Source organism: Shewanella sp. AC91-MNA-CIBAN-0169 (assembly GCF_040310165.1).
GTDB lineage: Bacteria > Pseudomonadota > Gammaproteobacteria > Enterobacterales > Shewanellaceae > Shewanella.
The window spans coordinates 1-47,390 of sequence record NZ_JBEOPM010000033.1; the positions used below are offsets into that span (position 1 = coordinate 1).

Sequence of the window (47,390 nt, forward strand, 5' to 3'; positions counted from 1 at the left end):
TAACAACGAGTAGAGCGGTAACAACGAGTAGAGCGGTAACAACGAGTAGAGCGGTAACAACGAGTAGAGCGGTAACAACGAGTAGAGCGGTAACAGCGAGTAGAGCGGTAACAGCGAGCAGAGCGGTAACAGCGAGTAGAGCGCGTACAAGATGTATGACTGGGGTTATTTTTTTGTACGAAATATCATCGGTTATATGATTTTTTACACTTTGTGTAAATAAGCCTTGCTCTAGGACCTTTGCGCAGGCATAGTTGCTTTTAAGGTGTAATGGTGTAGCGTTACAAAAATACAGATTGTACTATCCAATACCTAAAAAATAAATCTATTAGTGACCTTTGGTCTGTCGTCAAAAGAGAGTGATAAGTATGCAACAAGATACCATTAATAATGTGCACATCAGTTCAGAACAAGTGCTAGTGACTCCTGCAGAGTTAAAGCAAGAACTTCCATTATCAACTCATGCTTATCAATATATTCTAAATGCTCGTAAGCAAGTCTCAGATATAGTCCATAAACGTGATAATCGCGTGCTTGTGGTGACGGGGCCATGTTCTATTCATGATATTGCCGCGGCAAAAGAGTATGCATTAAAGCTGAAAAAGTTACATGATGAACTCAGTGATGATTTCTACATTTTAATGCGCGTGTATTTTGAAAAGCCTCGCACAACTGTCGGTTGGAAAGGGTTGATTAATGACCCTGATATGGATGAGTCATTTGATGTCGAGAAAGGACTCAGAATGGCTCGAGAACTCATGATTTGGCTTGCTGAACTTGAATTACCTATCGCGACAGAAGCGCTGGATCCGATCAGTCCGCAATATTTGTCCGAGCTAGTTACTTGGTCTGCAATTGGCGCAAGAACCACAGAATCGCAAACTCATCGAGAAATGGCTTCAGGTTTGTCGATGCCTGTTGGTTTTAAAAATGGCACAGATGGTAAGTTGGAAGTGGCTATTAATGCATTAAAATCAGCTGCCAGCAGCCACCGCTTTATGGGCATTAACCAAGAAGGTCAAGTTTCTTTGTTGCAAACGGCCGGTAATCCAGATGGACACATTATTTTACGTGGCGGTTTAGCACCTAACTATGATGCAGACAGTGTTGCTCAGAGTGAAGCCCAAATTCATAAGGCGAAACTCAGTGCTCGTTTAGTCGTTGACTGCAGTCATGGTAATTCATCAAAAGATCATCAACGTCAAAAAAACGTTTGCGAAGATGTATTTAACCAAATTGAAGCAGGTAATAAATCTATCATCGGTGTTATGCTTGAAAGTAACCTCAATGAAGGTAATCAGAGTTCAGATAAACCGTTAGCAGAGCTAAAATATGGTGTTTCTGTCACTGACGCATGCATTGATTGGGAAACTACTGAAACCATTTTAAGACAAGGCGCTAACCAGTTGTCTGCAGTATTACCAACGCGTTTTGAGACGCTGCAGGTTGTTAACGGTTAATGGATAAACAGATGAATGAAAAAACCACAGCAGGCTTAGAGCATCTTCGTGATTTAATTGATGGCGTGGATCAACAATTACTGCATTTATTACGTAAACGTCTCGATTTAGTGGCGCAAGTTGGTGCCGTAAAACATGCGGCTGGTGTACCTATTTATGCCCCACAACGTGAAGCATCGATGTTAGCTAAACGTCGAGACGAAGCACAAAAAATGAATGTCTCACCACAGTTAATCGAAGATATTTTACGTCGACTTATGCGCGAATCTTACTTAAATGAAAAAGATGTTGGGTTTAAGCAGATTAAGCAAGATCTGGGTCATGTGGTCGTTGTGGGTGGTCAGGGCAAACTGGGACAGTTATTTAGCCAAATGTTGGTTCTTTCTGGCTATGAAGTTAAAAGTATAGATAAAAATGATTGGCAAGATGCCGCTGCCATTTTTGATGGTGCAGGATTAGTGATTGTTACCGTACCCATAAATGTGACCTGCGAAGTGATCCGTGACAAGTTAACCCAGCTACCTGAAAATTGTATTCTAGCTGATCTCACCTCGATTAAAGAAGCACCTTTAGCGGCAATGTTAGCTGCGCATAAAGGCCCTGTAGTGGGTCTGCATCCTATGTTTGGCCCAGATGTTGGTAGTCTCGCTAAACAGGTGGTGGTGGTGTGTCATGGCCGTCATCAAGAAGCGTATCAATGGTTACTACAACAGATTGAAATTTGGGGGGCGCGAATAGTTGAAGCTGAAGCAGAGCGTCATGATAAAGCGATGCAACTTGTACAGGCTATGCGTCACTTTTCAACATTCGTATATGGCGTCAACTTGTGCAAAGAAGAAGCTGATATTGGTAACTTATTACAGTTTAGCTCACCGATTTATCGTTTAGAGTTAGCCATGGTTGGTCGTTTATTTGCTCAAGATCCCGAGCTTTATGCCGATATTATTTTTGCCCAACCTGGCAGCCAACACGCGATTAGTGATTATCTAGATAATTATCGTGATGCATTAACAATGTTGCAAACCGGTAATAGGCAAGCCTTTGTGGAGCAGTTCCAGCGTGTCGCTAAATGGTTTGGTGACTTTGCGCCGCAGTTCCAACATGAAAGTCGCGCCATGTTGCAATCTGTTAATGATATGAAAGCTGGATAACGCTAAATGAAGCATTATTAATTGAACTAATTATTGCGAAATAGTGACACAAAGCTTATGTTTAGTTAATACGGTAGCCAAATAACGCTGTGTTAGCTCAGTAAACTTAGTTACCTTTGGAGGATACCCCATGTCGATGATGCCATCGAATATGCTACCTGTTCAACAGGTTGAAGATAATTCCTTAGGGCATTTTCTTTACGGCTTAATGAGTGCTTTTCCATTATTTTTTGTGCCTGTATTATTGAGTTTTTGGCTTAATTTGATCCAAAAGAACGTCAACCCAGACTCTGTGTTGGGTAGTCATCTACGTTGGCAACGTATGAGTATTATTGGCCTATGTCCATTTTTTATTGCTGGATATTGGCTTAGTCCTTTATGGCTGAGTTTACCCATGTACTTACTGGGTGTTAGTTGGTTCAGTTATCGTATTTTTAAAGGCTGGATAAGTTTAAATGATGGCCTAGCAGTATGATTATTGAATAGCCTTGAATAACTAATTACCTTTTACAATTACGAGTAATAAAATGCCGAGAATATTCTCGGCATTTTTATGTGTGTCATTCCCGGTTATTTAATCGTTACTTTGCTTGGTATAAACCATGAATAATATCAGCTTGCGATACACCATCTTGATGTAACAATATAATTCCGTCAGCATTAAGTTGCTTAACGGCATTTGCATGAGTAGTTAACAGTGCAGCATTAATACAGAAGCTCGTGTTAACGATTACAGGTAAATGACTGCGGGATTTCACTTCAACCAATCCGGCTAAATCGAGGCTTAACTGCTCTGGGTGCGTGAAACTACGTACACCTGATTCGCATAGCCCGAGTTGTTGATTACCGTGACTAAGGACTGCATCGGCAGCTTGTAGCCAATCATCGATACTAGCCATGGTGTTTCTTTCTAATATTACCGGCAAATTGACGGAACCAATTAAGGTTAACATGTCCGGGTTGTACATTTGTTTACCACTTAATATCAGCATATCTGCTAATTGGCTAGCAACGATAAACTCCTGTTCTTGATCTATTTGCATTACACATAATAAACCAGCTTGTTCGATGACCTGTGCATGCTGTTTTAATTGTTGTTCATTGAGTTGTTGTTTTAAATCATTGAGCACAATGGCTTGAAAGCCTGATTCTTTGATGTGCTTTGCTTGCGTAGCCAGTTCGGTATTATCTATCGGTAAGTTAATTTGCTGTAATGCGCTAAATTGTCCGGCGCCTATTTGTAAGTGCTGACAGAACAATTGAGTATCTTGTGATTTATAGTCGCGTGAATGCTTAGCTTGGCTATTTGGTATAGGTTTGATTGGCTCTTGTTTAGAGCTACCGGGTTCAATTAATAATTGAGCTTGCGATAGTTGTGTAGGTTTAACGGTTTCACATGGATAACAGCCTAATACTTTGATAAAACGAGTAAGGCGCTCTAACTCTTTAATCGCTTGTTGTACTTCGGTAGTAGCCAAGTTGCCATCAATATCGAGGTAAAACATCTCCTCCCATGGTGTTCCAGGTATTGGACGAGATTCTAACTTACTCATATTCAAATTATGAGCTTTAAGTACCAATAATGCTTCTACTAATGCTCCTGGCTTCTGTCCTGTCGCCATGATCAAGGTGGTTTTTGCTGGCAGCTGAGAAGGCACCGCAGAGGCTTTTCGAGCGACAACAATAAAACGACTCTGATTGATTTTTTGGTTAGCTAAACCTTGCTCCATCGCAATTAACTGATACAGGGCTCCGCCTTCAGCACTGCCTATGGCTGCGACAGTATTGCTGTCTGCCTCGACAACTTTTGTCATGGCTTCAGCACTACTAGAACAATATTCAAGTTTGATATGAGGATGTTGACTTAAATAGCGACTGCATTGACTGATCGGCTGCGGGTGAGCGTAAATAGTCTTGATATCAGATAGTTTACTGTTGGGTTTAGTGAGTAAACAATGACTCACTTCAATAGTTGTTTCGCCAACAATTGACAGCGTTGTATGTTGCAGTACGTCATACACTTCATTGATAGATCCTGAAGAGGTATTTTCAATCGGTAAAAAACCATAATCGGCATGACCAGATTCAACGGCATTAACAATTTCATCAAAACTTTTGCAGCCGAAATCAAGCATTTCGACTTGACGGCGTGAACAGTAACGGCTTGCAGCTAAGTAAGAGTAAGAACCCCTAGCACCCAAATAAGCCACAGTATATTGCTGCTTTTGAGTGTCTGGGTTAGCTCTACCATGAAGATACGTTTGTTGAAATAAAACCGAGTCTTCAATAATGCTTTGATAAAGTGATATCACAAAATGTGCATCAAGTCCTTGGTCGCGCCCTTGCTGTACTAGTCTTTCAAGTAGTTCTTTTTCTCGTTGTGTATCTCGTATCGGTCTAACATCAACTTCTTTGCTGCGTGCAACATTTAGGCTCAATTGGCGGCGCTGAGATAACAACGCTAATAAGGATTTATCCAAGGCAGTTATCTGTTCACGAGTTTGACTTAACTCAGGTGGTTTTTGCATATTGACCTCAATGTGACGCTACATACTGGCGCATGACTAGATACGGCAGAGTTTATAAGACAAAAAAGCCTCCCAGTTGGGAGGCTTTAGAATTTTCATTTTCGTTTTTACACAGAAAATCCGCCTCCAGAGGTGGGCTGAATAAAAAAGAAAATAAAAAGGCTGAATATTTTTTTGTTCATGGAGTAAAACTAAAGCTCTGACAGGCGACTGTCAACGTAAATTTACTCATCAATGCTTGAGTATTGGATTATAGACAAAAGAAAGCGCACCCGAAGGTGCGCTGGTGAGAGATAAATAATATCAAGCGGCGTTTTCCTCCTTATAAACATACTCAAATTCGCTTTCTGTGTCATTTGGTAATGATACATGGCGTTGAGCCTGGGGTTTGTGGGTCAGGCGATTTAGCTGTTTTTCCAGCTTTTGTCCCATTGCAGTAATTGCTGCGTATAGGTTTTCACTTTTTGCCTGGGCGAATAAATCTCCACTAGGTAATCCAACTGATGCCTCTATTTTAAACAACTGCTTTTCTTGAGTAATAATGACGTGCGGGTTAATTAATTGAATATCATGTCGACTTAATTTTTCTAATCGTCCTTCAATACGTTCACGGATAAGGGCAGTGACTTCAAGTTGTTTGCTAGTGATTTTCAGCATATTTAGAACCTTCTTGTTGTTTGCTTAACTCCAGATTACCAAGGTTAACCATAAAATTCGTGATCTACATCACACTTTTACCGGCTTTATATATCGAGTGCTGCATATTTGATCTCTTAGACGTTTTGAACAAAAAAGCCATTAAATATGCTTGTAATGCTGTCAGTATAGGCTCATATTTGTATGGATAAGTTAATACTTAATTAGCTTTGCTGAGGTTTTTTCATACAATTTCAAGCACGATTTTGTATGGGGTTGTCTTATTCATAAACGCTCTACAAGCATGCTCCTTTATCCTATGTTACTGGTTACTTAGCTGACATTGATTTATTACTTCTCGTTAGGTTCATCCTCTTTATAAAGCAAAGCTTCTTTGGTTGTCTTTTTTAGCTGCGTAAGCATGTTTATTTGTATTAGTTTGTAAACCTTCTTGTTTTATTTATTGCTGATGAGTTTATAATTTGTCAGTAAAGAATAGTAATAAGCAGGTTATTAATGAGTATAGAACAACAAAAAATAAAGGTATGGGATTTTCCAACACGTTTTTTCCATTGGGCTATGGTGTGTTTAATTGGCGGATTATGGTGGACAGCCGAAATAGGTGAAATGCAGTGGCATCAGATATTGGCGTATCTATTGATGACTCTGATTACATTTAGATTAATTTGGGGCTTTATAGGAAGTGACACCGCTAAGTTTACACATTTTTTTGTTGCACCTAAAAAAGTTATCGCTTACGCGAAAGCCCAACCTAAACCTTCGTCACTTGGGCATAATCCACTAGGTGGTTATATGGTGATTGTGTTGCTGGGATCGCTTGTGTTGCAGTTAAGTACCGGTTTATTTGCAACAGATGATATTTTTACTGAAGGTCCGCTGATATATCTCGTTTCGTCAGATACTGCGGGGTGGCTAACCTGGCTGCATAAAACTAATTTCAACCTTATTTTGGCTTTGGCTGCGGTACATATTATTGCCGTGTTAGTGCATGTTTTTAAGGGTGACAATGTACTTAAAGCCATGTTCAGCGGTTATAAACAAGTTACCGAGCAGGTCACTTCACCTACATTGCGTTCGCCTTGGATGGCGTTAGTTATCGTGTCAGTTATTTTTGCTGCTATTTGGTGGTTGTTACTCGAACCTGTGGTCAGTTTTTTATAATTTCAGGTTAATTAAAGCCAATAAAAAAGCCCATAAAGATGGGCTTTTATCATTTTCACTATTGAGTAGAGCTACTTATACTCACCAGAGCTAACGAATTAAATTAGTCTTTTTTGTAAACGTCGTGACAACCTTTACAGCTTTTACCAGTGTTAGCAAAAGCTTGTTTAATGCTATTTTTATCGCTTGATTTAGCTGCAACAGCTAATGCCGCGGCATTATCTTGAAATGCAGTCATTTTGCTATCAAAATCTGCTTTATCTTGCCAAATTTTAGCTAGTGCTTCGGTATCGCCTTTATCTGAACCAGCAATAAAACCTTCATGTGGTATTTTTGATAGCGCTGCAACATTATCTGCACGAGCACTAAATACAGCAGCATCAAAAGGTTTTTTACCTTTTAGCATAGCGCCCATATCACCAAAGTTATAAGCAATTAAGCCGAAAGCAGCTTGGCGGTATTCAATGGCATCTGCAGGTTCTTCAAAATTATTCGCAAACACAGCAGGGATCATCATTGCGGTTGCCGCAACCGTTAGTAATATCTTTTTCATCGTCATCCTTCACTTTTTTGTGGGTGGTACCGGTTCCATAAGCACTGATATCCACATAATTATGCTAAATTTTAACTAAAGTGCTAACCATTAAATGTTCAGCCTACAGCTTAGTCGAGTTTTTAGCGCTTAGTTATGAGGGTATTAAATCTCATTCTACACAATTTTATAAGCATTTTGCGATATCTTTCATCAATAGCATCCCGCAGTTATTTTTCATTTTTCATTACAAGTTTATCGGTAGCAATTTTGCTAATCGACGTCGTTCCTTGGTACACTTGTAATGTCTGGGCATTACTAAAAAGAGAAAAATAATGCGTGCCAATTGGAATTTAGTGGTAGAAAAAATATTAACCCATGCAAATGAAGATGATTTGTCGGTGTTGTTTCATTTATTATTAACCGAAGAAGAGCGGAGTGCAGTTTCTGGGCGTTTACAGGTGTTCCAAACGTTATTAGCAGGGGAATTGAGTCAGAGACAAATTGCTGCAGAACATCAAGTGAGTATTGCAACGATTACACGGTGTTCAAATTATTTAAAAAATATGCCAGTAAATCAAAGGGACTTAGTTAAAAAATTGATTCTAGGTTAACAATTGATTTTAGGCTAAGCAATTGGTCATCAATTCGCATCGACACAATATTTCAGTCCTCAGTGCTGATAATTCAGTGCTGATAAATCACCAATATAACTGACTCGATAGGTGTCTTTTGTTACCTATCGAGCCTAAAGCATTGCTCATAAAATCAAATAGACACCCATCGATTTTAATTAAATTAGGTTCACTATTAACAATTGCTAATCAATTCATTATGCTGTTTTGTTCAGTTAACCTTTTTCATCCTCATAGCAATAATAAATCTGACTATTGGCTAACTCCACGCGGTAATCTGTGATGACGATAACTTAAGCGTCTTAAAAATAGGTATCCACCATACGTGGTTAGGCACAGAGCAAAAAGTGTGCTCGAATCTCTAGGGTAAAAACGATAAAGGCTCACGGCACTTAATACGTAAATAAAGGGTAATAAACCATAAATCGTTTCGGGAATGAATCCTGATTTGCGTTTACGTTTGGGATCGGTTCTACGGTTCTTGGAACGTAAGTTGTAAATATGTGCACCATATAAATACACTACAATTGAAGCAATAAGTGCATAATTAGGTTCAAGAAGAAAAATACTGACACTGCCTACAAGCATGTAAGTGAACGGCAGTAATTCATACAGCGGTTTAATTAACATAAGCACTCCGTCGCTAGGTATTAATTATTATATTGGTTGTCAATTAGTGAGGATTGTACCGCCTAGTTATCCTTAACGGTCGATACAATAAATCTGACTAATTGATGTGACTAACGAACTAACTATAACCTAAACAAAAAGGCACTGCCTAGTAACTAGACAGTGCCTTACGATGTTTCAACCTTTTTACTGACAAATAGACATTAAAAATAGAATGAGTCACTTATCTATTTAATCAATAATGAATTAACGACAGCCACAGCCGCCATTCCCATCACAGCCAGGTTTCTCTGTGCCACATGATTCATGGTCGTGTCCGTGATCGTGTCCATGGCTACCACAGCCGCCTTCTGCATGGATATGTCCATGAGATAGCTCTTCTGCTGTTGCTTCTCTTACAGCAATAACTTCGACACTAAAATGCAGTGACTGACCCGCTAGAGGGTGATTACCATCAACAACGATGACATCATCTTTCACTTCAATTACTTGAACAGGGCGTTGACCCATTTCAGTTTCAGCGATAAAACGCATACCTGGAACGATATCTTCGACATCACCAAATGCACTGACAGGAACTTCTTGCTTTAAACCTGGGTGATATTCGCCATAGGCTTGTTCCGCAGGGATCTTTGCCTCGATATTTTCACCAACAGTTTTACCTTCCAAAACTGATTCAAGTCCAGGAATTAAATTTTCAGTGCCATGTAAGTAAACCATTGGTTCACTTTCAAATGAACTTTCTACTAATAGACCTTGCTCATCAGATAAGCGGTAATGAATAGTGACCGCCGCATGTTTTGTAATTTTCATATCGCCTCCAATTGTGATGTGAGTATCATACCGTATTTTGATATAAGGCTGCGATGACTAACATCAGTTTTTGGTTATTGAATCACAGCTTTTTTTGTTTTGTCTTATGCTGCATGTTTTACATCGACTGATGGTGAAAATAAATCATTTAATTGGTGTAGGAAATAGCTAAGGCGGATAAATCATCTTGGTTACACATTTATTGGCAATCTTTTTATGAATACATATTAAGTTACTACTTCTATCATTATGAAATTGTTGTATTTACTTAACTTTATTTATTACTCTTACGTCTACGTTAACGTTGGATAAGGCAATCAATAATGGTTATCACTACTCATTATCGATTTTTAACAACTTAATTATTAAAAAAATCAACTCAACTTAAAAAATAACTAGTAAATAAACTGTAATGAGGGGTTGACAACCTTAGGTTAAAAAAGCAATTCTGTTAGCCAACGTGGATCAGCTATTTAATCTAATTAAATATTATCGGCAGTTAACATTTAACCTAACGAAGAGAATCATCAAATGTTTACCCTCATGCTCGTTGTAATTACAACCATTACAACCACCACTATTACCATAGTGGGGGCGGGCTGATTACACCTTAAAAGATTTTGCATAAAAAGCCCGCTTCTAACAACTGAAGCGGGCTTTTTTGTTTTTATTCTAATTATTTGATTTTAATTTAATGTTGTCACTTTATGAGTGACAAGGAGAGCGACATGAAAGTAATGAAATTTGGTGGAACATCGCTAGCGAATTGGCCTCGTTTTTCGATGGCGGCAGATATTATTGCTGATACGGCTTTGACAGAATCTGTTGCTACAGTGCTTTCAGCTCCTGCCACAGTGACCAATGCGCTTTTAGAAATGGTAGACATAGCAGTTGAACAACATGATTATCAACCGGTATTAGATCATATTCATTTGGTCTATAGCGGGCTGTTTTCTGACGCGGCGGCATCACTTATTACGGCTCTTCAACATGAGCTGCTGGTTGGGAAATTAACAGCACAAATGCAAGTTTGGAAAGATAAACTTTACGGTATTAAACTGCTAGGCGAATGCCCTGATAGTGTTCGTGCTGAAATAGTGGTGACGGGTGAGCGTTTATCTGCGGCATTAATGGAACAAGTTATGTTGGCGAAAGACATCACTTCAGCACAATTAGATCCAGTGGCGTTATTTTTAGCGCATGGTCAGCCGTTGGAGTCGGTCGTTGATATTGCGGTGAGCAAACCTCGCTTTACCTTACTACCGCTTGATCAATATCGAGTGTGGGTGATGCCTGGTTTTACTGCTGCAGATGCTCAGGGCAAGATCGTCACATTAGGCCGCAATGGTTCTGATTATTCAGCTGCGGTACTGGCGGCATGTTTAGATGCCTCAAGTTGTGAAATTTGGACTGACGTTGATGGGGTTTATAACACAGATCCTCGAGTGGTTGCTGATGCTAAATTGTTATCGCAGCTAAGCTACCAAGAAGCGATGGAGTTGTCTTATTTTGGTGCCAAAGTATTGCATCCTAAAACGATTGCGCCGATTGCTCAGTATCATATTCCTTGTTACATCAAAAATAGTTTTAATCCATCCGCTCCCGGCACGCTAGTGTCTAATGACGATGATAAAACCGGTTTACAAGTTAAAGCAATTTCCAATCTTGATAATCAAACCATGTTTAACGTATCGGGCCCAGGTATGAAAGGCATGGTCGGTATGGCAAGCCGAACATTAGCGGTTATTTCTCGTAGTGGTATCTCGGTATCGCTTATTACCCAAAGCTCATCTGAGTACAGTATCAGTTTTTGTGTGGCAACTTCAGATGCCAATAAAGCGAAATGGGCATTAGAGCAGGAGTTCGAGCTAGAAATTAAGAGTGAATTACTTGAACCGATTGAGTTACGTCATGACCTGTCGATTGTGTCTTTGATCGGTGATGGCATGAAAACCCACAAGGGCGTAGCGGCTAAGTTTTTTACTGCGCTAGCTAAAGCCAGTGTCAACATCGTTGCCATTGCGCAAGGGTCATCTGAGCGTTCTATTTCTACTGTTATTCAACAGAAAAAAACCAAGCATGCTATTGGAGCATGTCATCAAGCATTTTTCGATGTTCAGCAGTATCTTGATGTTTTTTTAGTCGGTAGCGGTAATGTGGGGGCTGGATTACTCGATCAAATCAAACAGCAAAGTGCGATGTTAAAAGAGCAGCACATTAGTGTCAGAGTTTGTGGTATCGCCAATTCACGCCAAATGTTGTTGAATAGTGAAGGCATTGAACTTAGTGAGTGGCAGTCATTGTTGGCCGAGAAGGGTCAAGCGTATGATTTAGCTAAGCTACTTGAGTGGGGGCAAGAGCAGCAATTACTTAATCCTGTACTGGTTGATTGTACATCAAGCGAGTTAGTGTCAGACCGTTACCTTGATGTGATGAATGCCGGTTTCCATGTCGTCACCCCAAACAAAAAATCGAACACTCGTGATTATGCTTACTATCAAGCATTGCGTAAAACGGCTTTAACTCAGCGTCGACAGTTTTTGTATGAAACGACGGTAGGAGCTGGTTTACCGGTTATCGATAACTTGAAAAAATTAATGTATGCCGGTGATAAGCTACATAAGTTTAATGGTATTTTATCTGGGTCATTATCTTACATTTTTGGTATGTTAGATGACGGTATGAGTTTATCGCAAGCGACAGCAATTGCCCGTGATAAGTGTTTTACTGAGCCTGATCCTCGTGATGATTTAAGTGGTATGGATGTCGCCCGTAAAGTCTTAATTCTTGCTCGCGAAGTGGGTTTACCTTTGGAGTTAGACGACATTAATGTGGAATCGGTATTGCCTGCTGATTTTGATGACTCTGGCGATGTTAATCAATTTATGGCCAATCTTGCTTCATTAGATGAGGTTATCTCAGCTCGAGTAGCGGCGGCTAAAACCGAAGGTAAAGTACTGCGTTATGTTGGCCAAATTGAAGAGGGGCAATGCCATGTCAGAATTATTGAAGTCGATGCAACTGATCCATTATACAGCGTAAAAGGTGGCGAGAATGCGCTGGCATTCTATAGCCGATATTATCAACCAATTCCCTTTGTATTAAGAGGCTATGGTGCCGGTACCGATGTTACTGCTGCTGGGGCCTTTGCTGACGTATTAAGAACCTTAAACTGGACTCGTGAGGTTGGGTTATGAATCAAACGTTAAAAGTAAGCCAAGACACGCTTACTGTGTATGCTCCAGCGTCTATGGGCAATGTTGGTGTTGGCTTTGATTTGCTTGGCGCAGCATTAGCGCCACTTGATGGCTCATTATTGGGCGATAGAGTGATGATTAGCGCTGCTGCCAGCGGGGTTGAATATAGCCAAACAGGTGAATGGGCACATAAATTACCGAGCGATGGTAAGGATAATATTGTTTACCAATGTGCTGAGTTTTTTTTAAATAAATTACAACGACAAGATGGTGTCACTGTTTGTCTAGAGAAAAACCTTCCAGTCGGCAGTGGGTTAGGCTCTAGTGCCAGCTCTGTAGTCGCTGCGTTATATGCCTTAAATGAACATTTTGGACAGCCTTTTAACCAGCAAGCCTTATTAGCATTGATGGGCGAGTTTGAAGGGAAGATATCTGGCAGCGTGCATTATGACAATGTAGCGCCATGCTATTTAGGCGGCATGCAGCTAATGCTTAATGCCAGCAACAAAGCATGCGCTGCTATTCCAAGTTTTGATAACTGGTATTGGGTTATCGCTTACCCGGGAATTTCATTATCTACTGCCAAAATGCGCGAATTGCTGCCGCAGCAATATGATAAGTCTGTAGCCATCGATTTTGGTCGTTATTTAAGTGCATTTGTTCACGCGAGTTATCAGCAAGACGCTGCTTTGGCAATTGAAATGCTGAAAGATGTTTTGGCCGAACCTTATCGTGCATCCGCAATACCTGGTTATACCGAAGCACGAGCAGCATTAGCTGAATTAGGCATGCTTACTAGTGGTATTTCTGGCAGCGGCCCAACATTGTTTAGTGTAACCGACGATTTAGCCACCGCAGAAAAAGCCAAAAACTGGCTGATGCAACATTATATTTCGGAGCAAGGTGGTTTTGCTCACGTTTGTAAATTAGATAAACTTGGCACGCGCTGCGTGTAACGCTCTCTTTCACATTATTGATATTGAAATTTAAAAGGCAGTCGCAATGGAATTATATAACTTAAAACACCCATCGCAGGTAGTTAACTTCAGTCAAGCGGTTCAACTGGGTTTAGGTAAAGATAGAGGATTGTTTTTCCCAAAGTCCATTCCAGTACTATCCAATATTGATGCATTACTGGCATTACCCTTTGCTGAGCGAAGCAGAAAAGTCTTGGGTGCTTGGTTAGCGGATGAACTCGGGCAGGAGAATGTTGATAAGCTTGTTGATAAAGCATTTACCTTCGATGTACCACTCGTTAAGGTTGATGATAAACGCGCTTGTTTAGAGCTTTTTCATGGCCCTACATTAGCGTTTAAAGATTTTGGCGCACGGTTTATGGCCCAATGTGTTGATTTACTTGCTGGCAATAAAAAACTGACCATTTTAACCGCAACATCGGGTGATACTGGCGCTGCAGTAGCGGATGCATTCTATGGTTTAGATAACGTTAATGTAATGGTGTTATACCCAAAAGGTAAAATTAGCGAACTGCAAGAAAAGATGTTTACCACCTTAGGTAAAAATATTCATACTGTGGCAGTAACGTCTGACTTTGATGCGTGTCAGCATCTGGTAAAACAAGCTTTTGATGACTGTGATGTTCGCGATGGCTTAGCGTTAAATTCTGCTAATTCGATTAATATCAGCCGTTTATTAGCTCAGATATGTTATTACTTTGAAGCGGTAGCGCAAGCAAAGCAAGCTGGACATAATGAGCTTGTGATGTCTGTACCCAGTGGTAATTTTGGTAACTTAACCGCTGGGTTATTTGCTAAAGCCATGGGGTTACCTATTCAACGTTTTATTGCTGCAACCAATAGCAATGACACTGTGCCGCGTTATCTCACTGGTGGAGAATGGCAGCCGTATAAAACGGTAGCGACTATGTCAAATGCTATGGATGTGTCAGAGCCAAGTAATTGGCCTCGTGTTGAAGCGATTTGTGAGCAAATGGGCTGGCCGTTATCATTGGTAACAGGCGTGGCTCTTTCTGAAGATGATACCGCTGGCGCTTTAGCAGAACTTTATCAGTTGGGTTATCAATCAGAGCCCCATGCGGCGATTGCGGCTCATGCATTAACGCTTGGCTTAACAGGTAACGAAACCGGGGTATTTCTAGGTACAGCGCATCCTGCGAAGTTTAAAGATGTGGTTGACCGTGAGTTGGCCATTAATTTGCCGTTACCTCCTGAATTAGCTGCAGTGGCACACAAAACGATTCTGTCAGCAGAATTAGATGCTGATTTTGGTCAGCTTAAGGCTCATATGTTTGCTGTGTTAAAGTAACCCCTTACCTTCAAATATCTAACACCTAATATCAATGAGATTGGCATTAGGTGTTTTTTTATATTTCAATATTATGATCTTGGTCATACCTCATAATGCTTATCACAGTGTAGATTAGTAAAAGATGCATTATTGGCTATTATTTATACATTGGTGTTTTGTAGATAGATGACGGGAGAAGGTTATGTTGCAACGTTTAATGCGCGATCATAAGCATATTGCCATTTTGTTGAATATCCTTTCGAATAAATTGACTCGATTGGCTGAAGGTAACGGAGTTAATTTTAATCTGGTTAGGGATATCGTTGAGTATATGCAAGGCTATGCTGAGCATAGTCATCACCCGTTGGAAGATATTATTTTCGATTATTACAGTAATAAAACGGGTTTAGCGAATTGTGGCCAACTTTATAATGAACATCATCGTTTGGCTGAGGCATCGGGTGCTTTAGTTTATAGCTTGAATATGATTCTTTCGGATGTGGTTATCTCGCGCGACAAGTTGATTAACGATCTGCAAGAATATATTGACCTACAACAATTGCATATGCAGTATGAAGAACGGGAAGTATTTCCTAATTTTGTTAAGGCATTAGACAATAACGATTGGCAAAAAATCAACGTGTTATGTCAAAATCGCTTAATTGAAGATCCGTTATTTAATGATAATGATAAAACGATTTTTGAAGATTTACGGACCTATATTGAACATTCAGATAATAAATGATGTGATTATTCTGGGCTAGAGGGTTGTGATGTACATTCATAGCCAACCTATAAATTTTGGCAAACAAAAAGAGCGCTCTATGCGCTCTTTTAATCGATTTTATCGTTAAGTGTTAAATGTGGTGGGATTCAATTAAAGCACTAATGTATTAACATCAAAATCGAATGAATCATCAATATCTTGCAATTCCTTGAGTAAACGCTGTTTATCCTTAATGGTTTCAATTTCACGCCATTTGCGTTTTTTTGACGAGCTTTTTGAGCGGGTTGGTCTTTCAACAACTTCGTCTAGCGCACCACCATAGTCTAATCGATCCATGGTAACCTCCCTTGTTATTATGATGTCTCTGCACAAATAAGTACCATATTTCAGCTATAGGGTGCAATAGTTGTGTTGCATTTACGTTACTAATAAATCACAGTTTAGTGAATTTGATATCAAAAACGCATAAAAAAACCTCAGCAAGCTGAGGTTTTTATTTAAGGCTAGTATTTGTTCTATAGCTTACCTTTGCGATACAGGTTCACTAATGCATTGCTCGATGCATCTAAATCGGTAGCATCTTGGTCGGCACCAATTCGTTCAAGCACATCATTGCCTAATTGCTTACCTAGCTCTACACCCCATTGATCAAATGAGTTTATCTGCCATATAGCACCCTGAACAAAGGTTCTGTGCTCATATAGCGCGATTAACGCACCTAATGTTGTTGGCGTGAGCTTATCCATCAATAAGGTATTACTTGGCTTGTTACCAACCATTACCTTATGTTTGGCTATAAGCGGTTTTTGTTGCTCATCAAGCTGGCTATTGCTTAGTTCAGCCAGTGCTTCATCGTAGGTACGACCTTGCATTAAGGCTTGGGTTTGCCCAAAGCAGTTTGATGCAAGTTGGTCATGATGTTCACCCAACGGATTGTGGCTTTGCAACGGCATAATAAAGTCGGCAGGAATAAGTGCTGTGCCTTGATGTAGCAACTGATGATAGGCATGTTGACCGTTAGTACCTTCACCGCCCCAAATGACGGGACCGGTGCTGTAATCGACGTCAGTGCCATCGAGTGTCACTGATTTACCATTACTTTCCATGTCGAGTTGTTGAAAATAAGCCGGAAGACCACGTAAGTAATGATCGTAGGTTAAAATGACATGTGATTGAGCACCATGAAAATTACCATACAATACAGACAACATAGCCATGATGACGGGCATATTTTGTTCGATAGGCGTGTTAGTAAAATGCTCATCCATTTGATGCGCGCCATCTAACAAGTCTTTAAAGTTATCCATACCAATAAGTAGCGCGATTGGTAAACCAATGGCTGACCATAATGAGTAGCGTCCGCCAACCCAATCCCACATTGGGAATATGTTGTTAGCGTCCATACCAAACTCAGTTGCCTTAGCCACATTTGATGTTACAGCAACAAAGTGTTTCGCCACATCTTGTTGACTTGCACCTTGGCCTAAAAACCAATCTTTAGCACTAAGGGTATTGGTAAGAGTCTCTTGAGTACTGAATGATTTTGACGACATCACAAACAATGTGGTCTCAGCATTGAGATTTTTTAATTTTTCACAGATTGAAGTTGCATCAACGTTGGCGACAAAATGGCAATTAAGCCCTGCTTGCCAATATGGTCTAAGCGCTTGTGAAACAATTTTAGGTCCAAGAAAAGAACCTCCAATGCCGATACTGACGATATCTGTAATCGCTTTACCGGTATAACCTTTCCACTCACCTGATTGCACCGTGCCAACAAACTTAGCCATTTTGGCTAATGTTTGTTGCACTTCGGGAACGATATTCGCTCCTTCAGCAATAACCGTTTGAGTTGCTTTACTGCGTAATGCAGTGTGCAATACTGAGCGCTGTTCGGTGTTGTTAATTACATCACCATTGAACATTGCAGTAATTTTTTCACTCAGTTTTGCTTCTTTAGCGAGAGAGAATAGCAGCTTAAGTGTTTCATCGTTCACACGGTTTTTAGAGTAATCTAAAAACAGACCACAAGCCGCAACGCTCATTTGCTCAAAACGTTGTGGGTTTTGGGCAAATAATTCGCGCATGTGAGGTAGTTGACTTGAATGGGTTTGTAGCGCCTTCCAAGTCGTGCTTTGAGTCAGTGTAGTCACGAGTAAAGCCTCCAACTAGCTTAAGTTTGTTTTTAGCATAACTTCTAGTTTGCCTTGATCGATGGCAAAATTACGAATGCCTTCTGCCAACTTATCTACTGCCATTGGGTCTTCGTTAAATGCCCAGCGGAATTGTTCTTCAGTGAGTGCTGTTGGAGCCGACTGTGTTGCTGGTGTCGCAACCAATTTCTGGATGATTTCTACATCAGTATTGGCTAATTCTTCTAGTAATGCAGGGCCAATCGTTAGACGGTCGCAACCTGATAATTCAATAATTTCACCAATATTTCTGAAACTCGCACCCATTACAACAGTGTTATAACCATGTTGCTTATAGTAGTTGTAAATCTCAGTAACAGAGACCACACCAGGATCGGTTTCTGCAGTGTAATCTTGGCCTGTGTCTTTTTTATACCAATCTAGGATGCGACCAACAAAAGGCGAAATAAGGTATACGCCAGCTTCTGCACAAGCTCTTGCTTGAGCAAAGCTAAATAGCAATGTTAGGTTACAGTTGATGCCTTCTTGTTCAAGTACTTTTGCTGCGCAAATACCTTCCCAAGTCGAAGCTAGTTTGATCAAAATTCGTGATTTATCAATTCCGGCTTCTTTATATAATTTGATTAGCTTGTGCGCTTTGTCGATTGAGCGTTGCTTGTCAAATGATAAGCGAGCATCGACTTCTGTTGAGATACGACCTGGTACTAGCTTTAAAATTTCTACGCCAATATTGACTGCAAGTTTGTCGCCTGCATCTTCAATCTGTTGTTCAATACTTTGGCTTTGAGTTTTAGCCCATTCAATAGCATTCTCGATAAGAAAAGCATATTCAGGGATCTGAGAAGCTTTTAAAATGAGTGATGGATTGGTTGTTGCATCTTCAGGCTGGTAACGCTTAATAGCTTCTATGTCGCCGGTATCAGCAACGATGGTCGTGAATGATTTGAGTTGCGCGAGTGCATTGGCCATGGAAATTTCCTCTCGTTAAGCAATGAATATAGATCAATGCCTTTATTAGAAGCGATTTTAGGAATTATTCCAACTTTATTTGTAAAAAAATTACGAAATTATCCGCTATTTTCGCTTATTTAAAGCCATTATTGTTGCTAAATAGACAGAATTGGTCAGTTTATACGGTACATACTTCCAATTCTATTACCGCTACGTCAGTGGCAGCCACTGGTGTACTAGTTTTTACGTTGTTCTTAAAATAAAAAAGTCGCTGCAAGCAGCGACTTCTAAAGTATAGCGTATCTATATTACAATTAACGTAATACTACGCGCTTTTCAGTACCCGTCACGATAGCTTCGATACGACGGTTAACACGGTTAGCTTCAGCTGAGCTACCTTGCATAACTGGTTTAGTGACACCGTAACCAACAGAATTAATACGGCTCATGCTAATGCCATACTTTTTGTTTAGTGCACTTGCAACAGAAACCGCACGACGCTCAGAAAGCTTCATGTTGTATTCTGCTTTACCTACGTTAGACGCATGGCCTTGAACAGATACAGTGTGTTGTGGGTATTTAGTTAAGTGGTCAGCAAGTTTTTCTAAATCAGCAAACGAACCAGCACGGATTTCAGCTGAATCATTAGCAAATAAAATACCACCTAAATCATACTTAGTTGTAACGTTTTCATAAACACTACAACCAGTCGCATCAACTTTGTGAGTTGATGGTGTGTCTGGACATTTGTCGATGTTGTTTGTTACGCCATCTTTATCATCATCACCAAGTGGAACAACAACTGGTGCAACAACAACTGGTGCAGCAACTGGAGCTGGAGTACTAGTACCAAAACGGTAGCTTAGCTCAAGACCCCAATAGTTACTTTCCATCGAAAGTGTATTCCACTTTTCTTCGTCAAGATTTTCATAACGACGGTATTTAGCTTGTAACTTTAAATTGTCAGTAAAGTTATAACCAATACCAGCACCTAAATATGGTGCAATACCGCTATCACTGTAATATTCAGTGTTGTATTCTTTTTTGTTCGAGATTAGGTAGTTAAGCGCACCAGCTTCAGCTGATAAGCTCCACTTGTCTGCTAGTGGGTAAAAACCAACAAAACCTAATGACATTCCACGAGCACCAACATCATTGCGCTTGTTAGAATAATCAGTCCATTCTGCACGGCCAAGGTCACGATAACCTAGCTCAATACCGACGTATTCGTTAAATAAATAACCACCAAATACATCCCAAGCATATGGGTCATCTTCACCACATACTTTCATGGTTTTTTGGTCGCAGCTAGGTTCATAGTTGTTGACGCCTAAACCACCACCAACATACCAAGGTGTTAATTCTTGTGCAGCTGATGCAGCGAAAGGCAACATAGAGGTGAGTAATACTACTTTTAATGTGTTCTTCATCATATTTACATCCATTGTTATTTTACTCCACCAAATATGCATGTAACGGAGTTGTTATTGTCATGCATTACTGACGCTTAATGTGGTGTTTCTTTGTGTTTTAGTCAGCGGCGCAATTATGGTTGGTAATTAGATGTTTTTCCATAGTAAAAAGGATTAATTTTTGGTAATGCTAGATTAGATAACACTCAGGCTGAATTTTTTTTTAATTAAAATAACTAATTAAAACATAAGCTAAGCATGTATGTTTTAATTCATAAATGATTAAAGATGAATTGTGAATATCATCTCTTTTTTTAATAAGTTAGTTTGATTTTTATGAAATGGTCACTTTTGGGGATTATAAAAACAAAAATACGCCCTGAAGGCGTATTTTTTATTGTTAAAAGTGGCTTAACTTAACGTGTCCACACCCAGTTTTCGATCTCTTCAGGGTCAACACCGTTCGCTTTGATGTAGTTTTTGTGGTCTACCAAGCGTTGTAACATATCGGTCGTGATGGTCACATGTTGTGATTCATCAATTACGCCTTGCTGGAACAACTTATATGCCATATCGATAACTAAATGATAGCGAGAAGTACCATTACGCACACCCATATCAAATGGTGTAGTCGTTGAACCTTCTTCTTCATAACCTTTAATACGGAAGCGACGGTTACCTTTATAATCAAATACAAGCTTTTTGATGGTGTTTGGGTAGCCATGGTAGTTGAATACCACACCTTTATCTTCAGTGAAGACTTCATCCATCATCCAAGGCTTGCTTTGAAACTTAAGACTACCTAAACCGCTGCTGTGAAGTTCTGAGACACTTACAAAGCGGATGCGCACTCTTGGTAAAATCTCACGAATTAATACCAGTGAGGCCATACATTCTTGCGTCGCGTAGTCACCACAACCTGCAAGTACTACATCTGGTTTGTCATCAGAGGCGAAATCCCACACCATGATACCGTCTTTAGCTTGCTTACGGGCTTCATCAAGTGATAACCACTGTGGTAATGACTTTTTACCCGCAACAATAATGTTCAGTTTATCGCGATCAGCGTAAGCACGTTCAGTGTAAACCAAGGTACTGTTAGCATCTGCAGGTAAATAAGCAGAAATAATGTTCGGATGTTTCTCTAACATAGCGCCTAGGAAAGACGGATTCTGGTGAGAATAACCGTTGTGATCTTGACGTTCTAATAGTGAAGACAATACGACGTTACATGCAGGGATAGGCTTACGGAAATGGATACCTTGGCTTGCATGAACATATTTACAATATTGATCCGCCATTGATGACACTACCTGAGAGAAAGATTCGTAGGTAGGGAACATACCGTGACGACCTGTTACTGTGTAACCGTGTAACATACCGAAAAGTAAATTTTCAGATAGGAGCTCAATCACGCGGCCATCGCGAGACATATCTTGATCCCAGCTTTCGATTGGCCACTGCCATGCGCGGTCGGTTTCTTCAAACACAGCTTGTAGTTGGTTTGAGTATGTTTCATCAGGGCTGAAGATACGTAAGTTACGTTGATCGCGGTTTAGTTTGAAAGCATCACGCATCCACTCACCCATTTTCAACATTGAGAAACCACGTTGACCACGAGCTGTTTCTGAACCGTAACCCAATTTGTTTAAATCTGGATTTGCTAAAGCACGTACAACTTCACCGCCGTAACTCAGACGTTGACGACCACAACATAACTCTTTTGGCGGCATCAAAGACATAATGTCTTTATCAAATATCAATTCACCGCTTTCAGTGGTTTGCACTAATTCGTCAAACTTATAGCTAGCCAACCACTTATCAAGTGCTTCAAGATGGCCTTTATCTTTGGCGCAGTTGCTCACTATTACTTGATGAGATTCACAGTTACCAGCAAGTTTCTTACCATCGTATTCAGAAGTACCAGTCCAACCTTTTGCGGTTCTCATTAAAATAACTGGCCAGCGTGGTTTAACGACATCTTCACCTGAACGTGCGCGACGTTGGATGTCATTGATCATGTCATATGACAAGTCCATTGCTGCGGTCATTTGTTCAAAAATATCGGTTTCCATTGCATCATCAACGATGATTGGGTGATAACCAAGACCACGGAATTCTAAATCTAGCTCTTCATGGCTCATTCGGCCCATACGAGTAGGGCCTGAAATTTTGTAACCGTTAATATGTACGATTGGTAGCACTGCACCGTTGTTATCTGGTGAGACTAAACGGTTGGCATACCAAGATGCAGCTAATGGACCTGTTTCTGCTTCACCGTCACCAATTAAACAGGCGGCAATAAGATTTGGGTTATCTAATACAGAGCCCCAAGCAACTGAAAGTGAATAACCAAGCTCACCACCTTCTAATATTTGGCCTGGTGCTTCAGGATTCGCATGTGATGGATAACCGTAAGCTGCTGAGAATTTTTTACAGATATCTTCGATACCCGTTTCTGTATAAGGTATGGTCTCTGGGTAGAAATGGCTTAATGAACCTTCTACAAATAAGTTAGCTTGTACTGCTGGGAAACCGTGGCCAGGGCCAACAAGGTAAATGAATTCACGATTATGCTTAACAATAAGACGGTTAACGTTAGCGTAGACAAAGTTGATACCAGGACACGTTCCCCAGTGACCAAGTAAACGAGGCTTGATATCAGTATGTTGTAAAGGACGCTTAAAAAGTACGTTTTGCTTCAGATAAATTTGCGATGTCGCCAAGAAGTTAGTCGCTCGTACGTATTTTTTTAGTGCAGTTATTTCATTTGAGTTAGTCATTGTGACCTCGATTAAAAGTGAAAATAATTATTTAACTTTCTTTGAGAACACTGTATCTGTAATTTTATTACAATAATGTGGCCTTTATCTAATTTTTGACGAGTCACTTTTAGTTCAGATCGCATTTTTGGTTGATATGTCGATAATTACTTGAAATTTAATAACGATTTGCCAGTGCTTTAAGCATAGAGCATTAATAATAGAAGTGATAAAGTGTGATGGATGTCACTTGTTGCTTTTTGTTTTATTTGTGTTGCTTCAACGTGTCATTTACTTAGGCAATGTATCAGGTAGGTAACGTTGTTTTAGCATTCACAGCCCTTGGTGATCTATACCTATTAATCCACCATCATTAGCTTTTATAATGGCGCCTTTATTTGGCACTTTTATTTGTTTTACCGTTTGACACATAGCAGCTCGCATATGAAGTGCCAGGTCTGTCCATTATGTGCTTTAACATTCAGCGCAATAGCCTGATACAAAAAAATAACCTTATAACGGGGAAGATTAGACAATATGGCAATGTTAGAAACGATTATTAATTTTATGAATAGCCTACTTTGGGGCAAGCTATTAGTTTATGGACTGGTAGGCGCTGGATTATTTTTCACCATTCGTCTCGGTTTTATTCAAGCCACTCATTTTGTTCATGGCATTAAAGTATTGGCTATTAGCCGTCGTCCAGGTAAGCATGGTTTATCATCATTTCAGGTTTTTTGTACCAGTATGGCAGCACGTGTAGGTGCTGGTAACATGGCCGGTGTGGCTGTTGCAATTGGTACTGCAGGACCAGGTGCCGTGTTCTGGATGTGGGCTATTGCGGTACTTGGTATGGCAACCGCAATGATTGAGTCGACCCTTGCCCAAGTTTATAAAGTGAAAGATGGTGATGGTCAGTACCGTGGCGGGCCTGCTTATTATATGGAGAAAGGTCTTGGTCAACGCTGGATGGGTGTGCTGTTCTCGATATTTTTAATTATAGCCTTTGGTTTAGTGTTTAATGCAGTCCAGGCTAACACCATAACTGGTGCTATGACTCAGGTGTTTGGTTTTGAGCCTGTCTATATTGGAATTGGTATTGTTATTTGCAGTGCCTTTGTGATTGTTGGAGGCCTTAAGAAGGTTGCTAAAGCATCTGAGTTAATTGTGCCTGTGATGGCTATTGCTTATATTGCCATTGCTTTTGTCGTTGTGGGTATGAACATTGAAAAATTACCCGACATATTCATGTTGGTTATCAATAGTGCATTTGGTTGGCAAGAAGCTGCTGCTGGTGGTGTTGCATTTAGTGTTTCGCAAGCAATGCAAGCTGGTATTGCCCGAGGATTGTTTTCAAACGAAGCGGGTATGGGGAGTGCCGCAAATGTTGCTGCAAGTGCATCTCCAAATCCTAACCATCCAGCATCGCAAGGTTTTGTGCAAATGATGGGCGTGTTTGTTGATACTATTGTTATTTGTACCGCAACCGCAGCGATTATTTTATTATCTGGAGATGCAGCTTCTAGCTCGGATGGTATTGCCAAAACCATTAGTGCATTAACCAGTCATGTGGGTGATTGGGGTGGAGCATTTATTGCTTTTGCCATTTTACTCTTCTGCTTTACGTCTATTATTGCCAACTATTCTTATGCAGAAACCAATGTAATGTTCTTGTCTGGCAATAGTAAAAAAGCCTTACCTTTATTTCGTTTAGTGGTTTTAGGTATGGTTATGTTTGGTTCTCTCGCTAAAATTAGTTTGGTTTGGGATTTAGCGGATGTGTCGATGGGGCTAATGGCCATTGTTAACTTAGTGGCATTAGTCTTGTTGTCTGGTTTGGCGGTTAGAGTGATCAATGACTACCGTGAACAGATAGACGCTGGTATTGATCCTGTATTTGATACTAGTAAGTTTCCGGAGCTAGCCGATCAATTAGAAGAAAAAATTTGGCCTAACTCAGCAGAGCCTGTAAAAAAATAGCATTTACCTATTAGGGTAATCGAAAAAACCATGCTACAGCAGCATGGTTTTTTTTTATCAGTTCAGTATGATGACATTATGATTTTACCTGGAGCGTACTTATGCTGGTTTTAGTTTCACCCGCGAAAACATTAGATTTCGAAAATCCACCTATAACTAACACCCATTCTCTGCCGTGTTTACTTAAACAAAGCCAAGCATTGATTGATGTATGCCGTGAATTAACACCAATGGATATTGCCAGTTTAATGAAAGTAAGCGATAAAATTGCCGGGCTTAATGCTGCTCGTTTTGCTGACTGGCAGCCACCGTTTAGCCTTGATAATGCTAAACAAGCTATATTCGCATTTCGAGGTGATGTCTACACCGGTTTTGATGCCGATCATTTATCTGAGTCACAAATAGCTTCTAGTCAAAAGCATCTGCGTATTTTGTCTGGTTTGTATGGTTTACTTAAACCGTTGGATTTAATTCAACCGTACCGGTTAGAAATGGGTACCAAACTAGCAAACTCACAGGGCAGCAATTTATATGCTTTTTGGGGCGAGACTATCACTGCTGAAGTGAATAAGGCCTTGAAAGAGCAGGGTGACGATATCATTGTCAATTTAGCGTCGAATGAATACTTCAAATCGGTCAACGTTAAGCAGCTTGAAGGACAGTTGATTACACCAGTATTTAAAGACTGTAAAAAAGGTCAATTTAAAGTGATTAGCTTTTATGCTAAAAAAGCGCGCGGATTGATGGCTCGTTACATTGTGGATACTAAACCTACTAGTGTTGAACAATTAACCGAGTTTGATCTTGAAGGTTATTATTATAATGAAGTGCAATCGACCCCTACAGCGCCAGTGTTTTTACGAGATGAACAAAAATAACGCTCTCTAAAATAATAAAACCAGCTTAATAAAAAGCCCTTGAATAAGGGCTTTTTAATGTCTGAGTGTTAAGCTCGATTGAGATAAACCGATTAGTGTTGTTCTTTTTGCTGAGTAACAGGCCTTAAATCGATTTCTGATTGCGCCATCATATAAGCAAATTGTGCATAAGCAGCGGCACTTTGCGCTAGTTTCTTGGGATCAATTTTATCCAAGGTGTCGTTAGGAGTGTGGTGATAATCAAAATAATCTGAACCATCTTGATTTAACGACGCAACAGGAACGCCTAATGCTGGTAGAATTGAAACATCTGGGCCACCAGACGCTTCATTATTGCCTAGCTCAACGCCGTTTAAGGTCATAGCTGAATGTTCTTGTTTGACCTGTTCAAATGTCGCGGCATTAACGTTAAAATCAATTTTATATACTGGTCCTGCACCAAAATCAGATTCTGCGGCAATATAGTGTTTATCTAATTCATCAGCATGTTGTGCCGCATAGGCTTTACCGCCAACTAAACCGACTTCTTCTGCAGCGTATAATACTACTCGAATAGTGCGTGCTGGCTTTTGTGGTAAGTCTTGGATAAGTTTAGCAGCGGTGGTGACAATCGCCACACCAGCGCCATCATCAATCGCACCTGTACCTTCATCCCACGAATCAAGATGAGCACCAATAAGGACTATTTCGTCAGGCTTACTGCTACCTGTGACTTCTGCAATGACATTATAAGATGTGGCTATCCCTAGATTTTCTGAGGTCAAATTTAATGATAGTGTGATGTTAGGATTGCGCTTTAACATCGCATTAATTAAATCGGCATCTGGATTCGACATTGCTGCCGCAGGAATTTTAGGCGTTCCTTCTTCATATCGCATCATACCAGTATGGGCCATTCTGTCATGATCCGTCCCAATAGAGCGGATAACGATGGCAACCGCTCCTTTTTGTGCAGCAACTATAGCTCCTTGAGAGCGACCACCTACAGCTTCGCCATAACCTTTACCTGTAATATGGCGTTCAGTTTTGTGGTCGATGAATACAATTTTGCCTTCGATGCGTCCAGGTGATGCATTAGATAACTCTTCTAAGCTGTCAAAGCGTACAATTAATGCTTGAATACCGTTAACCGGTGTTGCCACGCTTCCACCTAAGGCGGTAACGACTAATGGCTGATCATAAGGCGCCACGATACTTGCGTGGGCGCTACCTCTTGACCATGCAGGAACTTGAACAGACTCCTTGTACACTTTATCAAATCCGAGCAGCCACAATTTTTCCATTGCCCAATCAACCGCAACTATATCTTTATCCGTGCCAGCTAATCTTGGTCCAACTTCAACGGTGAGTGATTCGACTATGTCATAACTTAAGCGAGACGATAAAGCTTGTTTAGCTAATTGTTGACTGATTTTTGCATCATCAGAATCATTAATCACTAATTGTGGTGCAGTGGCTTTAGTTGGTGACGTTGTTTGACAGCCAATAAGTGCTGCAAAAATGGCACCGACGAGAGTGGCTCTTTGATAGTTTTTCATGAGTTTCCTTTGATTATTTTAGCTAAGTCTCATTTTTTACAACAATCTACCAAAAAGTGTGCTTTATGTCCCGACTCTATTTGTAAGGGAACGCTATATTAGAGCGGGGTTAGATGAGGAGAAGAGCGCGTGATGAATATAGAAAAAATGCAGCAGCAAGCAGATCATGCGGTCGTATTGCTAAAAGCATTAGCAAATGAACGTAGATTGTTTATTTTGTGTCATCTTCTTAATGAAGGTGAAATGTGTGTTGGTGAAATGAATAAGAAGTTGGGGTTGAGTCAATCGGCATTATCTCAACATTTGGCATGGCTTCGTAAAGACAATTTAGTCTGTACTAGAAAAGAAGCACAAACCGTTTTTTATTCATTAAAAAGTAATGAGGTAAAAGAGTTAATTCAAGTATTAAATAATATGTATTGTTATTAAATTGACTCCACAAACGTCTTAACTGATGCATCTCATTGATGATGTCTTAAGTTAAGACGTTTAGTTCTGTAAATTTATACACGCAATATGCCGCTTACTGGCCGCAATTAAGACACTTCACACCACAAACCTGCAATGTATCAATATTTTCAAAACCACCAACAATCAACTTTCAACTTTTAACTTTCAACTTTCATAAAATTGATCGTTCTCCCGTTGAAATGAGTGAAAGCTTCCATACTGTCTTTCTACAGGCTTAGTTAGTCGCCAATATTAATAGTATTAAATTAAACGTTAAAACAGTTCTCAAGCGCAACTTGCCTTTAATCAGACTATTTTTTAGGGTCAGATCATTAATAATTTTGACATTATTATATTGATACTAATCTGTTGAGTTGAGTTGAGTTGAGTTGAGTTGAGCTGAGATTGAGATAGGGGAAGTTGCAGATGAAAAAGATAGATAGGTAAAATTTAGTGATAAAAAAACCGGCCTAAGCCGGTTTTTTGAATCTTAATCTACAAAAACTTAAGCTGCGATAGCTTTGATTTTTGCATTTAAGCGAGCCTTCTGACGACCGGCTTTATTCTTATGAATAAGACCTTTAGTCGCCATACGGTCAACAATTGGTTGTGCAATAGCGAACGCTTCTGTAGCCGCTTTATGGTCACCACTTTTGATAGCAGCGATGACTTTTTTAACGTATGTACGTAACATAGAGCGACGACTAGCATTATGCTGACGACGCTTTTCAGACTGAAGCGCGCGCTTCTTTGCAGACTTGCTATTAGCCAAGGTGCAACTCCTAAAAACTGGATTTGATACTTTTAAAGGCCGAGGAATATGCCTGCTTTTTGTCGTCTTGTCAACGACTACAGTTGAATAATCATCATAAAGATAAATTAATCCAACCTAACATGCCTAACTTCAACCCACTCGTGTAATATGTGGCGCAATTCTACCAGCTCTTTGGTCTGTGTGACAGGGCCATAATAGAATATTTATTAATATATCCCATTAATTTTCGTTGAAGTGTGTTTGTGCCTGGGGGGCTGTTTGAGCAAAAAATTATTTAAATCAGGCTTGATTGTCAGCGTTATGACGCTGATTTCACGAGTATTAGGTTTAGTTCGAGATGTAGTGATTGCGAACCTAATGGGAGCAGGCAGTAGTGCTGACGTGTTCTTTTTTGCAAATAAGATACCTAATTTTTTAAGGCGTTTATTTGCCGAAGGGGCTTTTGCGCAGGCATTTGTGCCGGTACTGACCGAGTACCAGGAAAAAATGACCCCAGAAGATACACGCGAGTTATTAAGTAAAGTCGCTGGTACCTTAGGTGTACTAGTGACAATTGTTACTTTGGTTGGTGTTGTTGGTTCTCCAGTATTAGCTGCTCTTTTTGGTGGTGGCTGGTTTGTCGATTGGTTAAATGACGGGCCTAATGCAGAAAAATTTGAACTGGCTTCTGTCATGTTAAAAATTACCTTTCCGTATTTATGGTTTATCACCTTCACAGCCCTAGCAGGATCAATCCTTAATACTCGTGGACGCTTTGCGGTTTCAGCCTTTACGCCAGTATTTTTGAATGTGGCGATTATTGCCGTGGCGTTATGGTATGCGCACACATTAGAAAACCCTGAAATTGGTTTGGCTTGGGGGGTATTTGTTGGTGGATTGATTCAGTTTTTATTCCAAATACCTTTCTTAATTCGTGAGAAAGCACTCGTTAGGCCTACGTGGGGATGGCATCACCCTGGTGTGGTAAAAATTAGAACCTTGATGATCCCAGCTTTATTTGGTGTGTCTGTGTCGCAAATTAATTTATTGTTCGACACTTTTATAGCCAGTTTCCTGATGACGGGATCGATTAGTTGGTTGTATTACGCAGACCGCCTATTGGAGTTCCCTTTAGGATTATTTGGTATTGCCATCGCGACAGTGATTTTGCCTGCATTATCGCAAAAACATGTTAATGCCCAAGGCAGTGGCTTTAATCAAACGATGGATTGGGGAGTAAAAGCCATTTTACTCTTAGGCACTCCGGCTATGTTAGGACTGATTATTCTCGCTAAACCAATGCTGATGGTGTTGTTTATGCGTGGTGCATTTAGCCTAAATGACGTTCAAATGGCTTCGTATAGCCTGGTTGCTTATGGCTGTGGTTTGTTAAGTTTCATGATGATTAAAGTGTTAGCTCCAGGATATTATTCGCGTCAAGACACTAAAACTCCGGTTAAATATGGCATTATTGCCATGGTTAGTAATATGGTGTTTAACCTTATTTTTGCCATTCCATTTGGTTATGTGGGCTTAGCCATTGCGACATCAATGTCTGCGCTATTAAATGCGGGTTTGTTGTATCGAGGTTTGCATAAAGCGGGCGTTTATCAAATGAGCCGACAAACGTTATTTTTCTCGTTTAAAGTGATTATTTCTACAGCCTTAATGGCCATTGGCATTGTTTATTTTATGCCGCAACAAAGCATATGGCTCGAATGGCACACCTTCGAACGGATGTTTATGTTGATTGAGCTCATTGTTGGTGGCGCGGTTATTTATTTGTTGAGTTTACTCGCATTGGGTGTACGGCCTTGGAAAATTAAACGTCAGGGATAATTTATCCTACGTGAGAGACTTAGGCATATTCGGCTGATTATCCAAAATTCGCTGTAATAATCTGAGGTTGAAACTCGCATCTGACATTGGTTTGGGTATATAATCTGCCGATTTGCAATAGGCAGTATTGAGCGTAATGGAATTAATCCGCGGTATACACAATATTTTACCTTCTCATCATGGTTGCGTTTTGACCATTGGGAATTTTGATGGTGTCCATCGTGGCCATGCACAGGTGATCAGCAGCTTGGTTAATAAAGCGCATCATTTTCAACTGCCTGCAATGTTAATGACCTTTGAACCGCAACCGCAAGAACGTTTTCGTGGTACAGATGCGCCGGCGCGTCTGAGTCTTCTACGTGATAAAATTAGATTGTTAGATGAGCTTAAAATTGATCAGCTACTTTGTATCAATTTTACTGAAGCCTTTGCTAGTCAACCTGCTGAAGCGTTTATTGAAGAGTTACTGGTTAAAAAACTCGGGGTTAAATATCTCGTTGTTGGAGATGATTTTTGTTTTGGTAAAGGTCGCTTAGGTAACTTCGATATGCTCGTTGCTGCGGGTAAAGAATTTGGCTTTACTGTGGTCAGTACACAAAGCTTTGTTGTTGGTTCGTTGCGAGTAAGCTCTACTGCAGTGAGAGAACAACTAGCGTTAGGGCACTTAGAGCAAGCAAGGCGGTTATTGGGTCATCCTTTCATTTTAAGTGGTAAGGTTGCACACGGGCAAAAATTAGGCCGTACAATTGGTTTTCCAACAGCAAATATTGCCTTAAAACGACACGTAGTACCTGTAAGAGGGGTGTTTGCGGTTCGTTTGTACTGGGATGGCAGCGATATTTATGACGGTGTGGCTAATGTGGGTTTTAGACCCACTGTAAATGGTCAAACTTGCAGATTAGAAGTCCATTTGTTTGATTTTAGCGGTGATTTATACGGCAAACGAGTGGAAGTAGAATTAGTAGCAAAGATCCGTGATGAACAACCTTTTGAGTCATTGGACGCGCTAAAAAAACAGATTTTAAATGATGCAAATGAAGCTCGCGCTTTATTTAGCAACGATGCTAGCTGAAATGAATCAGCTTTAAATAATGGTATGGGATCAATGAGCGACTATAAATTTACTTTGAACTTGCCGGAAACAGAGTTTCCGATGCGCGGTAATTTGGCAAATCGCGAGCCAGAAATGTTAAATAGCTGGACGCAAGACGGACTGTATCAACAGATCCGTGATAGCCGTGCTGGCCGTAAACCTTTCATTCTTCATGATGGCCCTCCATACGCCAATGGCAGCATTCATATTGGTCACTCGGTAAACAAAATCCTTAAAGACATCATTATTAAGTCTAAAACCATGTCAGGTTTTGACGCGCCTTATATTCCAGGCTGGGATTGTCATGGATTACCGATTGAGCTTAAAGTTGAGCAAAAAGTCGGTAAGCCAGGTGTCAAAATTTCTGCGGCAGAGTTTCGTGAAGAATGTCGTAAATATGCCGCTATCCAAGTTGATGGCCAACGTGATGACTTCATTCGTTTAGGTGTATTAGGTGATTGGCAAAACCCTTACCTAACCATGGACTTTTCAACCGAAGCGAATATTGTCCGTTCATTGGCAAAAGTAATTGAAAGCGGTCATTTACACAAAGGTGTTAAACCTGTGCATTGGTGTACCGACTGTGGTTCAGCACTTGCTGAAGCTGAAGTGGAATACGAAGATAAAACATCTCCAGCAATCGATGTCGCTTTTGTGGCGGTTGATAGCCAAGCTGTTGCAGCTAAATTTGGCGTAGAAAATTATGCTAAACCAGTAGCTATGGCAATTTGGACCACGACCCCATGGACGATTCCTGCAAATCGTGCATTAGCGTTAAGCCCTGAGTTAGATTACAGCCTGGTTGAATTTGTTAAGAATGGTGAAACGACTACCTTGATATTAGCTCAAGTTCTGGTTGAGTCATGTCTTGAGCGTTACAGTGCAGAGTCACACACTATTTTAGGTGAAGTAAAAGGCGCAGAACTTGAGTTAATGCGTTTTAATCACCCATTTTATGCGTTTGACGTGCCTGCTATTTTAGCCGATCACGTGACTACTGACGCAGGTACCGGTATTGTACATACAGCACCAGGCCACGGTCAGGACGATTTTATTGTCGGCCAAAAATACGGTTTGGAAGTCGCTAACCCTGTTGGCGACAATGGTGTTTATAAGCCAGACACTGAGTTTTTTGCTGGTCAGCATGTATTTAAAGCCAACGCCAATGTGGTTGCGCTGTTAGAAGAAAAGGGCGCATTACTTCTGCATGTTGCTATACGCCATAGCTATCCACATTGCTGGCGCCACAAAACACCAATTATTTTCCGTGCCACGCCACAATGGTTTATCTCTATGGATAATCATGGTTTGCGTTCACAAGCGTTAAAAGAAATTGAACAAACGAAGTGGATCCCTGATTGGGGCCAAAGCCGTATTGAAAAAATGGTAGAAAACCGTCCAGACTGGTGTATTTCACGTCAGCGTACTTGGGGCGTCCCTATTACGTTGTTTGTACATCGTGAAACGGATGAATTACATCCAGACAGTGTTTCATTAATGGAACGTGTAGCGCATCGCATTGAACAACAAGGTATTCAAGCTTGGTGGGATTTAGATGCCAGCGAATTGTTAGGTGATGAGGCCGATCAATACCGCAAAGTGACTGATACATTGGATGTATGGTTTGACTCAGGTTCATCATTCTCATCTGTTGTCGCAGCGCGTCCAGAGTTTCATGGGCATGACATAGATTTGTATCTAGAAGGTAGCGATCAGCATCGTGGTTGGTTTATGTCATCATTGATGATCTCAACCGCTATGAATGGTAAAGCACCTTATAAGCAAGTGTTGACCCATGGTTTTACCGTTGATGGTAAAGGCCGTAAGATGTCAAAATCTGTTGGTAACGTGATAGCTCCCTTACAAGTAATCAATAAGCTTGGTGCTGACATTTTACGTCTATGGGTTGCCGCAACCGATTATAGTGGCGAAATGACGGTATCTGACGAGATTTTAAATCGCAGTGCTGATGCATATCGTCGTATTCGAAATACTGCCCGTTTCTTACTTGCTAACTTGAATGGCTTTAACCCAGAAACAGACATGATCGCATCTGAAGAGATGGTCGCGTTAGATCGTTGGGTTGTTCGTCGTGCAGCAGTGCTGCAACAAGAAATCATTGAAGCATATGATCAATACAATTTCCATTTAGTGACTCAAAAACTGATGCAGTTCTGTTCTGTAGAGTTAGGCAGTTTCTATCTTGATATTATTAAAGATCGCCAGTACACCGCTAAGCAAGAAGGGCATGCACGTCGTAGCTGTCAATCTGCGCTTTATCATATTGCCGAGGCAATGGTTCGGTGGATGACGCCAATTTTAAGCTTTACCGCTGATGAAGTGTGGCAATTGTTACCCGGTAAACGTGAAAAGTATGTGTTTACCCAAGAATGGTATCAAGGCTTAGAAGCCGTCACTCTTGAAAGTGATTTAAGCGATGATTATTGGGAGAAACTATTAACAGTCCGTAACGAAGTTAACAAAGTACTCGAACAAGCGCGTCGTGATAAACGTATTGGTGGTTCATTAGAAGCTGAAGTGACATTGTTCGCAGATGCTGATTTAGCTGCTGAGTTAGCTAAAGTGGGTGATGAGTTACGATTTATTCTTATTACCTCTAAAGCAGCCGTGGCGGATATGTCACAAGCGGGTAGCGATGCCATCGAAACCGAATTAAGTTCGCTTAAACTAGTGGTTGTCAAAAGTAGCGCCGAGAAGTGTGAGCGTTGCTGGCACTATCGTGAAGAGGTTGGCACTATTGAAGCTCACCCAACATTGTGTCAACGCTGTGTGACCAATATTGAAGGTGAAGGCGAGAAACGCGAATTCGCTTAAGGAAACATTGATAATGAGTACTGTGCCATTAACATGGAAAGACAGTGGCTTACGTTGGTATTGGGTAGCTGCATTGGTGTTTTTAGCCGATCAGCTGTCTAAACAATGGGTCCTGAGCAATTTTGAATTGTATGAGTCTATACAGCTTTTACCGTTTTTTAACTTCACTTACGTGCGAAACTACGGTGCAGCGTTCAGTTTTTTAAGTGAAGCAGGAGGTTGGCAACGTTGGTTGTTTACCATTATTGCGGTTGGTTTTAGTACCTTGTTAACAATATGGTTGCGTAAACAATCTTATTCGTTATGGCGCAGTAATTTAGCCTTTACCTTAGTTATTGGCGGCGCATTAGGTAATTTGGTTGATCGTTTAATGCATGGTTTTGTAATTGATTTTGTCGATTTTTACTGGAATACCAGCCATTACCCTGCATTTAATATTGCCGATGCAGGCATCTTTATTGGTGCGGTACTGATCATTTGGGAATCATTTAGACCCGACGCAAAGCCATCGAAGGAGCAAGATTAACTATGACAGATTTAAATAAGCAAGACAGTCATTCATTAATATGTCATATGAATATTGTACTGGAAGACGGGTCCACAGCCGACAGTACAAAATCATCTGGCAAACCTTCACGTTTAAATATTGGTGACGGTAGTCTAAGTCCGGCTTTTGAAGACGAACTAAAAGACTTGAAAGAAGGTGATAAGCACACATTTACCTTAGCGGCAAAAGACGCTTTTGGTGAGTCAAACCCTGATGCGATTCACTATATGGACCGAAGTCGATTTCCTGCAGATATGAAGCTTGAAGACGGTGTTATTGTGAGTTTTGCGGGTCCTGGTGGCAGTGAAATACCGGGTATCGTTCGCGATACTGCTGGTGATTCAATTACAGTCGATTTAAACCATCCACTCGCAGGACGCACGCTTACGTTTGAACTTGAAGTGATTAGTGTCATAACTGAATAAAAAAGGTAGCACATGCTAAAAGTTGATCCGACGTCTCCAGAACTGAGTATTTTATTGGCCAACCCTCGTGGTTTTTGTGCCGGTGTTGACCGTGCTATCAGTATTGTTGAGCGTGCTTTAGAGTTATTTGAACCACCAATTTATGTACGCCATGAAGTGGTACATAACCGATATGTGGTTGAAAACCTAAAACAGCGTGGTGCTCTTTTTATTGATGAACTTGACCAAGTACCAGACAACAGTATTGTTATTTTTAGTGCTCACGGTGTATCACAAGCTGTGCGTAAAGAAGCTAAAAATCGTGGTTTAAAAGTCTTCGATGCGACATGTCCTTTAGTGACAAAAGTACATTTACAAGTGACTCGTGCAAGTCGTAAAGGTATTGAGTGCATTTTGATTGGTCATGAAGGCCATCCAGAAGTTGAAGGCACTATGGGACAATATGATAATCCTAAAGGTGGTGTTTATCTTATTGAGTCTCCAGAGGATGTTAATAATCTTCAGGTCAATAATCCAGACAACTTATGCTTTGTCACTCAAACAACACTTTCTGTTGATGACACCTTAGATATTATTACTGCATTGCAAAAGCGCTTTCCTTCAATTGAGGGGCCGCGTAAAGATGATATTTGCTACGCGACGCAAAATCGACAAGATGCTGTACGTAGTATGTCTTCCGAAGTCGATTTATTGATTGTTGTCGGTTCTAAAAATAGCTCTAACTCTAATCGATTACGTGAGCTGGCTGAAAAAACAGGTACGCAATCTTATCTCGTTGATACCGCTGCTGACGTTGAGGCTGTGTGGTTTGATGGTGTGAAAAAAGTAGCAGTAACTGCTGGTGCTTCAGCGCCTGAGGTGTTAGTGCAACAAGTTGTTAACGCGATAGCTAAACTTGCACCGAGTATTATTACTGAAGTTGAAGGCCGTAAAGAAGACACTGTATTTGCAGTTCCAGCTGAATTACGTTAGTAATTTCAATCATCTATAAATATTAACCCGCAACTTAATTTAAGTTGCGGGTTTTTTGTGCTTACAAAGTAAACCGAGTATAATACGGATAAAATATGTTGTTCTATTAATCATACAAAATTGATACTATCTGATTACATTTAAGTCAGTTATTATCTATGCAGAATGTTTAGACTGGTTTAATAGTTGTGCTGTATAAAAAATCGATATTCAAGAGTGAAAATATCTACTTTTGATTTTATCTGGAGGTTTTACGCTCATGTCATGCAAAAGGAATGGATTTTCCTTAATTGAAGTAATGGTCTCACTGGTTATTCTAGTGATTGGCCTTATTGGGATTTTTAATCTTCATTTAGTTGCCAAGAAAGGCAGTTTCGAATCTTTTCAACAAACTCAAGCCTCGTATTATGCTAACGACATCATTAATCGAATGCGTATAAACAGTAGTCAACTAGCCACCTATGCAGGGACTTATACTGGTTCATCTATATCATCGGCCAAATCTTGTGATGTTGCTGTGGGTGGTAATGTTCTATGTACCAACATTGAAACAAGAAACTGGGACTTATATCAGTGGGAACGCGCGTTTTTAGGTGAAAATGAAAAATCATCTGACAATAATAATGTGGGTGGATTAGATTCTCCAACAGCTTGTATAAATATAGACGCTAATAATAATGTCATGGTCGTAATCACTTGGAAGGGCGTTAGATCATCTTCAGATGGCGCTTCAGGACAATCTAGCGTTGTGCAAGGTTGTGGAACGAGTAGTGACAGGCGACGTGCATTAGTGGTTAATACGGCGATATTAAGATGATGAAGAAATCAGTAATCCAGCGAGGAATGTCGCTAGTTGAGTTAATGGTCGCGATGTTGATTAGCTTGTTTTTAACAGCAGGCCTTTTTACTATGTTTAGCATGTCTTCAGGCAATGTCACTACCACAAGTCAGTTTAATCAATTGCAAGAAAATGGCCGAATCGCATTAGCGATTATGGAACGCGATTTAAGTCAGCTTGGGTTTATGGGTGATATTACAGGTACTGATTTTATTATTGGCAGTAACACTACTATCTCATCTACCGCGGTTACAGCAGATTGTTTGGGTGCAGGCCTTAATAATGCTAGCTTTCCTAATGCGCAACCTTCACATTTTCGCCGGTTATGGGGTTATGAGCAGGGAGTGAGTGCAGAAACCTTAGCGTGTATTACGCCTAATAGTAAAACAGATGTTATTCAAATTAAGCGTCTAATCGGGCCACCTGCTACAGTGTTAACTGCCACGCGCTATTATGCAGCGTCAACATCTAATGAAATTATTTTTTTTAATGGAAGTGCAGCGGCTCCTGGACTCGCTAATAGCCGCTTATGGGAATACCAACACCATGTCTATTTTATTCGAGATGACGGTAATATTCCGGTATTAAGACGCCGTACTTTATCTATCAATAATGGCATGAATAACGAAGAGCAACTCGTTGAAGGCATAGAAAATATGCGTATTCTTTACGGCTTTGATAGTGATGGTGACGGTACTGCTGATAGCTATATGCCAGCACAAAATGTGACAACATTGATGTGGGATAACGAATTATTTCAACGTTTAGTTTCTTTAAGGGTATTTTTACTCGTTCGCTCAAGCGAAGAGGACAGAACCTATAAAAATGATAATACCTATACACTCGGTGATAAAACCATTGGGCCACTTAATGATAAATATCGTCGTAAAGTCGTCTCAAGTACGATTGTGTTAGAAAATCCAATTTTAATAAACCTATAATTTAGTTGTTCAATACGTAAATTTATTTTGAGTTGATGTACGAAACAAAAGGCAGATAAATGGTCACATCATTAAAGAAACAGCAAGGAATAGTGTTGTTTTTTTCGTTAATCATCCTTGTGCTAATGACCTTAATTGGTGTGGCATTGGCGGTTAATTCGACACAGTCATTGAGAATGTCTGGCGCTGGTTCTGAGCGTATTGAGGCGATGGCTTCTGCTCAAGGCGGACAAGACAAAGCTATTTTAGTTAATCAAGGCACTACAATGGCGACGATGACTGTAGCTTCTACAACTGTCGATGCCGCACTCGGTGTGTCAAATACGATCACCCCGATGACTGTTGGTGATGTTGGCTGTCAACGCAGCACAAAAGCAAGTTCAGGAAATTTAATTAGTTGTCGCAGAGTTGAAATATCAAGCTCTTCAACATTTGGCCGCAGCAATATGGGGTTAGTCACCGTGGTTGCAGGTATAGAACAAGAAGTGTTAACAGGGAGTTAGTCATGTTTTTTAAACAATTATTATCTACATTGCTATTTGCAATCTTGGCTTTCTCATCCATCAGTTTCGCCGATGATACTGAGTTGTATGTGCTTGAGTCTACAGCTCGTACTGGTTCTAAGCCGCAAGTACTGATTATTTTTGATACGTCTGGGAGTATGGGCACCAATTTTAATACCGATGATCCTTATGAGCGTGGTAATGAGAATGTTAACAGAAGTGGCCGTTTAAGAGGCTCTACCAAATTATTTTTCACTCGTAATAGTAGTAATATTCCATTGTCATCTAGTGACCAATATTTCCAAGCTATTGTTAATGGCTGTGGTGTCAGTGATCGCTACCTAAAAGATTATGGTATGTTTACTGGTTATCTTCGTGAACACAAATATATCGGTGAGAATGGCGAATGGTCAGAGCTCCCTTTAACTGATGGAAGCAGCATTCAATACGTTGATTGTTACGAGGATATCGCGGAATTAAATTCCAATAATCGCAGAGAAACAAATGGTTTTCCAGTTGATGGTTTAGGTACTAGTTCAAATCCTATTCGTTATACCGCTATAGGTAATTCATCAACTTCAGCCGAAATTGATGCTGCCGTCGCAAAAGCTAAATTAACCAATTTTGGTATTGGTCAACCAATCACTATTTATACCGAAAAATACGTTGATTGGTATCATAGTACCAAAACTCAGAGTCCCTATTCACGGCTAGCAGTTGCCCAACGAGTAATCGAAGATACTATTGTCACAACCCCTGGTGTTGATTTCGGTCTGAGTGTGTTCAACCGAAATACGAGTAATAGTACAAATGGTGGCAGAATTGTATATGGCATAACAACGAATAATGATGCAAATAAATCCAGTTTACTTACTACTATTGGTGGTTTTACCGCTGGCGGTAATACCCCGTTATGCGAAAATCTTTACGAAGCCTACCGCTATTTTTCAGGTTTAGGTGTTTACTATGGTGATGATGATCCGACTCGAGAGCCTCCTAGAGATACTACTGTAGAGTCAGGTGATGAGAATAATAAAGTCTATAGTTCCCCATTTGTAGGCAAGCAATGTCAAGATAAAGCCTATATTATTTATGTTACAGATGGTGCACCTGTTAGTGATAATGATGCAGATAGTAAAGTTTTAGCTCTTCCAGGTGTAACGACTGCTAATCGATACTCAAATAGTTATTTAGCAGCACTTGCTGGCTGGTTGAATACAAATGATGTAAATACTAGTCTTGATGGAACACAAACAGTATCAACTTATACAATAGGTTATGGTTCAGGTATAACAAGTGTTGCAACACTTCTGCAAGAAACTGCAAATCGTGGCGGTGGGGCATATTTTCCTGCTTCCGATGCTGCAAGGTTGCAAGAGGCTTTACAATCTATCTTCTCTAATATTCTAGAAACTAACTCAAGTTTCACTTCACCTTCAGTAGCGAGTAATAACTTTGATAGAACCCAAACATTAGACTCGGTTTACTACGCTATGTTTTTACCTAACGAAGGTCCTCGTTGGGTGGGTAATTTGAAAAAGCTTAAGGTGACTGGATCTGGTGATGTTGTCGATAAAAATGGTAATGATGCCATTGATGATGATGGTAATTTGGCCTCGTCGGCATGTTCTTATTGGACATCGGATGCTGTCTGCAGTGCCACAAGTGGCGGCGGTGATGGTAATAATGTTGAAATCGGAGGTGCATTAACCAAGCTTCAATCAACGCCGAGTCGCACTTTATACGGGAACTTTGGTACGGGTGGCGCAATTGAAGCTTTCACTAAATCAAAAGCAGTAAACAGTCCTGGTATTGGCAGTGAAGCTGCCTTGGCTGCCTTTATGGGCGTAGACACCTCTGAGCTAACTAAATTATTTGATTGGGCGATTGGCATTGACGTTGATGATGAAGACAAAGACGGTTCAACAACAGATAAGCGCTCAGATATTATGGGCGACCCACTGCACTCTAAGCCGTTAGCGATTAACTACGGTACTGCGGGCTCACCAGATATACGTATTTTACTGGGCACTAATGCAGGCTTTTTACACATGTTTAAAGACAGTGGTGCGAGTATTGAAGAGTCATGGGCATTTATGCCCCAAGAACTATTACCTAACCTTCGTGAGTTAAGGGCAAACGTACCAACAGGAGTTCATTCTGTTTACGGTATGGATAGCCCACCTGTTGCATACGTAAAAAGAAATGCATCAGGTGCAATTGATAAAGCTTGGCTATTTGTGGGTATGCGTCGCGGGGGGAAATCGTATTATGCGCTCAACATTACCAATCCTGATTCACCACAATTTATGTGGAAAGTTGACCCTAGCTCCACAGGAATGAGTGATATGGGCCAGTCTTGGGCTGAGCCTGTGGTAACGTTCATCCCAGGAGTGCCAGCAGGTAATACCTCTGCTGATACCGCATCTCCAGTTGTGATTATTGGCGGTGGATATAACCCTTCAACAAAAGATGGTGCAGGGGTTGGTACTGATGACACTACCGGCCGCAGTGTTTACATTTTAAATGCTGAAACTGGAGCCCTAGTGTATCGATTTGGTACTGGCTCAAGTGGAACACAATTACCTGGTATTGTTGATAGCATTCCAAATAGCATCGCAATATTAGACAGTAACAGTGATAAATTAACTGACAGATTATATGCAACTGATACAGGGGCTAATATTTGGCGTATGGATTTACCCGGTGCTTCACCGACTAGCTCTACCAGTCCGTGGACGGCGTTTAAGTTTGCGAGTTTAGGCGGCTCTACACAAGCTACCGATAGACGCTTTTTTGCTGAACCTGCAGTGGCGCAAACGGTATTCACTAATATCTCTCAAGTGTCAGTGACTGATACGTCTAATAATACAACCACGAACCTGACGTATCAGAATATCCCTTATGATGCTGTTACCGTAGGCAGTGGCCACAGACCGCATCCTTTAGATACATCGCGCTCAGACCAGTTTTTTGTGTTACAAGACCGTAATGTCGTGACTAAATCGTTTACTGGCGCTGAAGGTAAAGAGATACCTGCTCCGTTAGCGTTAGCAAATCTTTATAATGTATCTTCAACGCCTCCGACAACGGAACAGCAAAATATTGAGTTTGGTGCAAAAAGAGGCTGGTATTATAACTTTGCTGCGAAAGGAGAAAAAAGTTTATCTGCCTCTACAATAATTCAAGGGCGAGTGTACTTTACCTCTTATGTCCCTGGGGATGCGACCTCATCAAATCAATGTCTTGCATCTGGTGAAGGTCGATTATATGGCTTTGATTTGCATAAAGGTACTCGTTCATATACTCAAGAGTATTTAGAAATGGGCGCAAGAGTACCTGATACGCCTCAGTTAGTCATACCGCCGAATGGTACATCAGACAGTTATATGTATTTAATTGGTATTGGCTCTGCTGGTGATGACATGGATAAAGTGGATGATAATGAGGATGATGGCTGTGCTGCTGGTGATGATAAATGTATCGGTGGTGGTTTAGGTGCTAACAAAATTTATTACCATATAGATGAATAAAGATGAGTAAAAAAGCAATGATAAATCATAAAGGATTCACATTAATTGAAGTGATGATCACTGTTGTGATCGTGGGAATTCTCGCTTCAATTGCCTATCCTAATTATACGCAGTTTGTCGCTAAAGGCGCTCGTGGTGACGGTTTGGCAGGGGTAATGCATGTTGCTAATTTGCAAGAACAGTATTATTTAGATCATCGAAGCTTTGCAACTGATATGACTAAACTTGGGTTGAAGGCAGATCCTTGGATTGTTGAAAATACCTATTATAAGGTTGATACAACGCTGAGTGGTGATGATTACACCGTGACAGCTACAGCTGTTGGAGTACAAGCGACTCGTGATACGGCTTGTGCAACGATATCGTTAACCTCAACGGGTGCTAAGTCACCTACGGAGTGTTGGAAATGAGAACAAGCATAATATTTACAGCAATTTTATATTTTTTTAGTACATCTTCTGCTTTTGCGGAAGAAGAAGCTGATTATATTCCGTATAAATGCCATATCGAAACACCCAACGGTCCAAATATTGCTTTGTTTTTATGGGAAAAAAAATTAGCGATACAAGAGCAAAGTGCTTTACTAGCTAAGCAAGTGTCAACAATATCTAATGAACGTTTATTGGTGAAACGGATAGTTGAATGCATTGCAGAAGATAAAAAGTTTAACGATAAATTTGTTCGTGAACTTGATGAACGGAGAACTGACATAGACAATTAATGTGTGGTTCTAAATAGGCTTATTAACATAAGCCTATTGTTACTAACTGCAAGTAACGGTGGTGCTAACTTTAGACATTCTGCCTGACGAATTTATATTTACGGCCTCAGATGAACTACTGTCTGCGCTGCCAGGGCAATATCGAAAAATGCCATTGAGACCATTAGCCATCATTCCATCAGGATTAAAAGTATACCGCGTTAGATCTGACTTTATAATATCGTTACTATTAAATGCATCGACTTTACGTAAGATCACATCAGCAATTCCATTGGTTGTATCCATTGTTCCAGTAACGCCATTATCGATGAATATACTAAAACCTTGGGCCCAATTACTGCCACAAGTTGTAGATGTCATAGGGCAAATAGACACTCTGCTACCGTAACTAACCGCTTGGCTGCGGGCAAAGACAAACGATGAATCAATGGTGCTTATAGCTGTTCTCGCTCTAATTCCTTCATAAAGCGACTTAAGTGCGGGAACGGCAACGGTCATGAGTATTGCTGCTATGACAACAGTGACCATTACTTCTATTAAAGTGAACCCAAAAGTTAATTTTTTCATGCATAAATCCTCTGCTATATAAAGCAGAGTATAACTAAGCGCAGCATGAATTACAGTGTTTTATTGACCATTTTGACCGAACTACTGATTTGATATTTATTCAAATACCCTATTTAATTCCTACTTTGTCAAAGCTTACATTTAATATTTTTCTTTTTCGACATTCTTACCCTTCCTGCTTGATTTACAATGATGGCTTTTGAGTATTTACTGTCAAATTTTCCTGGGCAGTACGTTAATGTGCCATTAGTACCAGAAGCTAATCCATCGGGTTGGAATCTAATCGCTGCACGATTGTAATCAATATAGTCATTTTCATGAAAAGGAGCCGTTTGTTGAAGTAAGCGATCATTGTCATCAAGTTGATTTTTTTGCCCATGATCAATAAATACGCTTAATCCAATACTCCAATCTGCTGAACACAGATTATCGATTAAAGGGCAAACCGTTACCCTAGAACCATAACTTATGGCCATATTTCGGCCTAACTGAATAGTCTGTTGAATAACTTGAATATTACTCTTTGCTCGTACTTGTTCAATTACTCCAGAAAAAGAGGGGATTGCGATGAGTGACATTATTGCGGCAATCAATGTGGTGACTATAACTTCAATCAGGCTAAAGCCTTTTGCTTGGATAGGAAATTTCACTGTTGTTCATCCTTAAACGTGGTCAGCTGCGTCCTGCAGTAAGATTAAATTAGTATAGAAAATAACCAGCAGCTTTGCTGAGAAATATCTTTTCATAAATACGTAAAATAGCCGCGACAATTAGCTTCGCTTTCAAGTAAGATATTTGGATGATGTTAGCAAGCATATAAATTGCAATGAGGACATATGCTTAATCAACTTCAGTATGGAATTATAAATGGTTATTAAATAGCTCCTGCTTGCTGTAGTGGATTGACTTGCAATAGGCACCATATTGACGTGCAAATGTGACTTGTTAGTAAAACAAATGGCAAATTCGATATTGCAGATTTGAAATAAACCATTTTCTTATCGATTTATCCCATCTCTTATCCCGAGTTGAGGTTAATCAAAAACTTAGCCGATGACAGGAGTATTTAATGAAAAAAGTCGAAGCGATTATTAAACCGTTTAAACTTGATGACGTGCGTGAGGCACTTGCTGAAATTGGCATTACGGGTATGACGGTATCAGAGGTTAAAGGCTTTGGGCGTCAGAAAGGCCACACAGAGCTTTATCGTGGTGCAGAATATATGGTTGATTTTTTACCTAAGGTAAAAATTGAATTAGTGATCCAAGATGACATTCTGGAACGTGCGATTGATGTTATCGTTGATATAGCCAGAACAGGTAAAATTGGTGACGGTAAAATATTTGTAACTGATATCGAACGCGTGATTCGTATTCGCACTGGCGAAGAAAATGAAGAAGCAGTATAAGGCCCATAAGGGCCTTTTTTTATAACTGTAAATATTGTGTGATTATGTTGTTGGTATAAGGTAATTCCGAGGTAGTGTATGGTGCAACGAATTGTTATCGTGGGTGGTGGGGCTGCAGGGCTAGCATTGGCTTCAAAATTGGGCCGGAAATTTGGTAAAAATCCGTTAATCGACATTAGTTTGATTGATAAAAATACCGTCCACATATGGAAACCTAAATTACATGAAGTCGCTGTTGGTGTAATTGATCAATCAATCGAAGGCCTGCAATATCGAGATCACGGATTAAAGAATGGTTACCGGTATATTCGAGGTGCCATTGAGCAATGCGATCCGACGACTAAGAAAATTCAACTTGCTCCTGTGTATAACGATGAAGGCGAGATGATCATTGCCGCGCGCAATATTGAATACGATACTCTTGTTCTAGCTTTAGGGGGCGTATCAAATAGCTTTAATACACCAGGAGCCGAAAAACACTGTATTTTTTTAGACAGTCTAGACAGTGCTAATCTGTTTCATCATAAGCTGATGGATGCACTGTTACAGCTTAATGAAACCCAAGATCAATTAGGTATCGGCATTGTTGGTGCGGGTGCTACAGGTGTCGAGCTTGCCGCTGAGCTCCATCATGTTATTGAATCAGTAAGAGAGTACGGTTATCAAAACATCTCCAAAGATCATTTAGATATAAATTTAATAGAAGCATCCCCAAAAATACTCCCTCAATTGCCAGAGCAAGTCAGTACCAGAGCGCAAACTGTACTGTCAAAGCTAGGGGTTAAATTACATTTAGGTGTGCAGGTTAAAGAAGTAACCAAAGAAGGCTTTGTTACTGCGACGGGGGAGACGATAAAAGCCAATATCAAAGTGTGGGCGGCAGGTGTTAAAGGTCCCAAAGTATTTGAAAATTTCACTCAACTTCCCGTCACACCACGTAATCAAATTGATGTAGATGATTGCATGCGTGTAAAAGGCATTGATGATATTTATGCTTTAGGCGACTGTGCTCAATTAATTTTACCATCAGGTAAGCCGGTACCACCAAGAGCCCAAGCCGCGGCTCAAATGGCAGATCGTCTCTATGCCAATATTTGTTTGAAGATGAAACAGCAGCCAGAAAAGCCTTTCGTTTATAAAGACTATGGATCACTAGTATCACTGAGTCGTTTTTCGGCGGTTGGGAACTTAATGGGAAGCCTCCGCTCAGGAGATTTTTTTGTTGAAGGACACATTGCTCGTTTGATGTACATCTCTCTGTATCAGCGTCATTTAGCCAGCTTGTATGGCTGGTTCTCGGCTTCTGTATATCGTATTGCCCAAAAGCTACTGCGCTGGCAACGTCCTAAGCTCAAGTTACACTAGGCGAGTAATCACATAGAGAGTTGAGCTACTATCAATATAAACGAATAGGCTTTGTTAAACACAAAGCCTATTTTGCTCAAGAATTGGTCATTTGACGTTTATTGACGCAATTTAACTTAAATCTACTTGAATTTAAGATTTAACTTGGTAGTTTCAGTTATTAATTATTTGTTAACACAACGTATGACAATGATGTTGTACTTATACCATAAAAGATAATCAGTGCTTCAAGGAGCCAAGATGCCTAACCAGATTACATTATTAGAACAAACCAAGCATGGTGATTTAAAACTGACTCCAAGTGATTTTTCTCACGTGGCGGAGCAGCACATCGTGCCGGTTACCTTGCATGAAATTAACCGTGCTGCCACTGAGTATCCAATCGTATTTGTTAAAAACAGTGACACTAACGAATTTCAATCAGTTGCGATGTTAGGCCTAAAACCAGGTCAAAATCTAAGTGTGAAAGATGGTAAGTGGCAAGGTTTGTATATTCCAGCTGTTGTTCGTGACTATCCCCTTGGTTTAGTGGTTAATCCAGACGTTAAAGATAAAGTATGGATTGGTATACGCGAAGATGCCAAAGAAGTGACTAAAACAGACGGCCAAGCATTATTTGAAGATGGTAAAGAAACTCCATTTTTAGAAGCGCGTAAGCAAGCTTTGATTAGCCACTATGAACAAGATCAAGCCACTCGCGGTATTTTAGGGTTTCTAGATGAAAAAGGGCTGTTGATTAATCAGACTCTCACTGTTGATGTAGCGGGTGAGAAGCGTAATATCAATGGTTTATACCTTATTGATGAAGCTAAATTAAATGCACTAAGCGACGAAGAGTTTATCGAGCTTAAAAAGCGCGGTCTACTAGGCCCAATTTATGGTCATTTGGGTTCTTTAAACCAAGTTAATCGTTTAGCCCGTGTTGAAGTACTCGGTAGATAGTCTTCGGGCTTCCCCAAACAAAACAGGCACTCAATTGAGTGCCTGTTTTGTTTGGGGAAGTTAAATACAATATCTGAATTAATATGTTTAGATTTGACTAAATAGCAGATGCAAAAAAGCCACTCATTGAGTGGCTTTTTTGTTTTTATGGTGCCGGCACCAAGAGTCGAACTCGGGACCTACTGATTACAAGTCAGTTGCTCTACCAACTGAGCTATGCCGGC

At 40.3% G+C, this 47,390-nt stretch carries 41 protein-coding genes, 1 tRNA gene and 2 other annotated features; of the genes, 27 read left to right on the forward strand and 15 right to left on the reverse strand.

The window, feature by feature from the left end; translation table 11 throughout:
* Positions 1-368 precede the first annotated feature (368 nt).
* The 3 genes from AAEY98_RS20040 to AAEY98_RS20050 all read left to right on the forward strand — a co-directional run bounded on the left by AAEY98_RS20040 (position 369) and on the right by AAEY98_RS20050 (position 3,086).
* Positions 369-1,460, forward strand: a complete 1,092-nt coding sequence (locus tag AAEY98_RS20040; RefSeq protein ID WP_011638364.1) for a 3-deoxy-7-phosphoheptulonate synthase — start codon at positions 369-371, stop codon at positions 1,458-1,460.
* A gap of 11 nt (positions 1,461-1,471) precedes the next feature.
* Entirely contained in the window at positions 1,472-2,611 is a 1,140-nt protein-coding gene (gene tyrA, locus AAEY98_RS20045; RefSeq protein ID WP_162023684.1) for a bifunctional chorismate mutase/prephenate dehydrogenase, read from the forward strand.
* A gap of 130 nt (positions 2,612-2,741) precedes the next feature.
* A complete protein-coding gene (locus AAEY98_RS20050) occupies positions 2,742-3,086 on the forward strand; it encodes a hypothetical protein (RefSeq protein ID WP_011638362.1) in 345 nt (114 codons plus the stop codon).
* 106 nt (positions 3,087-3,192) lie between these two features.
* Here AAEY98_RS20050 and pheA read toward each other — a convergent pair whose 3' ends face one another.
* Positions 3,193-5,139, reverse strand: coding sequence for a prephenate dehydratase (pheA, locus tag AAEY98_RS20055; protein ID WP_182744771.1), 1,947 nt, complete (start codon positions 5,137-5,139; stop codon positions 3,193-3,195).
* A gap of 58 nt (positions 5,140-5,197) precedes the next feature.
* Positions 5,198-5,319: a sequence feature (Phe leader region), on the reverse strand.
* A gap of 123 nt (positions 5,320-5,442) precedes the next feature.
* The gene (gene hpf, locus AAEY98_RS20060) at positions 5,443-5,796 is read right to left on the reverse strand and encodes a ribosome hibernation-promoting factor, HPF/YfiA family (RefSeq protein WP_101086362.1); all 354 of its coding nucleotides are present in this window, start codon (positions 5,794-5,796) and stop codon (positions 5,443-5,445) included.
* A 495-nt stretch (positions 5,797-6,291) separates the two neighbouring features.
* Between hpf and AAEY98_RS20065 the strand changes: the two genes are divergently transcribed.
* A complete protein-coding gene (locus AAEY98_RS20065) occupies positions 6,292-6,957 on the forward strand; it encodes a cytochrome b/b6 domain-containing protein (RefSeq protein WP_162023682.1) in 666 nt (221 codons plus the stop codon).
* A 103-nt stretch (positions 6,958-7,060) separates the two neighbouring features.
* On the opposite strand, the gene AAEY98_RS20070 is transcribed toward AAEY98_RS20065, so the two are convergent.
* Complete coding sequence (locus AAEY98_RS20070) at positions 7,061-7,510, reverse strand: c-type cytochrome (protein ID WP_101086364.1); 450 nt, start codon at positions 7,508-7,510, stop codon at positions 7,061-7,063.
* A 314-nt stretch (positions 7,511-7,824) separates the two neighbouring features.
* Here AAEY98_RS20070 and trpR point away from each other — a divergent pair, with 314 nt between their 5' ends.
* Positions 7,825-8,103, forward strand: coding sequence for a trp operon repressor (gene trpR / locus AAEY98_RS20075; protein WP_350998910.1), 279 nt, complete (start codon positions 7,825-7,827; stop codon positions 8,101-8,103).
* Between the two features lie 273 nt (positions 8,104-8,376).
* On the opposite strand, the gene AAEY98_RS20080 is transcribed toward trpR, so the two are convergent.
* On the reverse strand, positions 8,377-8,754 hold the full coding sequence (locus AAEY98_RS20080; protein ID WP_182744774.1) for a hypothetical protein: 378 nt from the start codon (positions 8,752-8,754) through the stop codon (positions 8,377-8,379).
* Positions 8,755-9,000: 246 nt separating this feature from the next.
* Positions 9,001-9,567, reverse strand: a complete 567-nt coding sequence (slyD, locus tag AAEY98_RS20085; RefSeq protein WP_011638355.1) for a peptidylprolyl isomerase — start codon at positions 9,565-9,567, stop codon at positions 9,001-9,003.
* A gap of 543 nt (positions 9,568-10,110) precedes the next feature.
* Positions 10,111-10,233, forward strand: a sequence feature (Thr leader region).
* Between the two features lie 62 nt (positions 10,234-10,295).
* Here slyD and thrA point away from each other — a divergent pair.
* The 4 genes from thrA to AAEY98_RS20105 all read left to right on the forward strand — a co-directional run bounded on the left by thrA (position 10,296) and on the right by AAEY98_RS20105 (position 15,777).
* Positions 10,296-12,764, forward strand: coding sequence for a bifunctional aspartate kinase/homoserine dehydrogenase I (gene thrA / locus AAEY98_RS20090; protein ID WP_351019128.1), 2,469 nt, complete (start codon positions 10,296-10,298; stop codon positions 12,762-12,764).
* A complete protein-coding gene (thrB, locus tag AAEY98_RS20095) occupies positions 12,761-13,720 on the forward strand; it encodes a homoserine kinase (protein ID WP_351019131.1) in 960 nt (319 codons plus the stop codon). Before thrA ends, thrB begins: the two co-directional genes overlap by 4 nt.
* A gap of 46 nt (positions 13,721-13,766) precedes the next feature.
* Positions 13,767-15,050: a threonine synthase gene (thrC, locus tag AAEY98_RS20100; protein ID WP_351019134.1), complete on the forward strand. Its 1,284-nt coding sequence runs from the start codon at positions 13,767-13,769 to the stop codon at positions 15,048-15,050.
* A gap of 184 nt (positions 15,051-15,234) precedes the next feature.
* On the forward strand, positions 15,235-15,777 hold the full coding sequence (locus AAEY98_RS20105) for a hemerythrin domain-containing protein (protein WP_101086370.1): 543 nt from the start codon (positions 15,235-15,237) through the stop codon (positions 15,775-15,777).
* Between the two features lie 132 nt (positions 15,778-15,909).
* Here AAEY98_RS20105 and AAEY98_RS20110 read toward each other — a convergent pair whose 3' ends face one another.
* From AAEY98_RS20110 to AAEY98_RS20130, 5 genes are all read right to left on the reverse strand, one after another.
* Positions 15,910-16,095: a DUF3545 family protein gene (locus tag AAEY98_RS20110; protein WP_101086371.1), complete on the reverse strand. Its 186-nt coding sequence runs from the start codon at positions 16,093-16,095 to the stop codon at positions 15,910-15,912.
* Between the two features lie 179 nt (positions 16,096-16,274).
* Entirely contained in the window at positions 16,275-17,912 is a 1,638-nt protein-coding gene (gene pgi / locus AAEY98_RS20115) for a glucose-6-phosphate isomerase (RefSeq protein ID WP_192114411.1), read from the reverse strand.
* 15 nt (positions 17,913-17,927) lie between these two features.
* A complete protein-coding gene (gene tal, locus AAEY98_RS20120; protein ID WP_101086373.1) occupies positions 17,928-18,881 on the reverse strand; it encodes a transaldolase in 954 nt (317 codons plus the stop codon).
* 296 nt (positions 18,882-19,177) lie between these two features.
* Entirely contained in the window at positions 19,178-20,296 is a 1,119-nt protein-coding gene (locus tag AAEY98_RS20125) for an OmpA family protein (RefSeq protein ID WP_351019139.1), read from the reverse strand.
* A 395-nt stretch (positions 20,297-20,691) separates the two neighbouring features.
* Positions 20,692-23,058 (reverse strand): phosphoketolase family protein, encoded by a 2,367-nt coding sequence (locus AAEY98_RS20130; protein WP_351019142.1) that lies wholly within the window; start codon positions 23,056-23,058, stop codon positions 20,692-20,694.
* Positions 23,059-23,580: 522 nt separating this feature from the next.
* Here AAEY98_RS20130 and AAEY98_RS20135 point away from each other — a divergent pair.
* Both AAEY98_RS20135 and yaaA read left to right on the forward strand, forming a co-directional pair.
* Entirely contained in the window at positions 23,581-25,017 is a 1,437-nt protein-coding gene (locus tag AAEY98_RS20135) for an alanine/glycine:cation symporter family protein (RefSeq protein WP_101087192.1), read from the forward strand.
* A 101-nt stretch (positions 25,018-25,118) separates the two neighbouring features.
* A complete protein-coding gene (gene yaaA, locus AAEY98_RS20140; protein WP_162023674.1) occupies positions 25,119-25,895 on the forward strand; it encodes a peroxide stress protein YaaA in 777 nt (258 codons plus the stop codon).
* Between the two features lie 92 nt (positions 25,896-25,987).
* Here yaaA and AAEY98_RS20145 read toward each other — a convergent pair whose 3' ends face one another.
* The gene (locus AAEY98_RS20145; protein WP_350998891.1) at positions 25,988-27,433 is read right to left on the reverse strand and encodes a M20/M25/M40 family metallo-hydrolase; all 1,446 of its coding nucleotides are present in this window, start codon (positions 27,431-27,433) and stop codon (positions 25,988-25,990) included.
* 132 nt (positions 27,434-27,565) lie between these two features.
* Here AAEY98_RS20145 and AAEY98_RS20150 point away from each other — a divergent pair, with 132 nt between their 5' ends.
* Positions 27,566-27,862, forward strand: a complete 297-nt coding sequence (locus AAEY98_RS20150) for an ArsR/SmtB family transcription factor (RefSeq protein WP_011638342.1) — start codon at positions 27,566-27,568, stop codon at positions 27,860-27,862.
* A gap of 526 nt (positions 27,863-28,388) precedes the next feature.
* On the opposite strand, the gene rpsT is transcribed toward AAEY98_RS20150, so the two are convergent.
* Positions 28,389-28,655: a 30S ribosomal protein S20 gene (rpsT, locus tag AAEY98_RS20155; RefSeq protein ID WP_059744082.1), complete on the reverse strand. Its 267-nt coding sequence runs from the start codon at positions 28,653-28,655 to the stop codon at positions 28,389-28,391.
* Positions 28,656-28,916: 261 nt separating this feature from the next.
* Here rpsT and murJ point away from each other — a divergent pair, with 261 nt between their 5' ends.
* The 12 genes from murJ (at position 28,917) to AAEY98_RS20215 (ending at position 42,884) form a co-directional block, all read left to right on the forward strand.
* Positions 28,917-30,476, forward strand: coding sequence for a murein biosynthesis integral membrane protein MurJ (murJ, locus tag AAEY98_RS20160; protein ID WP_350998888.1), 1,560 nt, complete (start codon positions 28,917-28,919; stop codon positions 30,474-30,476).
* Positions 30,477-30,612: 136 nt separating this feature from the next.
* Positions 30,613-31,548 (forward strand): bifunctional riboflavin kinase/FAD synthetase, encoded by a 936-nt coding sequence (gene ribF, locus AAEY98_RS20165; protein WP_101086379.1) that lies wholly within the window; start codon positions 30,613-30,615, stop codon positions 31,546-31,548.
* Between the two features lie 33 nt (positions 31,549-31,581).
* Positions 31,582-34,404, forward strand: coding sequence for an isoleucine--tRNA ligase (gene ileS, locus AAEY98_RS20170; protein WP_351019146.1), 2,823 nt, complete (start codon positions 31,582-31,584; stop codon positions 34,402-34,404).
* 22 nt (positions 34,405-34,426) lie between these two features.
* Positions 34,427-34,930: a signal peptidase II gene (gene lspA, locus AAEY98_RS20175; RefSeq protein WP_041413659.1), complete on the forward strand. Its 504-nt coding sequence runs from the start codon at positions 34,427-34,429 to the stop codon at positions 34,928-34,930.
* A 2-nt stretch (positions 34,931-34,932) separates the two neighbouring features.
* Entirely contained in the window at positions 34,933-35,376 is a 444-nt protein-coding gene (fkpB, locus tag AAEY98_RS20180; protein WP_162023671.1) for an FKBP-type peptidyl-prolyl cis-trans isomerase, read from the forward strand.
* 42 nt (positions 35,377-35,418) lie between these two features.
* The gene (gene ispH, locus AAEY98_RS20185) at positions 35,419-36,348 is read left to right on the forward strand and encodes a 4-hydroxy-3-methylbut-2-enyl diphosphate reductase (RefSeq protein WP_182744784.1); all 930 of its coding nucleotides are present in this window, start codon (positions 35,419-35,421) and stop codon (positions 36,346-36,348) included.
* A gap of 259 nt (positions 36,349-36,607) precedes the next feature.
* Positions 36,608-37,165, forward strand: a complete 558-nt coding sequence (gene pilV, locus AAEY98_RS20190) for a type IV pilus modification protein PilV (protein ID WP_192114418.1) — start codon at positions 36,608-36,610, stop codon at positions 37,163-37,165.
* The gene (locus AAEY98_RS20195; RefSeq protein ID WP_351019149.1) at positions 37,162-38,127 is read left to right on the forward strand and encodes a PilW family protein; all 966 of its coding nucleotides are present in this window, start codon (positions 37,162-37,164) and stop codon (positions 38,125-38,127) included. Before pilV ends, AAEY98_RS20195 begins: the two co-directional genes overlap by 4 nt.
* Positions 38,128-38,186: 59 nt before the next feature.
* Positions 38,187-38,630, forward strand: a complete 444-nt coding sequence (locus AAEY98_RS20200; protein WP_351019152.1) for a pilus assembly PilX family protein — start codon at positions 38,187-38,189, stop codon at positions 38,628-38,630.
* A 2-nt stretch (positions 38,631-38,632) separates the two neighbouring features.
* Positions 38,633-42,163 (forward strand): pilus assembly protein, encoded by a 3,531-nt coding sequence (locus AAEY98_RS20205; RefSeq protein ID WP_351019155.1) that lies wholly within the window; start codon positions 38,633-38,635, stop codon positions 42,161-42,163.
* Between the two features lie 2 nt (positions 42,164-42,165).
* On the forward strand, positions 42,166-42,573 hold the full coding sequence (locus AAEY98_RS20210; protein ID WP_351019158.1) for a type IV pilin protein: 408 nt from the start codon (positions 42,166-42,168) through the stop codon (positions 42,571-42,573).
* The gene (locus AAEY98_RS20215; protein ID WP_351019161.1) at positions 42,570-42,884 is read left to right on the forward strand and encodes a TapY2 family type IVa secretion system protein; all 315 of its coding nucleotides are present in this window, start codon (positions 42,570-42,572) and stop codon (positions 42,882-42,884) included. Before AAEY98_RS20210 ends, AAEY98_RS20215 begins: the two co-directional genes overlap by 4 nt.
* A gap of 42 nt (positions 42,885-42,926) precedes the next feature.
* Here AAEY98_RS20215 and AAEY98_RS20220 read toward each other — a convergent pair whose 3' ends face one another.
* Positions 42,927-43,451 carry a GspH/FimT family pseudopilin gene (locus AAEY98_RS20220; protein ID WP_351019165.1) on the reverse strand — a complete coding sequence of 175 codons (525 nt, stop codon included), beginning with the start codon at positions 43,449-43,451 and terminating at the stop codon, positions 42,927-42,929.
* Positions 43,452-43,579: 128 nt separating this feature from the next.
* Positions 43,580-44,101, reverse strand: coding sequence for a GspH/FimT family pseudopilin (locus AAEY98_RS20225; protein ID WP_351019168.1), 522 nt, complete (start codon positions 44,099-44,101; stop codon positions 43,580-43,582).
* 419 nt (positions 44,102-44,520) lie between these two features.
* On the opposite strand from AAEY98_RS20225, the gene glnB reads away from it, so the two are divergent.
* The 3 genes from glnB to AAEY98_RS20240 all read left to right on the forward strand — a co-directional run bounded on the left by glnB (position 44,521) and on the right by AAEY98_RS20240 (position 47,166).
* Positions 44,521-44,859, forward strand: coding sequence for a nitrogen regulatory protein P-II (gene glnB, locus AAEY98_RS20230; protein ID WP_101086390.1), 339 nt, complete (start codon positions 44,521-44,523; stop codon positions 44,857-44,859).
* A gap of 78 nt (positions 44,860-44,937) precedes the next feature.
* Positions 44,938-46,224 (forward strand): NAD(P)/FAD-dependent oxidoreductase, encoded by a 1,287-nt coding sequence (locus AAEY98_RS20235; RefSeq protein WP_101086391.1) that lies wholly within the window; start codon positions 44,938-44,940, stop codon positions 46,222-46,224.
* A gap of 240 nt (positions 46,225-46,464) precedes the next feature.
* The gene (locus AAEY98_RS20240) at positions 46,465-47,166 is read left to right on the forward strand and encodes a SapC family protein (protein WP_011638325.1); all 702 of its coding nucleotides are present in this window, start codon (positions 46,465-46,467) and stop codon (positions 47,164-47,166) included.
* Between the two features lie 148 nt (positions 47,167-47,314).
* Here AAEY98_RS20240 and AAEY98_RS20245 read toward each other — a convergent pair.
* Positions 47,315-47,390, reverse strand: a tRNA-Thr gene (locus tag AAEY98_RS20245).

Bases quoted from the DNA above. Each gene is read 5' to 3' on its own strand.
- AAEY98_RS20040 (WP_011638364.1), top strand. From the start codon at position 369: ATGCAACAAGATACCATTAATAATGTGCACATCAGTTCAGAACAAGTG.
- tyrA (WP_162023684.1), top strand. From the start codon at position 1,472: ATGAATGAAAAAACCACAGCAGGCTTAGAGCATCTTCGTGATTTAATT.
- AAEY98_RS20050 (WP_011638362.1), top strand. From the start codon at position 2,742: ATGTCGATGATGCCATCGAATATGCTACCTGTTCAACAGGTTGAAGAT.
- pheA (WP_182744771.1), bottom strand. From the start codon at position 5,139: ATGCAAAAACCACCTGAGTTAAGTCAAACTCGTGAACAGATAACTGCC.
- hpf (WP_101086362.1), bottom strand. From the start codon at position 5,796: ATGCTGAAAATCACTAGCAAACAACTTGAAGTCACTGCCCTTATCCGT.
- AAEY98_RS20065 (WP_162023682.1), top strand. From the start codon at position 6,292: ATGAGTATAGAACAACAAAAAATAAAGGTATGGGATTTTCCAACACGT.
- AAEY98_RS20070 (WP_101086364.1), bottom strand. From the start codon at position 7,510: ATGAAAAAGATATTACTAACGGTTGCGGCAACCGCAATGATGATCCCT.
- trpR (WP_350998910.1), top strand. From the start codon at position 7,825: ATGCGTGCCAATTGGAATTTAGTGGTAGAAAAAATATTAACCCATGCA.
- AAEY98_RS20080 (WP_182744774.1), bottom strand. From the start codon at position 8,754: ATGTTAATTAAACCGCTGTATGAATTACTGCCGTTCACTTACATGCTT.
- slyD (WP_011638355.1), bottom strand. From the start codon at position 9,567: ATGAAAATTACAAAACATGCGGCGGTCACTATTCATTACCGCTTATCT.
- thrA (WP_351019128.1), top strand. From the start codon at position 10,296: ATGAAAGTAATGAAATTTGGTGGAACATCGCTAGCGAATTGGCCTCGT.
- thrB (WP_351019131.1), top strand. From the start codon at position 12,761: ATGAATCAAACGTTAAAAGTAAGCCAAGACACGCTTACTGTGTATGCT.
- thrC (WP_351019134.1), top strand. From the start codon at position 13,767: ATGGAATTATATAACTTAAAACACCCATCGCAGGTAGTTAACTTCAGT.
- AAEY98_RS20105 (WP_101086370.1), top strand. From the start codon at position 15,235: ATGTTGCAACGTTTAATGCGCGATCATAAGCATATTGCCATTTTGTTG.
- AAEY98_RS20110 (WP_101086371.1), bottom strand. From the start codon at position 16,095: ATGGATCGATTAGACTATGGTGGTGCGCTAGACGAAGTTGTTGAAAGA.
- tal (WP_101086373.1), bottom strand. From the start codon at position 18,881: ATGGCCAATGCACTCGCGCAACTCAAATCATTCACGACCATCGTTGCT.
- AAEY98_RS20125 (WP_351019139.1), bottom strand. From the start codon at position 20,296: ATGATGAAGAACACATTAAAAGTAGTATTACTCACCTCTATGTTGCCT.
- AAEY98_RS20130 (WP_351019142.1), bottom strand. From the start codon at position 23,058: ATGACTAACTCAAATGAAATAACTGCACTAAAAAAATACGTACGAGCG.
- AAEY98_RS20135 (WP_101087192.1), top strand. From the start codon at position 23,581: ATGTTAGAAACGATTATTAATTTTATGAATAGCCTACTTTGGGGCAAG.
- yaaA (WP_162023674.1), top strand. From the start codon at position 25,119: ATGCTGGTTTTAGTTTCACCCGCGAAAACATTAGATTTCGAAAATCCA.
- AAEY98_RS20145 (WP_350998891.1), bottom strand. From the start codon at position 27,433: ATGAAAAACTATCAAAGAGCCACTCTCGTCGGTGCCATTTTTGCAGCA.
- AAEY98_RS20150 (WP_011638342.1), top strand. From the start codon at position 27,566: ATGAATATAGAAAAAATGCAGCAGCAAGCAGATCATGCGGTCGTATTG.
- ribF (WP_101086379.1), top strand. From the start codon at position 30,613: ATGGAATTAATCCGCGGTATACACAATATTTTACCTTCTCATCATGGT.
- ileS (WP_351019146.1), top strand. From the start codon at position 31,582: ATGAGCGACTATAAATTTACTTTGAACTTGCCGGAAACAGAGTTTCCG.
- fkpB (WP_162023671.1), top strand. From the start codon at position 34,933: ATGACAGATTTAAATAAGCAAGACAGTCATTCATTAATATGTCATATG.
- pilV (WP_192114418.1), top strand. From the start codon at position 36,608: ATGTCATGCAAAAGGAATGGATTTTCCTTAATTGAAGTAATGGTCTCA.
- AAEY98_RS20195 (WP_351019149.1), top strand. From the start codon at position 37,162: ATGATGAAGAAATCAGTAATCCAGCGAGGAATGTCGCTAGTTGAGTTA.
- AAEY98_RS20200 (WP_351019152.1), top strand. From the start codon at position 38,187: ATGGTCACATCATTAAAGAAACAGCAAGGAATAGTGTTGTTTTTTTCG.
- AAEY98_RS20205 (WP_351019155.1), top strand. From the start codon at position 38,633: ATGTTTTTTAAACAATTATTATCTACATTGCTATTTGCAATCTTGGCT.
- AAEY98_RS20210 (WP_351019158.1), top strand. From the start codon at position 42,166: ATGAGTAAAAAAGCAATGATAAATCATAAAGGATTCACATTAATTGAA.
- AAEY98_RS20215 (WP_351019161.1), top strand. From the start codon at position 42,570: ATGAGAACAAGCATAATATTTACAGCAATTTTATATTTTTTTAGTACA.
- AAEY98_RS20220 (WP_351019165.1), bottom strand. From the start codon at position 43,451: ATGAAAAAATTAACTTTTGGGTTCACTTTAATAGAAGTAATGGTCACT.
- glnB (WP_101086390.1), top strand. From the start codon at position 44,521: ATGAAAAAAGTCGAAGCGATTATTAAACCGTTTAAACTTGATGACGTG.
- AAEY98_RS20235 (WP_101086391.1), top strand. From the start codon at position 44,938: ATGGTGCAACGAATTGTTATCGTGGGTGGTGGGGCTGCAGGGCTAGCA.
- AAEY98_RS20240 (WP_011638325.1), top strand. From the start codon at position 46,465: ATGCCTAACCAGATTACATTATTAGAACAAACCAAGCATGGTGATTTA.